This window comes from Anoxybacillus tengchongensis (assembly GCF_014201585.1).
Taxonomy (GTDB): Bacteria; Bacillota; Bacilli; order Bacillales; family Anoxybacillaceae; genus Anoxybacillus; species Anoxybacillus tengchongensis.
This window is the reverse complement of record NZ_JACHES010000008.1, coordinates 57672-115342: the sequence shown is the minus strand read 5'-3', so window position 1 is coordinate 115342 and position 57671 is coordinate 57672. Positions and strand designations below refer to the sequence as shown.

Below are 57671 nucleotides of genomic sequence, written 5' to 3'. Positions count from 1 at the left end.
AGTATGTAACTAGCGCTAGATGCCGACGACATAATTAACCCTCCTACATAAACCTTATTAAAAAGGGGCTGTTTTAAATCTCTATTGAGAAAGCGCCCTAGCCACCATATATCCGGTTGCACTAAGGCGCTACCTTCTTTCAATATCTACTTATTTGTAAGAATCCTTACCTACTTGGATATTTTCTTTAGTTATTGCGACATAAGGAACTCGAACAGCCTTCGTTTCATCTAATTTCCATTCAGTTCCTTCTAAAACATCTTTACCATTTGCAGCGTTTGTTGCAAGCTCAATCGTTGCTTTTCCTTGGTTTTTCGCATCGTTCAATACCGTGCCAATCATTTTTCCTTTTTCAATCATCTCAAGAGCCTCTGGAATTGCATCAACACCGACGACCGGAATAAATTTATCCCCGTTGAAATATCCAGCTTTTTCAAGAGAAGCAATTGCACCAAGTGCCATCGCATCATTATTACAAATAACAAATTCAATTTTGTCATTAAATTTTGAGATCCACGCATCCATTTTCTCAGTCGCTTTCGTTGCATCCCACATAGCAGTGTCCATTGCTAATTCTTCAACTTCAATACCTTTTTCTTTAACAGTTTCAACAGAATATTTTGTTCGTGCCTCAGCGTCTGGATGTCCCGGTTCTCCTTTTAATAATACGTATTGAATTTTTCCATCTTTGTTCTTATCGTATTTATCTTTGTTAGCTTCCCATGCCTTTGCAATTAATTCACCTTGAATAATACCCGACTCTGCTGAGTTCGTTCCTACATAATACGCTTTATCATAGCTAGCTAACACACTTGCATCTGGCTCTTTGTTAAAAAAGATAACCGGAATATTTTTTGCCTTAGCTTTATCAATAACTGTTTGAGCAGCCTTCGGATCTACGAGGTTAATAGCTAACGCTTTTGCTCCTTTTGCTATTAACGTATCAATTTGCTCAATTTGTTTTGACTGATCGTTTTGGGAATCGTTTAGCATAAGATTAATTTTTCCTTTTGCTGTCTCTTCCATAGAACGACGTACATAAGACATAAAGTTATCATCAAATTTATAAATTGTAGCACCAACCATCGGTAGAGAATCATCTTTACTATCCCCACCACTTGTGTTATTGTTACATCCTGTTGCCATGAAAATGCTAGATGCCACTATTAAAGATAATGCTAAACCTTTTTTTCCTTTAAACATGACTTTAGTTCCCCCTTTTTTCTTTATGTAAACCCTTTCATAAATAAGTGAAAAAATCTACTCATCTTGGAAACAATATCCCCAGCTATTGCAATATCACCGCCCTTCTTTTTAGTTAATTTTACTTAATATTTAAGTAAAATATAACAAAAAACAAATATATTATCAAATGTTTTTTTAAATATTTCTATTTTTCCAATACATGAACTTTTTGTCTAAATGTATTGGGCGTTTATACATACTTTCACCTAGTATTAGAACAACAAAAAACCGACCCTATTCGAGTCGGCTTTTTGTTAATCAAACGTAATTTCTTTCACTTTATCTTCATCAAGTCGTTTAATAACTTCGACTAATAGTTTTACCGTTTGTTCGTAGTCATCACGATGAAGAAGTGCCGCATGGGAGTGAATGTAGCGCGTTGGGATAGAGATCGTTAACGCCGGAACACCGCGCATCGTCATATGGATCGCACCTGCGTCTGTTCCGCCACCTGGCATTGCGTCAAAACGGTATGGAATGTTCATTTCTTCTGCTACGCTAATGACAAATTCACGCAATCCTTTATGAGAAACAAGCGTTGCATCGTATAAAACAATATGCGGCCCGCCGCCGAGTTTCCCCATGGCATCTTTTTCGGATACACCTGGTGTGTCACCAGCGATGCCGACATCTACCGCAAACGCAATATCTGGTTCAATCGCAAAAGCAGATGTTCGAGCCCCGCGCAAGCCTACTTCTTCTTGCACTGTTCCAACACCGTATACGACGTTTGGATGCTCAACATCTTTTAATTGTTTCAACACATCAATAGCAACTGCGCAACCGATGCGGTTATCCCATGCTTTCGCAAGCAACATTTTTTCATTGTTCATCACCGTAAATTCAAAATACGGAACGATTGCATCGCCCGGGCGCACGCCCCATTCGATCGCTTCGTCACGGCTAGAAGCCCCGATGTCAATAAACATATCTTTTATTTCAACAGGCTTTCTTCTTGCTTCAGCAGGTAAAATATGCGGCGGTTTTGAACCGATGACGCCTGTAATGTCGCCTTTTTTCGTTACAATTGTCACTCGCTGAGCAAGCATCACTTGCCCCCACCAGCCTCCGAGCGGTTGGAAGCGAATGAAGCCTTTTTCATCGATTTGCGTCACCATAAAACCTACTTCATCTAAATGGCCAGCAATCATGACTTTCGGCCCATTTTCTTTTCCTACTTTTTTCGCAATTAAGCTACCAAGACGATCCGTTGTCACTTCATCAGCATACGGAGCGATGTACGACTTCATTACTTCGCGCACTTCTCGTTCGTTCCCTGGAACACCTTTCGCATCCGTTAACGCTTTCAACATCGTTAACGTTTCATCTAATTTCTTCACGTATGTCACTCCTCTCTATGTACGCTATTCATTATACTAAACATTTTGACAGTTGTTAATAATTGTGACTTTGTCGCTCATGATTTACTTCGTTTTTCGCGACATACGCTCGTTCGATTTGTTCAGCAGTAAACTGTAGCGCATGACCGAGCTTGGCGTACACATATACTAATTCGTTATATGCCTCTGCGTCTAACTTCATCCGAAACGTATGAATCGCTTCAAATACGTGTAAAAACTGCTCAACAAGCCGTTCGCTTTCTTGCACGTTCGGCCATTCGATATGCTTATCAAAAGAAAGATCTAGTCCAAGCGATAAAATAAAATGAAGACCGTCTACATATTCCTCTAAAATCGTTTCGTCCGCCGCTTTCGGCTTTGAGCTCCAAAATTTAAAACAGCGCGTTTCATTCGCGAGTTCTCCAATTTCAACAAGAAGAGCTAACAACTTACGTTCAATTAAACGTTCACCGCTCAATCCTCGTTCTGTCTCAATTCGCTCATCTAATTGTCGTTGCATAGAAAATAATGTTTGTAAATTCATTTTTCTCCCCCTCTTATAAAAAATGACCATCCCCTCAAGGGAGAATGGCCATTTCTTTTATTACTTGTTTAAGTTTTCTTTTGCGATGTTTGCAAGTTGTGTGAATGCCGCAGCATCGTTTACCGCTAAATCAGCAAGCATTTTGCGGTTTACTTCAATTCCTGCAAGTTTTAATCCGTGCATTAAACGGCTATAAGAAAGACCGTTCATGCGCGCTGCTGCGTTAATGCGCGTAATCCAAAGTTTACGGAAGTCGCGTTTGCGTTGGCGACGGTCGCGATACGCGTACATTAACGATTTCATGACTTGTTGGTTTGCTACTTTATATAAACGATGTTTCGAACCGAAATATCCTTTTGCAAGTTTAAGAATTTTTTTACGACGTCTGCGTGTGACTGTACCGCCTTTTACACGTGGCATAACATTTCCCTCCTAAAATTATTTTACGTTATCTAACAATTGACGAATACGTTTGAAATCGCCTTTTGATACAAGTGTTGCTTTACGAAGTTTACGTTTTTGTTTTTGTGTTTTGTTTGCGAATAAGTGGCTAGTGAATGCGTGTGAACGTTTTAATTGACCTGTTCCTGTCTTTTTGAAACGCTTCGCTGAGCCTTTGTGAGTTTTCATTTTTGGCATAAGGTGTTCCTCCCTTTTGTTATTTGTCGTTTTTCGGTGCTAGCACTAAAAACATGCTGCGGCCATCCATTTTTGGTGCCGTCTCAACCGTACCAATATCCGCGCACGCTTCAGCAAATCGGTCAAGCACGCGCTGACCAATTTCTTTATGCGTAATCGCGCGTCCTTTAAAACGAATCGTCGCCTTTACTTTATCTCCTTTTTCAAGGAACTTCCGCGCGTTGCGCAATTTTGTGTTGAAGTCATGTTCTTCGATCGTTGGGCTTAAACGAATTTCTTTCACGTTGATTACTTTTTGCTTTTTGCGCGCTTCTTTTTCTTTCTTTTGTTGCTCAAAGCGGAACTTGCCATAATCCATAATGCGACATACCGGCGGTTTCGCATTTGGTGCAACCATCACTAAGTCCAAGTTTAAACGCGCCGCAATTTCTAACGCTTCTTGTTTCGTCTTAATCCCAAGCTGCTCGCCATTTGGATCGACTAAACGAACTTCACGTGCCCGAATGTTTTCATTAATAATAAAATCTTTGCTAATAACTAGCCACCTCCACGGTTTTTTCAAACTTGTTTGTCAAAGCAGAACGCACATAACAAAAAACGTGTGGGCATAATACACCCACACGTCTCGCTGACAACATTTGTTTTGTCACGCACCTGCTAACAGCCAATATGGCGTCGATCAGGTGAGAAGCGGGTGCTTCTGCTTGTTCCAAACAAGTATTTACTTTTACTTTAACATATATACCATAAACGAAAATACATTGTCAACTGATGTCAATTCATCACAACAAATAAAACTATAACAAACATGAAGAGAAAATGCAACTATTTTCGTACTTCTTTTTGGATGAAATCAATAAACGCATCAAGCCCCATCGTTTCACTTTTTTGTTCACCGTATTTTCGCACGTTCACTGCTCGTTCGTTTACTTCATTATCACCAACAACGAGCATGTAAGGGACTTTTTGCATTTGCGCTTCACGAATTTTATAGCCAATTTTTTCTTCACGCTCATCGACTTCGACACGCACGCCTGCTGATTGTAACGCGTGCTTCACTTCGTACGCATAATCCATATGGACAGACGGAGCGACTGGAATGACTTGCACTTGTACAGGCGCTAGCCATGTCGGAAACGCCCCTTTATACTCCTCAATCAAGAAAGCGACGAAGCGTTCCATCGTCGATACGACACCGCGATGGATAACGACTGGACGATGTGGTTTTCCGTCTTCACCGATGTATGTTAAATCAAAACGTTCTGGCAGTAAGAAATCCAATTGCACAGTCGATAATGTTTCATCTTTTCCTAGCGCTGTGCGTACTTGAACGTCTAATTTCGGACCGTAAAACGCCGCTTCTCCTTCCGCTTCGTAATAGTCAAGTCCGAGTTCGTCCATCGCCTCTTTTAACATGCTTTGTGCTTTTTCCCACATCGCATCGTCATCATAATATTTTTCTTTATCTTGTGGATCACGATACGACAGACGGAATGAATAATCAGTTAAACCGAAGTCTTTATATACCTCTAAAATTAAATTGACGACGCGCTTAAACTCGTCTTTAATTTGATCTGGGCGCACGAAAATATGTGCATCATTTAACGTCATGCCGCGCACACGTTGCAAACCTGTAAGCGCTCCAGACATTTCATAACGGTGCATCGTGCCGAGTTCAGCGATGCGAATTGGCAGTTCGCGATAGCTATGAATTTTATGTTTATACACCATCATATGATGTGGGCAGTTCATCGGACGTAATACAAGCTGCTCATTATCCATCTCCATCGGTGGGAACATCCCATCTTTATAATGATCCCAATGGCCAGACGTTTTATATAATTCCACGCTGCCAAGCACCGGCGTATATACGTGTTGATAACCAAGCGACAACTCTTTATCGACGATGTAACGTTCAATTGTTCGGCGAATCGTCGCTCCTTTTGGAAGCCAAAGCGGTAATCCTTGTCCGACCTTTTGCGATGTCATAAATAAGTCGAGTTCTTTTCCAAGCTTGCGATGATCGCGCTCTTTCGCTTCTTGTAAAAGGCGTAAATATTCATCTAAATCTTCTTTTTTGAAAAAGGCTGTTCCGTAAATACGTTGCAACATTTTGTTTTTGCTGTCGCCACGCCAGTATGCACCCGCCACACTTAACAGTTTAAACTCTTTTATTTTTCCTGTTGATGGCACGTGCACCCCACGACAAAGATCGAAAAATTCTCCTTGTTCGTAAATGGAGACAACTTCTCCTTCCGGAATGTCGTGAATAAGTTCAATTTTTAAATGATCCCCAATTTCTTCATAGCGACGAATCGCTTCTTCACGACTTACTTCTTTACGAACGATGTCCAAGTTTTCTTTCACTATTTTTTTCATTTCTTGTTCAATTTTCGGTAAGTCTTCCGCTGTAATTGGCACATCGACATCAATATCGTAGTAAAAGCCGTTTTCAATAACAGGACCAACGCCAAGCTTTACATCTTTATATAGTCGTTTAATCGCTTGCGCCATTAAGTGCGCTGTGCTATGGCGCAAAATGTCAAGCGCTTCTGACATATCTTGTGTAATAATCGAAAGCGCGCCATCTTCTTCAATTGGTGTGCGCAAATCAATCATGCGATCGTTCAGCTTCCCTGCAATTGCTTTTTTCTTTAAGCCAGGACTAATTGACGCCGCAATGCCTTCTGTTGTCACTCCTTTCGGAAACTCCTTTACTGCTCCATCTGGAAATGTGATCTTTACTACATCCGCCAAAGCTATTCACTCCTTTTTTAAAAATAAAAAAACTCGTCCCAAAAATGAGGGACGAGTTGGCTTCGTGGTTCCACCCTTCTTCCCGTTTATACAAATATATACAATGAGCGTATAAACGGCTTCATTTCGATAACGGCGCAAACCGTCAGCAATTACTAAACGGGGCATCGTCCCATTGTTCACTGCTGAAGTTTAGAGGTGGTAAGTGCATCTTTCGTGTTAGGAAGGTTTCAGCCTATGCCTTCCCTCTCTGTGAACCGTAAACATACACCCATGTCCTCATCATCACTTTTGACCTTATTCATTATGTATGTCATTATAAGCATATTTTTTTGGAAAATCAAGAGGTGTTCGAAGCTCCATTCGCTCTTGAAACACATTTTGAATCGTTTGAATCATTCCCACATCTGTGACATCTGTATACATATATATTTTTTCTGGTGCGATCGATACGAGCGGGGCTAATACAGATGTATCAATGTACATTGGCTGACTCACCATAAGGCGACGATCAATCAACTGCTTCAGTTGTTGAAACGACAAAGAAAAAAAATGTTCATCAAAAAATTGGAACGTATCGTTTTCATATACTAAATGAAGCACGTTCATTTGCGGCTGACGTGATGCAACAATTTCGCGCAACATATGAATAAACGCTTGATATTCTTGTTCTAGTTTGTATTCGTCAATGGCTAATTCAACATAATGCATCAATCGATCATAATACGGCTTTAACCGAAAAGTCATAAGCGACTCGAACGAAAATACACCTTCATGTAAACATTCATATAGCGATTGGGCAATCAATTGCTCGCGTGGCGTAGTCAATTTTTTTCCGAGACGATAGTCGTACCTTTCTCCATCAATAAACGAGTAAGTGAGCTGTAAAATTTGTTGTTGCTCTTCTTCATTCTCATAAAAGAACGTACGAGAAATAATTGATAAAATCCAACGTGCTTCAAACGCTTGAATGATACATGAAGTAAAAATCGGAATGAACAATGCGCGCATATGGGCAATATTCGATTCATGAAAGAAGACGGTAATCGTCTTGTCGTCGTAAAGCAATTTTCCATATGGTTGTGGTGCTTTATTCAATTCCACAAAAAGCCGTTGTGCATCTTGTCCATCTTGAAATACGATATAAATCAACGGTGCCCCCCCTTTTTCCAAAAACATGCTTGTTTTATATATATGGGGAACACCGTCTGTTTATCACATTTCGATTCGTCGATTTTTTCCTTTCATCTCGATCGGAGTAGCTAAATAAATAATTCGCTCAATAATTCGAGCCGCTTTCACCTGTTCTTCTTCACCTCGTTGTGAGTGAGCGAAGTGATGGGTAAGACGTTTCAAATCAAAGTTCGATGTAAAGCATGTCGGCAAATGCTCAAGCATACGATATTGTAAAATCGGACCGAGCACCTCGTCGCGCCACCAACTTGACATTAGTTCTGCCCCTAGATCATCGAGCATAAGAACAGGCACTTGCTTTGCATATTCAATCGTATCTTGAAACGCGTCCGTTTGAAGTGATGACTTTAATGAACGAACAAATTCCGGCACGTACACAAGAAATGAAGCAATATGTCTTTGGGCTAACTCATTTGCCATCGCTGCTAACAAATACGTTTTTCCAACGCCAAAAGAACCGTATAAATACAGTCCTTTCGTTCGTTTACCTACTTCATACGTTGAAGCAAATGTGTTCGCAAGTTCGATCGCTTCAATTCTTCCAAGATCGTCCGTCTCTAACTGATCAAATGATGCTTGTAGCATGTCACGCGGAATAAATAAACTACGAATGAGCGACTGTTGTTTTTTCCGTTCATCATCTTGCACTTTACGAGCACAGCGCTCGTATTGTACATCAATGTTTTTCCCTTGCCAAATTAAATGAGGTGTGTACCCTTTCAGTAAATTTGGACATTGTTCTAAACTTGGACAACGTTCACAATGCTTACTTTGTTGCACAAACTCATACAATTTCCCGAGATGTCGATTCAACATCGCATCCGTCACATCATGACCACGTAAAAACGATTGAACGTGTCGATCGTTTAAAATATCGCGCTTCATCGCCTCATATCGCTCTTTAAAATCATGACGATTCATTAAATGATGGATCGTTTCCCGAATTGGTTTCATCATTTATCCCCTAACTTTTCGGCTTTTTCAACCGTTCTTCCAACTCGCGTCGTTTTTGTTCTAGCTCTTCTTCCGATTTCACTTGTTTTCGCTCAAATTGTGAATAATCTGTTTGTAACCAATCTGGCAATAACTCAGTACGAATCGGCTTTTTCGAACCTTTTTTCTCTTTTTCTTTTATAAATGTTTCGTATTCACGCGCTTCTTTTTTCGCCAATTCCATCGCTTGCTTCACTGTGCGCACTTTTTTTCGCGCCCATGAACTAGCGATCTTTTCTACATATTTTTTCGGAAGCTTCATATCTGTACGCAGCATGACGTAATAAATCAGCACATTCATAACACCTGGTGGCAATTTTTGTTTAAACATAATCTCTTCAATGAGCTGCAAATCTGCTAGCGCTGGCTCAACGCCACCAGAAAAGTCCATAAGTAGTTGTCTCGGCGAAACGGTTTCAAGCTGCTTCATTAAATATTCTTCTTCGTTTTTTGGCTCGACATGCGCTATCGTCCGCTCCTCTAACGGCTGCACACGATCATATAGACGCGGAAGCGCCTCACCACGTTCAAATTGATACCATTCTTGTGCTGCTTTTCTTAATGCTTCGATATCAATTTGTTCAGCCGGATCTATAACACTCATCACAATTTTTTGCATGTCAAGCGGGCCAATGCCATATAAAAAGGCTAGCTTTTTGATCGCATCCTTCACTTTTTCAGTAATCGCACGACGTGGAACAAGATGATGGGACAGTCCTGCATAAAATGTGTCAAAATCAAATATATCATCTCGCATCGTATACATCGCTTGCTCTTTTCCTATATACTGCTGTCCGTCTTGCAACATGACTTCTTGCTTCGCTTCGTCGCTTAACTTATGAATCATTTTTTCAGGTTGGATCGATGAAAATACATCGTGAAATGAGCGAGTAACGGGTATGAAAGAAGTGCGATCGATGGCACGATCAGAAAAAAACTTTTTCAACTTTTGAAATTTTGTTTTTCCTACACGATCATATAAAAATACGTTTAAAACACCATCAGTAAAAAATTGTTCTGGTGTAAGAGGGAGGCAAAGTTCATAAATAAATACGCGTTCATCATTTTCATTCGTGCGCTTCATATACGTATTCAACAGCCCAATGCCCTCGAGCTTTAAACGTTCAGCATATATCGTCGGCAAACTGCATTGCATAATTGCCATTAAACTATGATGCGTCGTCTCTTCGCTCCATAAACGTGCTTGCTCTAGTTCGCTCCATAACGTCATATATAGACTATATGCTTGAGCACCAATTAACGGTTGATATAAAAGCGTCAATACTTTTCGATCTAGTTCGCTTAAAACACCATTCGCATGCACAATATATCGGTCGACGGCAATTAATTCTTTCCAGCTATATTCCATATTATCGACCTTCTTCTAAAAAGAGCATATTATGCCCTTTCCCCTTGTTCTTTTTTAATAAGTTCTTTTAATTCCTCAATAAAAACGTTTAAATCTTTAAATTGACGGTATACAGACGCAAAACGAACATAGGCAACTTCATCAATTTTTGATAGCCGTTCCATGACCATTTCACCAATCGTTTCACTTTTCACTTCATTTATACCGCTGTTGCGCAACTCTCGCTCAATTTGTTGCGTCACTTCCTCTAGTTGTTCTAGCGCAACCGGCCGTTTTTCGCACGCTTTAATGAGCCCGCGTAATATTTTTTCCCGGCTAAATTCTTCTCTCGTTCCCTCTTTTTTCACAACAATTAACGGTGTTTCTTCGATCCGCTCAAACGTTGTGAAGCGAAAATGACAACGTTCACATTCACGACGACGGCGAATGGAACGCCCTTCATCAACCGGACGCGAGTCAAGCACGCGCGTTCCATTGTGATGACACGACGGGCATTTCATATGTATCAGCTCCCTAGCAATGATCTTACCCTTATAGTAGACAAAAAAAGGCGCATATACAACTATTTATCGCTATATATTCCCGATCCGATATATGTAAATCGTTTAGCTAATTGATCGTATAAACGAATAATAAGTTGGCGACTAAACCCAAAGTCAATCGGAAACCATTTTGTTTCTGTCGTTACTGAAAAATCAATGGCTGTTTCAAATGGACGAACAGAAACGATTGTTGCAACAATAAATGCTTTTTTTCCTTTCGTTAGTGATACGCTTATTTCTCCGCGTTCTGCTGAAATCGCCACAATGTAGCATCCATCCATTTGCTCAAACATTTCTTTTACTGCTTGTAATGCAGCAGATTGTGTTGTTTTATAATAACGGCTTTTTAGCTGTTCATCCGGATGACGTTCAGATGTTTCATTATGATTGGTTAATACATATTTCCATTTCATCGTTCGTCTCCTCGCTTTTCAATGAATGATAAAAAAGAGGTGCAGAATCTACACCTCTTTCTCTCTTACATTTTATTATAAAGCTTTTGCTTGTTTAATTTCAATTGGACCCATACCACGAGGCAATTCAATTGTTTCGCGCGTTTGTGCACCTAACGCTTCTGCGATATAGTCAGCTGCAATCGTCGGATCTAAATGTCCACACGTGTAAACGTCGATGCTAGCATAACCGTGTTCAGGAAAACTGTGAATGGTTAAATGTGATTCAGAAATGATGACAACACCGCTAACGCCTTGTGGTGCAAATTTATGAAACGCAACTTCACGAATTTCAGCACCAGACTTTAACGCTGCATCAACAAATGTTTTTTCAATAAACTCCATGTCATTCAACTTATCAAAATCGCATCCCCAAAGTTCTGAGATAACGTGACGACCCATTGTATCCATGATCGTATCCCCCTTTTATGAATTTTAAAAAAAATAAACGATGAATTTCTTTTGCTTTTTGGAATGTATAACTACCACGGGGGAAAGTTAGTCCAAAGAGGTCCTAACCCTTTAAGTAGTCACATTACCACGCGTTCAAGAAGTTCACGAAAAATAGTATACTTCGTTTATATTTTTTTTTCAATATCGTTTTTTGTTTTTTTATAAAATGGGTAGAAAAATAACGCTGGGAACCCCCAGCGTTATGACATCGTAACCGTTTCATTTTTTAACAATTGTTTCGCAACAAGCTTTGTTAAGTCGACAACGCGACATGAATAGCCCCATTCATTATCATACCATGCTAATACTTTTACTTTCCGATTTTCGATCACCATCGTGGACAACCCATCAACAATGGCAGAATGTGGATTTGTATTAAAATCAATCGACACAAGCGGTTCCATCGTCACGTCTAAAATGCCTTTTAGAGATCCACGCGCAGCTTGCATAAACACCTCGTTTACTTCATCGACGGTGACGTCTTTTTTCACATCGACAACAACGTCAACAAGTGAAACGTTTGGTGTCGGAACGCGCAACGCCATACCATGCATTTTCCCTTTTAAATGTGGTAATACGAGTGCTAACGCTTTCGCTGCACCTGTTGTTGTCGGAATGATCGATTGTGCGCATGAACGTGCACGACGTAAATCTTTATGCGGATTGTCAATATTTTTTTGGTCGTTCGTATATGCGTGGACGGTTGTCATGAGTCCATTTTCGATCCCAAATGCTTCATCAAGCACTTTCACAACAGGCGCTAAACAGTTTGTTGTACATGAAGCGTTTGAAATGACGACATGCTCTGGAGAAAGCATATGTTCATTGACTCCCATAACAATCGTTACGTCCTCATCTTTTCCAGGTGCAGTTAAAATGACGCGCTTCGCTCCTGCTTCGACGTGCATCATTGCTTTTTCTTTTGCGTTAAACTTTCCTGTTGCTTCAATAACAATATCGATTTGAAGTTCTCCCCATGGTAATAGCCGTGGATCACGTGAATTTAGCAATTGCACTTTTTTTCCGTTTACAATTAAGCCGTCTTCAACCGCAATGACATCTCCGTCAAATTTACCGTGGTTTGAATCATATTTTATTAAATGAGCTAACGTTTCAGGCGGATAGCTCGCATTAATCGCTACAATGTCAAGATCATGCTCCATAATAGCTTTTCGGAACACCATACGTCCGATGCGTCCGAACCCGTTAATCGCTACTCTCGCTTTCATTATATAGCCCCTTTCAATATATGTGTTATACTATTTATCCGTTATATACAAAAATAGTATAACATTTTTAAGGTGTTTATGCTATAAAAAAATAAAAAAAGGCGTCCTATTTTTCAAGGACACCCCAACGCATTAAACATGCGTGCAATTGTTGTTTCGTTTCTTCGATCGTTCCATTATTATCAATGATCTCATCTGCTTTTTTTCTTTTTTCTTCAAGTGGCATTTGTGCTTTTATCCGCGCCCATGCTTCTTCAACCGAAAATCCATTACGCTCACGAAGGCGACGAAGTTGAGTTTGTTCATCAACATACACAACGAGAATACGGTCAACGAGATGCTCTAATTTACTTTCAAATAAAAGGGGGATGTCGAGAACAACTACTTTTTCCCCTTCTTTTGCATATTTCTCTTTTTGTTGCAACATATGTTTGCGAACAAGTGGATGAACAATGACATTTAACTGTTTTCGCTTTTGTTCATCATAAAATACGATCGCACCAAGCTTACGTCGATCAATCGCACCATTTGAATCTAAAATGTCGCGCCCAAACGTTTCTATAATCGGCCGATATGCCTCACCACCAAGTGATGTGACACGATGAGCGATTTCATCTGCATCAATGACAGGAATATGCAAGTCACGGAACATTGCCGCGACCGTACTTTTCCCACTAGCGATGCCCCCAGTTAATCCGATCGTTAACACCGCCTTCACCCCTACCTCATTTTAAAAATACCAATAACAATAAGCATAATCCCAGGTAAAAACGAGTATTTTTGTAGCCAGTCATACTTCCTGAACGATTTTCCAATTTTTAACCCACTAAATAAAAAACTAAAGCTAAGCAAACAAACGAGAAATGTAGTAAACAACAGAGAGTAATTTAACAGCGCTGCGCTCACGCCTGCCCCAAACGCATCGAGCGACAAGGCGATACCTAAAAATACCGCCTCCATCCCTGTAATCGTTCCTGAACGGTCAAAATCAGCCATCGTCGGTTTGCGTAAAATTTGAATGACAATGCCGAGCGAACGAATTTCTAAGTTCATTAAAAACTTTTCTTCATTGTCGTCTCTTTTAAGCATAAATTGGATGATCATCCATAGTCCTAATATGATTAGTATACTCCCACCCATTGCATTGGCAACGGTTGGTGAAAAAAACATATACAGCATGCGACCAATGCCCATCGCTACTAAAAATGTCATGCATGAAAAAAACGAAATAATAAGCAACGAACGAAGCGGAATGTGTACATTCCGCATACCATACGTAATACCGACAGTCAAACCATCGATGCTCACAGCTAAAGCAAGCAAAAATAAAGACCACGTAATCATATACGCCCGCCCCTTCCTTTGAAAAGCTACCATAGTATATGGAAGAGACCTAGGCAATGTTCTTACGCTATGTTTGACAATGTCTACAATAATGTGTACCGCGGTTAGCTACAGTTGTCTTTATAATAAGGTTCCCACAACGACGGCACGGCCTGTCTGCTCGGCCGTATACATATAATTGCGTTTGAAACGTCCCTGTCTTCCCTTGCGTATTAACGTACGTTCGAACAGTACTTCCGCCTTTTTCAATCGCTTCTTGTATCGTTTGAATGATCTCTCTATGTAACGCTTCGATTTCTTGGACAGTTAGCGTAGCTGCTACACGCTCTGGAGAAATGGAGGAACGAAACAACACTTCATCGACATAAATATTACCTAATCCTGCGACAATGGTTTGGTCAAGCAATGTCGCTTTAATCGTTCGCTTCGTCCGTTGAAGGTGATCGGTAAACCATGACACAGTAAATTGCTCGTCAAGTGGCTCAAGTCCGATGTTCGACAAAGGAGGAACGTGTAATTCCTTCCCTTTATCGAACAAATGCATCGTGCCAAATTTGCGAACATCGCGATAACGAAGTTCCGTACGATCAGTAAATGTAAAAAAGACATGCGTATGCCGATCAAATGGTTTATCTTCTTTTTCGTATATATAACGTCCTTCCATGCGTAAATGGGAAACAAGAGCAACATCATCCAATTGAAAAATTAAAAATTTCCCGCGTCGCTGAATATCGTAAATTGTCTGTCCTTTCAATCGTTCGCAAAATGTCTCTACTTCAGGGTATTGAACGATTTTCTCCCAAAGCACGTTCACACGTTCGATCGTTTTACCAACAACTAGAGGAAGTAATGTCCGTCGCACCGTTTCGACTTCCGGTAATTCTGGCATGCATGTTCACCCTTCCTTACTTTGCATCATACCATGTCGGCCCAAAATGATAATCGACTTTTAATGGAACACGTAATGAGACAGCGTTTTCCATTACATCAGGAACAATGTTTTTCAACAAATGTACTTCTTCTTTTGGCGCTTCTAAAATAAGTTCGTCATGTACTTGCAACAACAAACGGGCTTGTAGTCTTTCTTCCCGTAGACGGCTAGCTAAATCAATCATCGCTTTTTTAATAATATCGGCTGCACTTCCTTGAATAGGGGTATTCATCGCAGTTCGCTCTGCAAAGCTGCGAACATTAAAATTACTGCTCGTAATATCAGGTAAATAACGACGACGGTGAAGCAATGTCGTCACATATCCTTTTTGTTTTGCATCTTGGACAATTTCTTCCATATATCGTTTCACCCCCGGATAACTTTGGAAATATCGTTCGATAAATTCTGCTGCTTCTTTGCGCGTAATGCCTAAGTTTTGCGACAATCCGTAGTCGCTAATCCCATAAACGATACCGAAATTAACAGCTTTTGCTTGACGGCGCATTTGAGCAGTCACTTCTTCTTCCTTCACATGAAAAATATCCATCGCTGTTTTCGTATGAATATCGAGATTATGATGAAATGCCGCAATTAAATTTTCATCATCGGCCATATGAGCTAAAACACGCAACTCAATTTGGGAATAATCAGCAGAAAAAATCACCCAATCATCAAAAGATGGGACGAACGCTTGCCGAATTTTCCTTCCCTCTTCAATACGAATTGGAATGTTTTGTAAATTAGGTTCTGTAGAGCTTAAACGCCCTGTTTGGGTGAGCGCTTGTTGGAAAATAGTATGCACTTTTCCTGTATCTTTTCGGACAACTTTCATTAATCCTTCTACGTACGTCGATTGTAGTTTTCCAAGCTGACGGTAATGTAAAATTTGCTCAATAATTTCATGGTATGGTGCTAATTTTTCTAACACATCCGCCGACGTTGAATAACCTGTTTTCGTCTTTTTCACAATTGGTAACTGCAATTTCTCAAATAAAATCGCGCCGAGTTGTTTTGGAGAGTTGATGTTAAATGTCGTACCTGCTAGTTCATAAATGCGTTGCTCAATTTGTTGAAGTTGAGCAGTAAACTCTTTACCCATGTCTTGTAAACGGTTTACATCTACTTTTATACCGTAAAACTCCATTTGCGCTAAAATAAACGTAAGCGGTAACTCTAAGTGAATAAGCAATTCAAATTGTTCATTTTGTTTAAGTTCATGAATATATGTTTCTTTTAACGAAGCGATCGCTTTTGCTTTTCGTACGAGATGTTCAGCTAATACATTTGTCGGTGGAACAGCTTGTTTTGCCCCTTTTCCGTATACTTCTTCGTCACTTTGTACATCTGTATATTGTTTCGTTTTTGCAATAGCCGCCACATCGCCGTTAGCATCTGTCGGATTGAGTAAATATGCGGCTAATAATAAATCGAAATCGACACCTTTGAGTTCAATACCGTGCCACTTTAGCGCAACGATCGCTCGTTTTGCGTCAAATACACTTTTTTTGCATTGCTCATCTTCAAGCCACGTTTTAAATACAGACGACGCTAAAGCAACGTCCGTTGGAATAAAAAAGTGTCCACGTTCATTGACAAGCGCAAAGCCTAAAATAGGTGCTTGATGATAATTCGCATCCATCACTTCAACAAGAAGTGTACTTTCTTTTTCCAACATATGCTCGTCAATCGTTTGAACAGTAACAAATGAAATATCTTTTAACGATCGTTGTTCTTGTGAAGACCGACCAATTTTGTCCATAAGCGATGTAAAACCGAGCTCTTGAAACAACGTTGTCACTCGCTCGACATCATATGACTGCCATGCTAACTCATCGAGCGATAATGTCAGTGGGGCGTCGCGACGAATGGTAGCTAGCTGTTTACTTAATAACGCTTGTTCACGGTACGTTTGCAAGTTTTCTTTTAGTTTTTTTCCAGAAATATGTTCAAGTGAGGCAAGCACATGTTCAACCGTTCCATATTCTTTTAATAATTTTAATGCAGTTTTCTCTCCTATCCCTGGAACTCCTGGAATATTATCTGACGCATCTCCCATTAATCCTTTCAAATCAACAATTTGAGCAGGTGTTAGCCCATACTTCTCAAATACATGTTCTGGTGTGTATCGCTCTATATCTGTTATCCCTTTTTTCGTCACATGTACATGAATGCGTTCAGAGGCTAATTGTGTTAAATCACGATCACCCGAAATAATGACGACGTCAAATCCTTCTTTTTCCGCCTCCGTAGCAATCGTTCCGATAATATCATCTGCCTCATAATTTTCAAGTTCGTACGTACGAATGTTGTATGCATCAAGCAGTTCGCGTAAAAACGGAAACTGTTCCGATAATTCTGGTGGTGTTTTTTGTCTCCCACCTTTGTATTCTGTATACACTTCATGGCGAAATGTCGTTTTCCCTGCATCAAACGCGACGAGCATATGCGTCGGCTTCTCTTCTTCAATGAGCTTCATTAACATCATTGTAAAACCATAAATGGCGTTTGTATGAATACCCTTATCGTTATGTAACAGAGGCAATGCAAAAAAAGCGCGATAAGCGATGCTATTGCCGTCGATTAAGACTAATTTGTTCGCCAAACCGAAAACCTCCTCTTTCATTCACTTACGCTTATTTTACCATGATCACCGCCAAAAAAGAAAAAAGACGAGAACATTCGTTGTCCTCGCCTATTCCAAGACAATCGGCTTCTTGGATGAAGGGGTTTTCACTTGCTATGTTACCAATATTTTTTTAATACATGGTAAACTAATTGTAAATATATCGTTAAAAATCAGTCGTCGGCGCAAGCATCTGCACGAAAATGAACGGTGAATGTCGTCCCTACCCCCACTTCACTTTTTACAGAAATTGTACCGTGATGCGCCTCTACTAAATGTTTCACAATCGCTAATCCAAGACCCGTACCACCTGAGTTGCGACTTCGTGCTTTGTCCACACGATAAAATCTTTCAAAAATACGTGGAATTTCCTTTTGTTCAATTCCAATACCTGTATCGCTTACATGAACACGCAGTTCTTTATCGTCTTTTTCAACATAAACAGTGACACGTCCGCCAGCTGGTGTATATGTGATCGCATTACTAATTAAATTAATGAAAATTTGTTTAAGTCGATGTAAATCACCGTACATGTAACAAAGTGGTGTATTTGATGTCCATTCAATGGTAATTTGTTTATCGTTCGCTTTTGATTCAAGCATGACAATGACTTCTTTCAATACGTCATTCAAGTCAACAACAGATATATTTAACGTAAATCCTTGTTGTTCAATTTTCGATAAATCAAGCAAATCTTGAATTAAATGTTGAAGGCGCTCACTTTCTTTTAAAATAATCGTTAAAAAATATTCAAGCGTTTGCGCATCATGCATCGCTCCATCTAATAACGTTTCAGCAAACCCTTTAATCGATGTAATCGGCGTTTTTAATTCGTGCGAAACGTTCGCCACAAAATCTTTTCTCATTTGCTCAAGCTTTTTTAGCTCAGTAATATCGTGGAACACAATAATAATTCCTTTCCACTCATCATTCGTTCCAATAATGGGCGTTCCGTACACTTCAAAATGTTTTCGTTCAATACCAATCGGAAGAAGCATTTGTTTCCTTACATTTATTTCTGTCATAAATATTTCCTCTACAAGGGCGATAACTTCTTGATGTGGAAACGCTTCATAATATAAGCGATGTATGTAATCTAATGGATCAATATGGAACATTTCCTTATATGCGCGATTCATTAACGAAATGTACCCACGCTGATCAATTAAAATTAAGCCACTTCCCATATTTTCAATGAGAGCACGTAAGCGATCTTGCTGCATTTCTTGTGTACGAACCATTTCTTGTAAATTTCGCGCCAAAATGTTTAGCGATTGGCTAAGCATTCCCGTTTCATCTTCCCGACTTTCATACGTTCGAGCTTTATAATTGCCACGCGCCAACTCCATCGCCACTTTTGTTGCTGCTTCAATCGGTTTTGTATACTGGTTTGTAATTTTAATACCTAATAAAAGAATAATGAAAAAAGCAATCGTTAAGCTGAACGTGAGCAACAACCAAATTTGTTCGTCTACCCGCTCAATCGCATCCATCGGCAAGCTTATGACAATATATCCGAGTTGTTGATCACGTTGCCAAAATGAAACTGCATAATAATATAAGTCTTGTTCTTCTTCAAATATAACTGATTCATCTTCTTTTTTTAATAACGTTTGAATGAGCTTTTGATGACGTTTTTTATCAATCAATACGTAATTATTTGTATCTAACAGAACTTTTCCGTCTCGATCAACAATTGTGATGCGGGCAGATAGCATATCGCTAATGGCGTTCAATCGCTGCCGAAACATATCAGAATGGAGTGATTTACTTTCCATATATAGAGCCAAAAGTCTTGCCTCTTTCTCCATTCGATCATGCACAGTATCTGCATAAAATTTTTGAAACAATTGGCCTAATAGCAAACCGAGGCCAAATAAAACGGATAAAATGACGGAAATAAGCCCGAGCAATAGTCGGGAGCGAAATTTATTCATCCGCTTTCGGCTCCTCCAATTTATATCCTAACCCGCGTATCGTTTTAATATATACAGGCTTTCGTGTATCATGTTCGATTTTGTCACGCAAATGACTAATATGCACATCGACAATGCGTGTATCCCCTGCAAAGTCATAGTTCCAAACCGCGCTTAATAATTGATCACGTGTCAATACACGCCCTTTATATTTCGCTAAGTATGCTAATAGTTCAAATTCTTTCGGAGTGAGTTCTAATCTTTGTTGTGCAAAATAAGCCTCATAACGATCCGGGAAAATTTTTAGTTGTCCGACAACGAGCGAATCGTCGCTATGTTCTTGTTTTTCTTCTTGTCCTAGTACGGTCGTTCGGCGTAAAATAGCTTTAACGCGTGCTACAACTTCACGTGGGCTAAACGGCTTGGTCATATAGTCATCGGCACCCAATTCAAGCCCAAGTACTTTATCAAATTCATCATCTTTTGCTGTCAACATTAAAATAGGAGTCATCACTTTTTGTTGCCGTAGCTGCTTGCATACTTCAATTCCATCTAATTTCGGTAACATTAAATCGAGAATAATAAAATCAGGGCGCTCCTCTAACGCTTTATGAAGCCCTTCTTCCCCATCATAAGCTGTCAATACGATAAACCCTGCCTGTTTTAAGTTGTACTCTAGCAACGTAACAATCGACTGCTCATCATCGACAACTAACACACGTTTCGACATAACCATCCTCCAACAACGTAAATTTGTTACATTTTTATTATAACGAATGATGTAAAAAGAAAAAAATAAAAAAGAGGCAACGCCTCTTTTTTAAAAGTTGTCTAATGCTTTTTCTTCAACAAACGGATATGGCGGAACGACACGCAATGCCCCAACTAATATTTCTTCCCCATCTCGCGCAGCTTGAATCGAAATATGAATTTCATTATTTTCTTCATCCACATCAGTCACTTCAAATAAAAATTCAACATGTTCATAATGATATACCGGTCGTTTAAATTCAATCGTTTGGGAAATGATGTGGCTTCCTGGTCCCGGCAAATATTTTGAAACAGCCGACGTAATGATACCTGTTAACATAATGGTTGGTACAATCGGACGTTTCCATGGCGTTTGAGATGCGTAGTCATGTTGAATATAAAGCGGATTGGCATCGTTTGTTAGCCCTAAATATAACAATAAATCCTTATCTTCGATCGCTTCCGTTAATACGAGCTTCTCACCAACGGAAATGTCTGAAATTAAACGTCCAAGTTTGCGTTTTTTGCTCAGCATACCCATCTCCCCTTTGTTTGACCATATATAAAAATTCGGGGATTCCCCCCGAATTTTTATTATTGTAATACTTTCATCACATTTTTCACCGACTCAACAGATTTTGCTAACGCTACTTTTTCTTCTTCTGTTAGCTCTAATTCGATAACTTTTTCAATTCCGTTGCCACCTAAAATGGTTGGCACACCTAAATAAATACCTTCATATCCGTATTCGCCTTCTAAATAAGCGATGGCTGGAAGAACTCGGCGCTGGTCTTTCACAATTGCTTCAACCATTTCAGCAAGGGATGCAGCGGGCGCATAATAAGCACTGCCGTTGCCAAGCAAGTTCACAATTTCACCGCCACCTTTGCGGGTACGTTCAACGATGGCGTCTAAACGATCTTTTGGAATTAACGTTTCAAGAGGAATGCCACCCGCATACGAATAGCGCACAAGTGGCACCATATCATCTCCATGACCTCCTAAAACAAATCCCGTAATGTCTTTTACAGATAAATTTAATTCTTGTGCAACAAATGTACGGAAACGTGCGGTATCCAACACCCCAGATTGACCGATCACACGGTTTTTCGGGAAACCGGATTCTTTAAACACCGTGTATGTCATCGCATCAACAGGATTCGTTAATACGATAATAAAGCAGTTCGGCGAATATTTGACGACTTCTTTCGTGACCGCCTTCATAATACTTTGGTTTGTCGTGACTAAATCATCGCGGCTCATGCCGGGTTTACGCGCAATGCCAGCGGTGATCACAACGATATCTGAATCAGCTGTATCTGCATAATCCGACGTACCGATGATGTTGGCGTCAAATCCAAGAACCGGGCTTGACTCAAGCATATCGAGCGCCTTTCCTTTTGTTGGATTTTCCAACTGCGGAATGTCGACAAGAACAATGTCCCCGAGCTCCTTTTGCGCTAAAATGAACGCTGTTGTTGCTCCCGTAAATCCAGCACCGATAATTGAGATTTTTTTACGTTTCATACCCACGTTCTTCCATCCCCTTTTTTATTTTATTCTCCCATATTTCGAATGAGAGCATCCGCGAATTCAGAACATTTCACCTCTGTTGCACCTTCCATTAAACGTGCAAAGTCGTATGTGACCACTTTAGATGCAATAGTTTTTTCCATCGAGTCAATAATCAATTTTGCTGCTTCATTCCAACCGAGATGCTCAAACATCATTACGCCAGATAAAATGACAGATGATGGGTTCACTTTGTCTAATCCTGCATATTTCGGTGCAGTTCCGTGCGTCGCTTCAAAGATCGCATGGCCTGTTTCGTAGTTAATGTTTGCACCTGGGGCGATACCGATGCCGCCTACTTGTGCTGCAAGCGCATCTGAAATGTAGTCACCGTTTAAGTTCATTGTCGCAACGACATCGAACTCACGTGGACGAGTTAAAATTTGTTGTAAGAAAATATCTGCAATCGAGTCTTTAATAATAATTTTTCCTGCTGCTTCTGCTTCTGCTTGTGCTCGGTTTGCAGCTTCTTTTCCTTGCATTTCAACGATGCGGTCGTATTCAGCCCAAGTAAATACTTGATCTCCGAATTCTTGCTCAGCTAATTCATAACCCCAGTTTTTAAACGCACCTTCTGTGTATTTCATAATGTTTCCTTTATGAACGAGCGTAACCGATTTCCGACCGTGGTCAATGGCGTATTTAATTGCTGCGCGCACTAATCGTTTCGTACCTTCTTCTGAAATCGGCTTAATACCAATACCAGATGTTTCAGGGAAACGAATTTTACGTACACCCATTTCGTTTTGTAAGAAATCAATTAATTTTTTCACTTCTGGTGTTCCTTTGGCATACTCAATTCCCGCATAAATATCTTCCGTATTCTCACGGAAAATAACCATGTCTGTATCTTCAGGGCGCTTAACCGGAGAAGGAACTCCTTTGAAATAACGAACAGGGCGTAAGCAAACAAATAAATCGAGCTCTTGACGAAGTGCAACGTTTAATGAACGGATTCCACCACCTACTGGCGTTGTTAATGGGCCTTTAATGGCAATTATGTATTCACGAATCGTATCAAGCGTTTCTTGTGGCAACCATTCACCTGTCAATTTAAACGCTTTTTCACCAGCAAGCACTTCTTTCCAAACGATTTTACGCTCACCTTTATAAGCTTTTTCCACAGCCGCTTCTAACACCCGAGATGCAGCTGCCCAAATATCAGGACCTGTCCCGTCCCCTTCGATAAATGGAATAATTGGGTAGTTTGGAACGTTTAATACTCCATTTGTAACCGTAATTTTTTCACCTTGCATCACAATAACGACCTCCAAATCATGTAGTATAAAAAGGTGAGAAAGGCGAGTTTCCCACCTCTTGTAGCCATCACTATGCTCGCTCTTCAAGCGGCACGTATACTTGTCTCATAGGTCCCGTATATTCAGCACGCGGACGAATGAGACGATTGTTTTCGTACTGTTCTAAAATGTGCGCAAGCCATCCAGACATGCGGCTAATCGCAAAAATTGGTGTAAATAAGTCATGATCAATTCCTAAACTATGGTAAACAGAAGCAGAGTAGAAATCAACATTTGGCGGTAAACCTTTTGTCGATGTGACAATCTCCTCAATTTTCACCGACATATCATACCAATGTGGTTCACCTGTTAATTTCGTCAATTTTTCAGACATTTTCTTTAAATGCTTAGCGCGTGGGTCTCCATGACGATAAACACGATGACCGAAGCCCATAATTTTTTCTTTATTATTTAGTTTGTTATGAATGTACGTTTCTACATTTTCAAGCGTGCCGATTTCCGTCAACATTTTCATTACCGCTTCGTTCGCTCCGCCATGAAGTGGCCCTTTCAACGCTCCAATCGCTGCTGTAATGCCAGAGTATACATCTGATAAAGTGGCAACACAGACGCGCGCAGTAAACGTTGAAGCGTTCAATTCATGATCTGCATGAAGCACAAGCGCTTTATTAAACGCTTCCTCAGCAATCGGATCTGGTTCTTTACCTGTTAGCATATATAAAAAGTTTGCCGCAAAACTTAAATCTTTGCGCGGTGGCACAGGTTCTAAACCTTTTCGAATGCGCGAAAATGCAGCTACAATTGTTGATATTTTCGCTTGTAAACGAATGGCTTTCCGATAGTTTGCCTCAGGATTCATCGCTTCCGCTTCTTCATCGTATAAGCCAAGAAATGAAATTGCTGTACGAAGCGCTGCCATTGGATGAACTTGATCAAGCGGATACATTTTAAAATGATCAATGACTTGTTGTGGAATATCGGCATTTTCCGCTAACTGTTTGGTCAACGTTTCTAACTCTTCCTTGTTTGGCAGTTTGCGATGCCAAAGCAAATAAACGACCTCTTCAAACGTAGCGTGTTCAGCTAAATCATCGATATTATACCCAACATATGTGAGCGTATCGTCGATGATTGAACTAATTGTGGAAGTGGTTGCTACAACCCCTTCGAGACCGCGAGTTACTGTCATCTTACATCTCTCCTTTTTTTCTTTTATTCCCCTTTTCCCATGTTGAACCGCGTCGTCGAGCGATTGCTCAAAACAGTTGAATAAAAATGCAAAGAAAATGCTTACATTTTGTTATATATTCACCTATTCGCTTCACAAAGCGAGCAGGGGAATATATACGATAGTTTCGTACATGCTCCACTACCATTATAAACAATTATCAGACTTTTGTGAACTAAAAGAAATCATAATTCAAAAATATTATTATAAAAAAGTAATCAATTAAGAAAATACATCGACTATTTTCATGATTACATATGCAATGCCAGCACCTATTAACGGGCCGACAGCGACCCCTTTAAATAAAGATACAGCTAAAATCGTCCCAAGAACAAGCGCAGTCGTCATATGTGGATCTTTCGCAAGCAATGTAACGCCTCCTTTTGCCAACAAAGCGACCGCAACCCCTGACAACATTGCAATCCAAGCGTAAACTGAGCGAACAGACTCTGTCAGTTCTTTCAACCCTATTTTTCCAGTTGCAATTGGAACTAATACAGCAATCGTAATCATCGTCACACCAAGATTAATTCCTTTTTGTTCTAAATAAGGAAATATTTTAGAGTTTAATCCGATACTTTTCACAACAAGTAAAAAAAGTACAGCAACAATAAGGGAATGATTTTTTGCTATCATACCAATGACAAGGAGAATAAATAAAAAAATAAATGGTTGCACAGAATATGCCTCCTTCTTTGAAACTTTTTCTTCTTTTGCATTGTATATTATAATAGCTGTAAATGACAAAAGACGGGAGGTGAGGGAATGTCGAATCGATATTTGTACAGTTCCCTTCGTTTTTTATTTGTGATCGTCGTGATCATTGCTGGATTAACAAGCTTATATTATTTGTCCACGTTAACGTACCCGTTTTTAATTGCGTTAGCGATCGCCTTTTTCATTAATCCGATTGTCGATGTAATGGAGAAAAAAACGAAAATACCAAGGGCGTTGGCAGTCATCGTTGTTTTAATTCTTTTACTTGCACTCGTTGCTGGACTTGTCACCCTTCTTATTGCAGAAATTGTGACTGGAACACAATACTTAGCAACAGTTGTGCCAAATCATTTTCAAAAACTCGTTATTTATATGGAACAGTTTGTGGCAAGCCAAATCATCCCGCTCTATAACCAACTAGCTACACTGTTTAAAAATTTAGACACATCACAACAAGATACGATTATGTCAAACATTCAATCTGTTGGAACAAAAATTGCTACAACGGTAGGGCAATTTATCCAAAATATATTACAAAATATACCTTCTATCATTGGATGGTTACCTAATTTTGCAACAATTTTTATTTTCTCGTTACTTGCCACATTTTTTATAAGCAAAGACTGGTATCGTCTAAAAACATTGTTTCAAAAGTTATTACCAAACAAAGTGCAAACGAGCACGACAAAAGTGTTTGCCGAATTAAAAAAGGCGCTATTTGGGTTTCTTAAAGCGCAAGCGACACTCATTTCTATTACAACACTGATCGTACTAGTCGGCTTACTTGTGTTGCGAGTAGAATACGCGATTACAATCGCTCTTATTATCGGCATTGTTGATATTTTACCGTATTTAGGAACAGGATTAGTGTTCGTTCCATGGATTGTTTACGCAGCGATGAGCGGCGATACTCACTTTTCTATCGGCCTTGGTGTTCTATATCTCGTCGTTCTCGTACAACGGCAAGTGATGGAACCAAAACTTCTCTCCTCTAATATCGGACTCGATCCGTTAGCTACATTGATCGCTTTATTTGTCGGTTTCAAATTGATCGGTTTTCTCGGCTTAATCGTTGGACCTGTATTACTTGTCATTGGTCGAACACTACATCATGCTGGCGTTTTTCAAGATATTTGGAACTTTATTATCGGAAAAAAGGAAGCATAAGCCATTAAGCTTATGCTTTTTATTTTCGAATATAAATCCATGTTTTTGTATAGAACATCTTCTTAAACAGGCGAACAAGCCACGGTTTTATTTTTTCACGCGCAAATGGGAGAAGTAAAATAAAACCTGCCGTATCTGTAATAAATCCCGGCGTTAGCAACAATGTTCCACCAACTAAAATACAAGCACCATCTAATAGCGCATCGCTCGGTATACGTCCATTCTTGAACTCATATTTCACCCGCTGCACCGTATGCAATCCTTGTTTTTTCGCTAAAAATGCACCGATCATGCCTGTCAAAACGATTAGTGAAAATGTTGGCCATATGCCAATTGCCTTTCCCGCCAACACAAGAACGACAATTTCTAGCGCTGGAATCACGATAAAAAGAAGAAAAAAGATGTTTCGCACATACATCCCTCCAAAATAATAAAGAAGGGGATGTCCCCTTCTTTATTATAGCACGCTCGCATGACCACGATAAATAGCACCGAAGCTCGCATCTACCGTAATGTCTTGTCCATCTTTTAAAATAGCTGTTGCGTTGTTTACACCGACAATTACCGGGATTCCTAAGCTTAAGCCAACAACAGCCGCATGGCTTGTTAAGCCACCTTCTTCGGTGATGATGGCCACAGCTTTTTCTAATGCTTTCATCATGTCCGCATCTGTCGCTGGGGCGACTAAAATGCCACCTTCCATCATTTTTTCAAGCGCTTCTTCAGCCGTTTTAGCTACAACGACTTTTCCGAATGCGGATTTACGACCAATGCCTTGGCCTTTCGCAATCATATCGCCAATCATATGCACTTTCATTAAGTTAGTCGAGCCTGTTTCTCCAACCGGAACACCTGCTGTAATGACAACAAGATCACCATGTTTCACGATACCTGTATCGATAGCCGCCTCAACAGCAATATCAAGCATCTCATCTGTTGACGTCGCATGTTGGGCAACGCGCGGATGAACACCCCAAACGAGTGCTAATTTACGAGAGACAGCTTCATTTGATGTAACAGCGATAATTGGCGCTTTTGGACGGTATTTCGAAATCATACGTGCTGTATGACCGCTTACTGTCGGTGTCACAATTGCTGCAACATCTAAGTTTAACGCCGTGTGAGCAACCGATTGTCCAATTGCATCTGTAATTGTTGTTCCGCTTTGTTTGCTCCGTTTTGATAATAAATCGCGATATTGTAACGCTTGCTCTGTGCGCAAAGCAATGCGGTGCATCGTTTGTACCGCCTCAACTGGGTAAGCACCGGCTGCTGTTTCTCCGGAAAGCATAATTGCATCTGTACCATCAAAAATGGCGTTCGCTACATCGCTTGCCTCTGCACGAGTTGGTCGCGGATTGCGTTGCATTGAATCAAGCATTTGTGTCGCTGTGATGACCGGTTTTCCGAGCGCATTACATTTTTTAATTAACTCTTTTTGCACAAGTGGTACTTCTTCCGCTGGAATTTCGACACCTAAATCCCCGCGAGCAACCATTAAACCGTCTGCCACTTCTAAAATCTCATCAATATTGTCTACGCCTTCTTGATTTTCAATTTTTGGGATAATTTGAATGTGTAATGCGTTATGTTCTTCGAGTAATTCGCGAATTTCAAGCACATCGGAAGCACGTCGAACAAACGATGCAGCAATGAAATCGATGCCTTGTTCAATACCGAAACGAATGTCATCTGCATCTTTTTCCGTAATGCCTGGCAATTTGACTTTCACGCCTGGAACGTTGACACCTTTTTTATTTTTTAATACGCCGCCGTTCAACACTTTTGTTTTGATTTCTTTCGCTTCTTTGTCAACAGCTAATACTTCTAAACCGATTAACCCGTCATCTAATAAAATGGTTGAACCGACATGTACGTCATCAATGAGTCCTTCATAAGTAATCGAAAATTTTTCTGGTGTACCAAGTACTTCTTTCATCGAAATGGTGACTTCAGCACCTGCTTTTAACTCAATTGCACCATTTTCCATGTTGTGTGTGCGAATTTCTGGACCTTTTGTATCCAATAAAATGGCAACAGTTTTCCCAGTCATTTTTGATGCTTCACGAATGTTGCGAATGCGTGCAGCATGCTCTTCATGACTTCCGTGAGAAAAGTTAAGGCGTGCAACGTTCATTCCCGCTTCGATAAGTTGCACAAGTTTTTCTACGCTTTCACTCGCAGGACCGATCGTACAAACAATTTTCGTTTTGCGCATAAATACCCTCCTACACTTTGCATATGGAAACGATACCACAAATATCCATTAAATTGAAAGCTCTTTTGATAGTTGGTACATTTTCTGATCGACTGTATGTTTTTGGGCTAACGCTTCAATAATATCATGATCAACTAGTTGGTTATTTTGAATACCAACGCAACGTCCGCCCTTTCCTTCGAGTAACAACTCTACTGCGCGCGCACCTAGACGGCTTGCAAGAACACGGTCAAAAGCAGTTGGGGAACCACCACGTTGGACGTGACCTAACACTGTCACACGCGTTTCGAACCCTGTTGCTTCTTCGATGCGCTTACCGAATTCTACACCGCTACCGACACCTTCTGCAACAACAATGATGCTATGTTTCTTACCACGTTCATGTCCGCGTTTGAGACGCGCAACTATTTCGTCCATATCATAATCGGCTTCTGGGATTAAAATGCTTTCTGCTCCACCTGCAAGACCTGCCCAAAGCGCAATATCACCTGCATGACGTCCCATGACTTCAATGACATATGTACGTTCATGAGATGTCGCTGTATCGCGAATTTTGTCAATCGCGTCAATGACCGTATTTAACGCGGTATCAAAACCGATTGTAAAATCTGTTCCTGGAATGTCATTATCGATTGTTCCTGGTACACCAACACACGGATAACCGTGTTCTGTTAACTTTTTCGCACCTTGATATGAGCCGTCGCCACCGATGACAACAAGCCCTTCAATCCCATGTTTTTTCAACTGCTCAATTCCTTTTAACTGTCCTTCCAACGTTTTGAATTCTGGGCAACGGGCAGTATATAACATCGTTCCGCCACGATGAATAATATCGCCAACATCCCCGATTTCAAGCTTTTTAATTTGACCGGCAATTAATCCTGCATATCCATGGTAAATGCCGTACACTTCTAATCCGTGATAAATCGCCTTCCGGACGACTGCACGAATGGCAGCATTCATTCCCGGCGAATCGCCACCGCTTGTAAGCACACCAATTCTTTTCATCGCTCTTCACCTCTTTAAAAAAATAAAATAAGAAGTATGACCTCTTACTTTAAGATAACATGAAGGTATATGGAACACAATACATAATGAAATGTTTCACAAAACGTTGATTTTTTTTCACTACAAAAAGTTTGCCCAAAGTCGTCTATTTCATGTAAAGAAAAAGGCCATCTAACATGGATGACCTTTTTACATAACCGAAACATGTTGTTCGGATTCAATAAAATCGCCAATCTTCTTATATTTTTCATATCGTTGCGCAATCAACTGTTCAGCACGTAATGGAAGCAATTCACGCAAGGAACGTTTAAGCACATCATCAATATATTTCGCTTGTTCGTCCACATTTCGATGGGCACCACCGCGCACTTCTGGAATCATTTCATCGATGACACCAAGCTGTTTTAAATCTTTTGCTGTAATTTTCATCGTTTCTGCAGCTTTTTTAGCAAGTGATGCATCTTTCCATAAAATTGCTGCTGCCCCTTCTGGTGAAATAACGGAATACGTTGAATTTTCAAGCATGTGAACGTAGTTTCCGACACCGAGTGCAAGCGCACCACCGCTTCCTCCTTCGCCAATGACAATACATACAACCGGAACCGTCAATCCCGCCATTTCAAATAAGTTTCGCGCGATGGCTTCACTTTGTCCTCTTTCTTCTGCCGCTTTTCCAGGGTATGCACCTTTCGTATCAATAAAACAAATAATCGGACGCCCAAACTTTTCAGCTTGTTTCATTAAGCGAAGCGCTTTTCGATATCCTTCTGGATGTGGCATACCAAAATTGCGACGAATATTTTCTTTCGTATCTTTCCCACGTTGGTGGCCAATGACAGTCACAGGCAGCCCATGATATTTTGCAATTCCTCCTACGATCGCTTCATCATCACCAAAACAACGATCACCGTGACATTCGAAAAAGTTTGTAAACAACCGTTCAATATAATCAAGCGTTGTCGGGCGATTCGGATGGCGCGCAATTTGCACACGATCCCATGGGCTTAAATGAGCATAAATATCATTTTCAAGTTTTTCAAGTCGGGCTTCTAATTTATTAATTTCATCAGAAAAATCAACGTCCCGATGCTTTGTAAATTCTTTTAATTCACTAATTTTTTTTCGTAATTCTACAAGTGGTTTTTCAAATTCTAATTCGTACGCCATTCGTCTCCACCTCGCGATTGGTGAATGTCTAATACATTCGTTAATACGTCTTTTAGATCATGACGCGAAATTACAGCATCTAGTTGTCCATGTTTCAATAAAAATTCGGCTGTTTGAAAATCTTCTGGCAACTCTTCACGAACGGTTTGTTCAATGACACGTCGTCCTGCAAAACCGATAAGCGCCCCTGGCTCAGCGAAATTGTAATCTCCAAGCGAGGCGAAACTTGCTGATACACCACCTGTCGTCGGATGAGTCATCACTGAAATAATAAGCCCACCTTGTTCGCTAAATAGTTTTAACGCTGCGCTCGTTTTCGCCATTTGCATTAAGCTTAATACACCTTCTTGCATGCGCGCTCCACCTGAAGCGGTAAAAATAATAAAAGGCACTGATTTTTCCATCGCTCGTTCGATGGCACGTGCGATTTTTTCTCCAACGACCGATCCCATACTTCCCATGCGAAAACGAGAATCCATTACGGCAATGACGACAGGAAAACCGTTAATCGTTCCTTCTCCTGTGACGACCGCTTCATTTAGTTTTGTTTTCTCACGATCTTCCTCCACTTTTTCGATATATTGAGGAAAATCGAGCGGATTTTTAGAAAGAAGGTGACGGTCGTATTCTTGAAACGTTCCTTCATCTAACAAACACGCAATGCGTTCGGGAGCAGACATCGGATGATGATAGCCGCATGATATACAAACGCGTAAGTTTTTCACTAGTTCTTTTGTATACATGATTTTTTTACATTTCGGACATTTCGTCATAATGCCTTCTGGTACATCTTGCTTCGCTTGTTCAGAAGGAATCGTGGCATACTTTTTCTTTTTAGAGAACAAATCTTTCAGCACATATTTCCCTCCCTTACTTAGTCCACTTCTACTTTACCGAATGGAGACAACTTTGTTTGTCATATTGTGTCAGTTTTCTTTCGACATTTTTTGCATCACGTATTGTTCATAAATCGCTGTCGCTTCTTCACACGACCGTTTTTGTAGCGCCGTCCTCATTTGTTCATAAAACTCGGAAGGGAGAGTCAACGTATATACGTGTTCAAAAAAGTCGTTTAATACAAGCCAAATGCGCAACAATAAATAGTTATCGGTTGCTTCCACAACTCGTTGAAAAAATAAATCATACGTATGCTCAGCACGGGCTATATGCTCGAGCTTCTGATCAGTTAGTCGTTCGCAAGCAAGCTGTAGACATATTCGTTCAATAAGCAGTTTTGTTTCGATTAAATCTCGTTTTTCCCGATTTCCTTGCAAAATAAACGAACCGAGTAGTTGAATGAGCTGATGGTCACCAAACGGTTTCATAAATGTTCCTTCTCCGCGACGCGTTTCAATTAATCCAAGCAACTCTAACGCTCGCAACGCTTCACGAACGGAAGAGCGACCGACTCGTAATCGGTCCGCTAACTCTCGTTCAGAAGGCAATCGATCCCCTGGTTGAAGCCCTGCTTCTTCAATCATGCGATGAATTTGCCAAAACGTTTCAATGTACACTTTAGAAGTAGTCATCGATGTCCTCACCTGCAATCAAAGCTAATTGTCGTGTTCGCTTTTCTACATCTTTTGGATCAACAATCACTTGGGCCACTCCTGTTTCGATTGCTGCTTTTGCCACAGCAGCAGCAACTGCTGGAGCGACGCGCGGATCGAACGGAGCAGGAATCACATAATCCGCACGCAACTCATCTTCTGCAATTAAATGTGCTATCGCTTCAACTGCCGCTATTTTCATTTGTTCGTTAATTTGTTTTGCACGCACATCAAGCGCTCCTCTGAAAATACCTGGAAATGCTAACACGTTATTCACCTGATTCGGATAATCAGAACGTCCTGTGCCAACAACTGTTGCCCCTGCTTGTAACGCTTCTTCCGGCATAATTTCCGGCGTTGGATTTGCCATCGCAAAAATAATTGCATCTCGATTCATCGTTTCAACCATGCTAGCTGTCAATGCTCCTGCAACAGACACACCAATAAATACATCCGCACCAACGATCACTTCTTCTAACGTGCCAGCTTTTTTCTCATGGTTTGTCCATTGTGCAACTTCATGTTTCATCTCATTCATTCCGTACGGGCGTCCCTCATAAATTGCCCCTTTGGAATCGCACATGATTATATGTTTTACACCATAACAACGAAGCAACTTCATGATCGCTATTCCTGCTGCACCTGCTCCATTAATCACAACTTGAATATGTTCTATTTTCTTATTCACTAATTTCAATGCATTCACTAAACCGGCAACAGTCACGATCGCTGTTCCATGTTGGTCGTCATGAAAGACCGGGATGTTTAGTTCTTTCTTTAAGCGTTCTTCAATGATAAAACAATGCGGAGCTGCAATGTCTTCTAAGTTAACGCCACCGAATGTCGGCTCAAGTAGCTTCACTGTTTGAATAATTTGTTCTGCGTCCGATGTATTTAAGCAAATCGGAAACGCATCAACTCCCGCAAAACTTTTAAAAAGCACGGCCTTTCCTTCCATGACTGGTAGCGCTGCTTCGGCTCCAATATTTCCAAGTCCTAATACTGCGCTTCCATTCGATACAACAGCTACTGTATTCGCTTTTAATGTATAATCGTATATTTTGTTCGGTTCATGATGGATAACTTTGCACGGTTCTGCTACACCAGGAGAATAAGCCAAGCTTAAATCGTAAGCATTTTTTAACGGTACTTTCGCTTTTATTTCTAGTTTTCCTTGATAACGCTCATGCATATGAAGCGCTTTTTCAAATAACGACACTAACAATCCCCCCACGAAGTGGCCGTTACTGGTCTGACCACTTAACTTCTATAAAAATATAATAAAAATGAAAAATAGTAAAGCATTTTTATTTCACAACAACATTCCCATCCCCAAGCAATGTTGTCAATTTACGGATAATATCATCGTTTGGAGATATTGCGTACTCATGAGAAAGCTGCACTTTTTTTCGTTCTTTTTCATAATACAAAATAACAGGTGCATATCCTCGATGAGCGGTTAATATATGTTTTAACCGTTTTAATACAGCTGGTGATGCATGTTGTTCATCAATTTTGACATACACACATACCGGCTTTCTTACTTGTTGTACGATAAGATGCCAACCGCTCGGTCGCTGCTCTATTTTTCCTTCCATATAAAGCACGCTTCCTTGTTGCAATAAAGCATGAAACCGCCTATAGCTCGTTGGAAATACAATTGCATGCCACTCATCACTATCATCACAAATTGTAGCAAACACCATTTCTTCCCCTTTTTTTGTCCGCTTTTTCGTCACCTCCTCAACATATACAATCACCTTTCCTTCCTTCGCCCTTTCTATAATCCATTCATACATACGTTTTGCTCCCCACATCGAGTAAAAGTGTGAAAATGATTCAACAGGATGAGGGGACACGTATACATTAAGCCATTGTTTCTCATATTTCAGTTGATCGATGAGCGATAGCGGTTCAGCGTGGACGTATTTTGGCCGTATATTCAGAGGAAGATTCATCAACTCTGCATGCTCAATCGCAACATCAATACTTGCATAAAGAGTGGCACGCTCGATATGAAATTCATCAAAGCAGCCAGAAAAAATAAGTGCTTCAATTATCTTTTTTTGCGAAGGCTCAATACGTAGTCGCAAAACGAAATCAAAAAAATCGGCAAATGGGCGTTTTTGACGCTCCTTGATTATTTGCTTGACAAAGGCGGCGCTTACTTGCTTAATCGCTAACAATCCAAAACGAATGCCGTTGTCATGAACGGTAAAGTGCCCTTCGCTTTGCGTAATGGAAGGGGGAAGTAAACGTATTTTTTTGTTCCGAAGCTCGTATACACATTGCATCATTTTTTCTTTTTGGCCACTTACGTTTGTTAATAATGTCGCATAAAAATCAAGCGGATAATGTGCTTTAATATACGCCAACATATATGCGATGTAGCTATATGCTACGGCATGGCTACGGTTAAACCCATATCCAGCAAAGCGAACGATGAGTTCGTACAATTCGTTTGCGAGATAGGCATCGTATCCATTTTGTATGCATCCCTCAACGAAGTGCTTTTTCTCTTTTTCCATTTGTCCAACGTCTTTTTTACTTATTGCTCGCCGTAATAAATCTGCCTCAGCTAACGAAAAGCCCGCCATTTGTTCAGCGATTTTCATAATTTGTTCTTGATACACGATGACGCCGTATGTCGACTGCAAAATTGATTGCAAATCATCATGCATGTAACGGATCGGTTCGTGGCCATGTTTACGAGAAATATATGTTGAAATTTGCTCCATCGGCCCTGGACGAAATAAAGCGTTCACTGCAACAATATCTTCAAACGTTGTCGGTTGTAATTCGCGCAATACCCGCTTCATTCCTCCTGACTCAAGCTGAAACACACCAAATGTGTCCCCTTGACTTAAGAGCGCATACGTTTTTTGATCATCAATTGGCATGTTTTCAAAACTCAAGCGACGACCTGTACGCTGTTCAATGCTTTGAACCATTTGCTCAATCATTGTTAAATTTTTAAGAGCAAGCAAATCAAATTTTAGTAATCCTAGTCGTTCAAGCGCATCCATCGCATATTGCGTCACATATGTTGTCGTTTGCCCGCTTTGAAGAGGAACGACATCGGTTAATGGACGTGAACTAATAACAATGCCAGCAGCATGAACGGACGTATGCTTCGGCAATCCTTCAATTCGTTGTACAACGTAATGCCATGGCCGCGTATGATTGAAGCTTCCCGTTGCTAACGTTTGTTGAATTTCGTGTTCATCAACATCAAAAATGCGACCAACTTCACGAATAGCAGAACGCATCCCAAAAGTTCCGAACGTGATAATTTGTGCAACGTGATCAGCTCCGTATTTTTGCTCAATGTAACGAATCACTTCTTCACGACGATCATCCGCAAAATCGATATCAATATCTGGAAGAGATAAACGTGCTGGATTTAAAAAACGTTCAAACAATAACCCATATTGCAACGGGTCTATTTGGGTAATACCGAGTATGTAAGCAACAAGCGAACCTGCGGCTGATCCACGTCCCGGTCCGATGAATATGCCTCGCTCACGCGCAAAACGGACAAAATCGGCAACAATTAAAAAGTAATCACTAAAGTTCATTTGTTGAATGATTTGTAGCTCATATTGTAGTCGGTCAACATATGCTTGGGGACGCTCTGGAAAGCGTCTTGTCAACTCTGTAAAGCACCATGTTTGTAAATATTCATCCGCTGTCGTCTCTGAAGGAACGGGGTAACGCGGCATATGCCATTGTTCGTGTTCAAACGTCACATGGCATCGTTCTGCAATACAGATCGTTTCCTCCACCGCCTCATGACACATAGAAAATAAAGAGACCATTTCATCTGCGCTTTTTAAATCATATTCATTTGTTGCCAAACGTGGACGGCTTGTGTCATTCATTTTCTTTCCATGCTTCATCGCAAGCAAACACTCACATGCAAGCGCATCTTCTTTATAGATGTAACGTACATCGTTTGTTGCAACGAGCGGAATGTTCCATCGTTTACTATATTCAAGAAGTAGCGGCAATAACTTTGCTTGCTCTTGCAATCCGTGTTGTTGAACATTTATGTAAAAATCGCCTTGCTGGAATATTTCAGTGTACCTTTGAGCAAGCACTTCTGCTTCGGCGATTTCGCCATTTAACAAATGCTGTTCCATTCGCCCGTCCAACCCGCTTGTGATACCAATTAGTTCGCTCGTGTAACGAGATAAGTCACATAAAGAAATCCCTTTCCCATCATTCATTTGAATAATTGTAGCAATATGGACAAGTTGACGATACCCATCGTTATTTTTTGCCAACAACACAATCTGATCTGTATGACCATATTCATGAATGACTGTTGCTATCATACCAATGATCGGCTTCATTCCATGTGCTTGACACATCTCATAAAACGGAATAGTGCCGTACAACACATTTTCATCCGTTAATGCGATCGCTGGAAATTGAAGCTCGCGTGCACGTGTGACAAGCTCTTCAATTTTGACCGTGCTACTTAATAAACTATAACCACTTCGCACTTGTAGATGGATAAACGACAATGTGTCTCCCACCTTTTCTATTTTTTTCTATTATAGGCTCTGTAAAAGCTGAAAAGCAAAACATACCTTGTTCGTTTGTCCCATATACATAGTATACAGAAGGAGTGAGAGGGATGGAGATGAAAACAGCATTTTTACCTGCTTTTATTCAAAGCTATTTCATTGCTTTAGGCGTGTTAGTTGGAGGGGCTCTCATCGGGGGATTCGGGGCTTTTTTGTCTGGCGAACCGCCCCTGACAATGATGTATCGCTTTGCGAGCAGTTTGAAAATTTGGGCGTTAATTGCAGCCATTGGTGGTACGTTTGATACGTTTTATAGCGTCGAACGCGGATTTTTCCAAGGAGAAACACGAGATGTCATTAAACAATTTTTACTCATTTTATCGGCAACTGGTGGCGCACAAACAGGCATGACATTCATTCGCTGGTTTACGCAGGAGCATGGCGCATGAGGGTTCCACCATATTCACGCGATCCAGGATGGCAACGCTTTTTCGCTGGGGCGGCAATTGGAACAATGATCAGTTGGATCGTTTTCACACACATTTTTGGCATTTTACAAGAAAAACAAGTACGTCAACTCAAAACCCAACAAGAAATCATTGCTCAATTAAAACATGATTTAAACATTTGGCAACAAGATTACATTCAGCTAAACAAAGAAAATAAAAAACGACTGACGATTCAATCAATTGATGTGAAAATCATTAACGCTCAATCGTATGGCATCGATACGTACACAACCTTCCGCATTGAAGAAGATATAAAAAGGGATATTCAACATATAACGGCCAAAGATATCGAAACAGTATATAAAAGTAAAGAGCTATTAAAAAAAGCAATTGAAAATAAGACGTACATTATCGACAATCGAACGTACCATCTCGATATCGAAACCATTTTATTTTTCACTCATATATCTATTGAACTAAAATTAAAGCAACAGTAGAAAGCTTCCTACTGTTGCTTGCACACTTCGTTTAAATCTGCTAATACGTGTTCAACTTCCTCCCACGAATAAATAGATGCGCCTGCGGCTAACGGATGGCCACCGCCATCATATTTTTTCGCCACTTCATTGACGATCGGTCCTCTGGAACGAAGACGGACACGAATTTGATCATCTTCTTCTACAAAAAATACCCATGCTTTTATTCCTTCAATATTTCCAAGCACACTCACGAGTTGCGAAGCTTCTGACGGCGTTGCATCATATTGTTTTAACAGCTCTTTTGTTAATATAATATGAGCCACTCCATGTTCAGATAGCTCGAAATTTTGCAACACATATCCGCTTAAATGTGCAATCGATAATTTCGTTCGATACAGTTGATCATATAAATCGACAAACGAAAACTCGTATTCAACTAACTCGCTTGCATATTTAAATGTTTTCGGATTTGTACTTGGGAAAAGAAAACGGCCTGTATCACCAACAATGCCCGCATAAATAAGCCGAGCAGCTTCTTTCGTTAAAACAAGACCATGTTCCTTTCCAATTAAGTATAACTCATAAATCATTTCGCTAACGGAACTTGCATTTGTATCTACCCACAAGATATCACCGTATGGATCTTCATTTGGATGATGGTCGATTTTAATAATTTTTTTCCCTAGCTTATAACGTTGATCACAAACGCGCTCTTCATTTGCCGTATCGCAAACGATCACAAGTGCATCGTTATACATTTCATCCGAAATAACATCCATTTTACGTAAAAATTCAAGCGATGGTTCGTCTTTTCCAACTGTATATACTCGTTTTTCTGGAAACGAAGCTTGAATGATCTCGGCTAACCCTCCTTGTGAACCGTACGCATCGGGATCTGGCCGAACGTGCCGATGAATAATAATCGTATCAAATTGTCGAATATGATCAATAATTTCCAAAACTTTTTGTTCCATGGCGCTTCTCCCTTTTTTTCTCCATTAAAACATATTTTATTATGATTCGAAAAGATGTAAAATAATCACGCAACAATTTTTCTTTTGGAGGACTGAATATGCCAATATTTGTTATACTCATCATTTTTTCTCTTTCGTTTTATTTGTATTACAAAATAAAATATTTCCGCAGTAAAAAACCGATGGAGCGAAAATGGATTAGTTCAAAATCAAGCATTGCGCTTGGCTCGTTTGTATTTTTCTTTGCGATCAACCAATTTTTCATTCATCGGTCAACGGTATCTCTCATCGTTGGTATTGTGTTTCTTCTTGTCGGTGCAGGAAGCATATGGGCAGGTTACCGTGCCCATCGCTATTATTTTCCGCTTGCAGTAAAAGAAGCGGAAGAAACGAAATAGGCTGCCGTACGCAGCCTATTGTCGTTCAAGCAATTGACACATCATTAACGCCTTTCCGACTAGCGTCCCTTCATTAAACACTTCAACGTCAACCTTCCCAAATTTACGTCCAATTTCTAGCAATTTCGGTTTAATATCGATGACGCTATCAATTTGTACGGGTTTAATAAAGTAAATGGTAATGTTCTCTACAACGAGATCGCCTCGTTTATGTAACCGAAGCGCACGCGTAGCCGCCTCGGTTACAATCGTCGTAAATACACCGTATGATAATGTTCCTAAATGATTTGTCATTTGCGGAGTAATGTTACAACGAAAAACACCATCAACTGTTTCCGTTAAAAACTGGGTGGTTACAATATCATCAATCGTCTCGCCAACTTGTGGTTGACGTTGGACCATTTGTAACGCTTTTAATACGTCTTGGCGACTAATAATTCCTTGAAGTCGATTGTATTCATCGACAACCGGCAACACTTCAATTCCTTCCCACACCATCATATGCGATGCGGAAGCGACTGACGTTTTTCCACTGACTGTAATCGGATGTTTCGTCATCACTTTTTCAATCAGCACGTTACGCTCATATCCCATAATATCTTTTGCCGTCACAATTCCTTGCACTTTTAATTGCTGATCAATGACTGGAAAACGGCTATGCTTCGTTTCGCGATTCAGTTCATACCACCGCTCGATTGGATCTGTCACATACAAATATGCTGTTTTTTCAAATGGCGTTAAAATATCTTCAACGAGCACGATTTCTTTTTTAATTAACTGGTCATAAATGGCGCGATTAATCATCGTCGCAACCGTAAACGTGTCGTAACTTGTCGAAATAATGGGCAGTTGCCGCTCATCCGCTAATTTTTTTACATGCTCTTCTGTATCAAAACCGCCTGTAATGAGCACGCCCGCCCCCGCTTCAAGCGCTAATTCGTGCGCTTTCGTTCGGTTCCCAACGATCAACAAATTACCTGCACCTGTATAACGCATCATCGCTTCAAGCTTCATCGCACCGATGACGAATTTATTTAACGTTTTATGTAGTCCTTCTTTTCCTCCGAGCACTTGCCCATCAACAATATTGACAACTTCAGCATACGTTAGCTTTTCAATATTTTCTTTCTTCTTTTGTTCAATGCGAATCGTTCCGACCCGTTCAATCGTGCTCACATATCCTTTTGTTTCAGCGTCCTTAATGGCACGATAAGCCGTTCCTTCGCTTACTCCCATTTCTTTTGCGATTTGGCGAACGGATATTTTTTCTCCGACCGGTAAGCTCTCAATATATTGCAAAATTTGTTCGTGCTTCGTAATCGTCAAGTTGCCCCACCCTTTTTCGACAGTTTCTTACTCTTATTATAAGGGTGTGCATGACTGCATTCAATGAACGTTTTCACAGTTCAACGCTTTCCCCAACATGCAGGACGCGGCCAACACCTTCAATCTTTGCGACGAACCATTGTGGATCCTGTTGAATGACAGGGAATGTATTGTAATGAATGGGAACAACCGTTTTCGCCTTTAGCCATTTCGCTGCAATCGCTGCATCCTCTGGTCCCATCGTAAAATTATCTCCGATTGGTAAAAAGGCAACGTCGATATCATTCATTTCTCCAATAAGTTTCATATCAGAAAATAACGCTGTATCTCCGGCATGATAAATCGTTTTTCCTTCTGCATAGAATAAAATGCCACTTGGCATTCCTGTATAAACAATCGTTTCGTTTTCTTCTACATAGCTAGAACCGTGAAACGCTTGCGTCAATTTTACTTTGCCGAACTCAAACGTAAATGATCCACCGATGTGCATCGGATGGGTACGAACACCTTTCCAGCTTAAATATGTAGCTAATTCATAAGGAGCAATAACAAGGGCATCATTTTGCTTTGCTAATGCAACTGTATCTCCGACATGATCATTATGACCATGTGTTAATAAAATAACATCGACATGAACGTCCTCTGTCTTTAAATCTGTTAGCGGATTCCCTGTAATAAAAGGATCAATGAAAATCGTTTTTCCATTCGTTTCAATTTTCACGGCTGAATGTCCGTGGTAAGTCAGCTTCATTTTTCATTCTCCTTTCCTCGTTTTTTACATGATCTTGTTTCTTCATTTTTGCGCTATTTCCTTCTTTTTTCGTTCATGATAAGCTGAAAAAGAAAGGATGTGAATATGATGGAACGAATAAGTAAACTCCAACAAAAACTGAAAGAAACAAACGCATCATGGGCGTTTATTACATCGACAGCAAACGTTTTTTATTTTAGCAACTTTTACAGCAACCCACATGAACGGTTATTAGCTATTGTCGTCCTTCCAAATGACGAACCGTTTCTCATTTGTCCAGAAATGGATGTGAATCAAGCAAAACAAGCAGGCTGGTCATATTCCATCGTCAGCTATGATGATGTGCATGATCCGTGGCATATGTTGCACAATGAGTTAAATAGACGAAATGTACAAACAGAACGAATCGGTATCGAAAAATCTCATATCACTGTAAGCCGTCTCGAGCAACTTCAATCGTTCTTTTCTCATGCATCATGTTTCGATTTGACCGACACGATCCATGAACTACGTATGACAAAAGATGAAAAAGAGCTCCACATGCTTCGTCAAGCAGCCGAATTAGCGGATTTCGGTGTCGATGTCGGTGTCCGTTCGCTGAAAGAAGGGAAAACAGAATTAGAAATCATCGCCACTATTGAATATGAATTAAAAAAACAAGGGGTACGTACGATGGCGTTTGATACGATGGTTCTTACCGGAACAAATAGCGCACATCCCCATGGTGTCCCAGGAATGAATCGTATTCAAGCAGGCGATTTCGTGTTATTTGACCTCGGTGTCGTACTTGATGGATATTGTTCCGATATTACGCGCACGGTTGTATTCGGGCAACCAACAGAAGAACAAAAACGCATATACAACACCGTCTTACAAGCGCAGCAAGCGGCGATCCATACGTGTCAAATTGGCGCACCGATTGGAAGCATTGACAAAACCGCTCGTTCGCTCATCGAACAAGAAGGATACGGAGCATATTTTCCGCATCGAATCGGTCATGGTCTCGGCATTGATGTTCATGAATATCCGTCGATGAACGCAACAAACACAATGCCTCTTCAAGCGGGAATGGTATTTACCATTGAACCTGGTATTTACGTCCCATCAGTCGGTGGCGTACGCATTGAAGACGACGTGTACATGACTGAAAAAGGACCGCTTCTTTTAACAACATATCCAAAAGAACTACAAATCATATAGGCTGTCACGATGGCAGCCTATTTTCGATACCGATGAATAACGTCTAGACCGCCGGTTACTTCAATGACTGTCCCTGTAATCATATCGGAGTGATCATCACATAAAAATTCAACGACGCGGGCAATATCTTCCCCTGTCCCTGAACGGCCAATCGGTGTCATATCGTCTTTTATCTGGCGAGCATATGCAATGGTCGCTTCTTTCATTTCTCCAATAATATTTCCCGGACAAACCATATTTGCTGTAATGCCATACTCCGCTTCTTCAAGCGCAATCGTTTTTGTAAGCGAAACGAGCCCCACTTTCGCTGCGCTAAATGCTGAACGATACATCCACCCTGGTGCGTGATCTGCTCCTTGAAAACCGTACGTCACAATGCGGCCGAAACGTTGGTTGCGCATGATCGGGACAACCCGTTTAAACAAATGAAACATGGCGCTTAAGTTCCCTTCAATCATTTCGTACCATTCGTCATCAGTATAATCCGCCAGTTTTTTTCGCTCGAATATGTAAGGACCTGCATTATGAATCAAGTAGTCAATTCGCCCGAATGTCGCCAACGCTTCATCCACGAGACGAATTAAATCTTCTTTGTTCGTCACATCCCCTTGTACAAAATGAAGGCGGTCATGACAATGACGATACATGTCTTTCAATGCTTCAACCGCTTGTACGTCGCTTCGATAATGGACGGTAACAGCATATCCTTTGTCTAAAAATCGTTCCGTCACTTTTTTTCCGAGCCCTTTCGACCCTGCTGTTACAATCGCATGTCGCATACTCATCCCTCCATCCATGCTTTGCTATGTTTATCGTACTACAAATAGGCGGAGGAAAACACTTGTTATGCTCGTTAGAAACAAAAGAGGCGTTATCGCCTCTTTTGCTCATCTTCCTGTTCAATGACCCCACTGATGTATGCATCCGTAATTTGCTCAGTCACTTCTGAAACGCCGTTTTCATCATAATACAGTTGTTCTCTTTGTTCCTTTTCACGCATTGTTTTTACCCCTTTCGTCATAAATTTTTCGACAATACGTAGTGTTTGTTTTACAAAAAATGATATACTTGAATAGGAAGGAAAATTTTTTATTGGGGGAGTGTTTATGTACAAGTATAAAAAAATTTTAGTAGCAGTCGATGGCTCAAAAGAAGCAGAATGGGCGTTTAAAAAAGCAATTGAAATTGCCAAACGCAACGACGCTTCACTCGTTCTTTCACACATTATTGACGTTCGTTCATTCGCAACCATTGAAGCATACGATCGAACGGTGGCAGAGCGGGCAGAAAAATTCGCAAAAGAATTGTTACAATCGTATGAAAAACAAGCTGTCGAGGCAGGAGTGAAAGAAGTCGTCACAGATATTGAGTACGGTTCCCCAAAAGTAAAAATTTCAAAAGAAGTCGCTCCAAAATATGAAGTCGATTTAATCGTTTGTGGCGCAACAGGAATGAGTGCAGTCGAACGCTTTTTCATTGGAAGCGTTTCCGAACATATTACACGATATGCAAAATGCGATGTACTTGTTGTACGCACACCTGAACAAACAGAGGCATAAAAGCGAACGCTTTTATGCCTCTATCATTTGCTTAGCTTTCTCAATTGCTATTTTTACTGCGGTAAATCCTGTCCCACCCGCACTCGTACGACGATTTACTGCTGTATATGGATCGAGAGCATTATAAATATCTTCTTCAAATAAAGGCGACGCTTGTTGATATACATCGAGCGGCAAATCTGCTAAAAAAACACCTCGTTCAATGCATGTAAGCACGAGTTTCCCGACGATTTCATGCGCCTCACGAAACGGCACACCTTTTTTCGCTAAATAATCTGCTAGTTCTGTTGCATTTGAAAAATCTTGTTTCGTTGCCTTTTCCATCACATCAGTGCGAATCGTCATCGTTTCAATCATGCCGGTGAAAATTTTTAAACTACCGATGACCGTTTGAACCGTGTCAAACATGCCTTCTTTATCTTCTTGCATATCTTTATTGTAAGCGAGCGGCAATCCTTTCATAACGGTCAGTAACGCCATTAAATGCCCATACACTCGTCCTGTTTTTCCGCGAATGAGCTCAGCCATATCGGGATTTTTCTTTTGTGGCATAATGCTGCTTCCTGTCGCAAACGTGTCGTCTATTTCGATAAACTGAAACTCTTGACTCGACCAAAGAATAAGCTCTTCACAAAAGCGAGATAAATGCATCATCAAAAGGGAACTATGGCTTAAAAATTCGATAATAAAGTCACGATCGCTCACCGCATCTAAGCTGTTTTCATATATGCTATCAAAACCGAGAAGTTTGGCTGTCAAATGACGATCGATCGGAAACGTCGTCCCTGCCAGCGCTCCCGCACCAAGCGGCGATTTGTTAATCCGCTTTAATGATTCTGTAAACCGCTCTCGATCCCGTTCAAACATCCATACATACGCCATCAAATGATGAGCAAATGAAATCGGCTGTGCTCGTTGTAAGTGCGTATAACCAGGAATAAGCGTTTCAATGTGTTGTTCTGCTTTTTCCACAAGCACACGTTGCAATTGACGAATGAGTTCGATGATCTCAGTGACCCGTTTTCGCAAATATAAATGCATATCCGTCGCGACTTGATCGTTTCGACTTCTTCCTGTATGAAGCTTTCCTCCAACAGAGCCGATTTCATCAATCAACATTTTTTCAATGTTTAAATGAATATCTTCATAAGCAACCGAAAAGGAGAGCTCGCCGTTTTTTGCTTTTTCTAATAACTTCGTTAACCCTTTTTTCATCGTTTCGACATCTTCTTTTGGCAAAATGTCACATTCACCAAGCATCGTCACATGAGCGATACTTCCTTCAATGTCTTCTTCGACGAGTTGTTGATCAAAATGGATCGATGCGCCAAAGTCATCGACCCATTGTGCTGCTGTTTTTGTAAACCGTCCCCCCCATAACTTTTTCACACGTTCACCTTCTTTTCTCCGTTGACGATACTATACACTTTTGTCGGCAAGCCGAATAAAGAAATAAATCCGACAGCTGCTTGATGATCGAATTCATCTTCTGCCGTATACGTCGCTAATTTTTCGTCGTATAGCGAAAACGGAGATTTCCGACCTTCTACAATCGCATGACCTTTAAACAATTTCACTCGTACAACGCCTGTCACATTTTTTTGTGTTTCTTTTAAAAACGCCACAAGCGCATCTTTTAATGGGGAAAACCAAAGACCGTTATAAATGACTTCTGCAATTTTTTGCTCAATAATCGGCTTGAAATGAGCGACTTCTTTAACAAGTGTTAAGTCTTCTAATTCTTTATGTGCTTTAATAAGCGTCATTGCTCCTGGACATTCGTATACTTCACGCGATTTAATCCCAACGAGTCGGTTTTCGACATGGTCGATGCGACCAACACCGTGTTTGCCAGCTAGTGCATTCAGTTCAAGAATAAACTCTGCAAGCGAATACGCTTTTCCATTAATTGTTTTCGGTATTCCTTGCTCAAAGCCGATTTCAATGATATCTGGCTCATTTGGTGTATGTTCAAGTGCAACTGTTAACTCGTATGCTTCTTCTGGCGGCGCTGCCCACGGGTCCTCTAAAATGCCGCACTCGTTACTTCTTCCCCATAAGTTTTGATCAATGGAAAATGGGCTATCTAAATCGATTGGAATCGGAATGTTATGTTGTTTCGCATATTCAATCTCTTCTTCGCGCGACCATTTCCATTCTCGAACAGGTGCAATCACTTTTAAATTCGGATTTAATGCTTGAATGGACACTTCAAAGCGCACTTGGTCATTTCCTTTTCCTGTGCAACCGTGCGCCACAGCAACCGCTCCTTCTAATTCAGCAATTTCAACAAGCTTTTTTGAAATTAATGGACGGGACAACGCAGAGATGAGCGGATATTTTCCTTCATACAGCGCATGTGCTTGCAAAGCAACAAGCGCATATTCATTCGCAAACTCTTCTTTCGCATCGATCATGTATGATTGTACAGCACCGACTTTTAACGCTTTTTCTTTCACAAACTCTAAATCTTTCCCCTCACCAACATCTAAACAACAAGCAACAACATCATATCCTTGTTCCTGCAGCCATTTAATAGCTACTGATGTATCTAAACCTCCTGAATAAGCGAGCACTACTTTTGGATTTGCCATGATCGTTCCTCCTCAAAGAATAAAAATACTCGTTTTTTAATATTTATTCATTTTACATATTAATAATGTAACAACTATTTTTCTTTTTTTCAATAACTATTTTGATTAAAATAAAAATTAATAACTGAAAAGGATGGGAGAATAAAATGAGTACACATTTTATATATGATGAACGGCTAGGCATTCGACTGCCTCATTTAGAGAAGGCGTGGGAGATGTATACAAAAGAAGAACAAGCGGCGATTTTATTAGAGTGGGAGACGATCCGTGGGAAAATCCCTGATCGAATAATCGAGCTAGAACAGCAAATTAATGAAAAGCAAAGGCAGCTTGGGGAAGAAAATGATTTTGCTCGTTCATGTACGCTCAACTCTGAAATCGCGTCCCTCGCTTCAATCATTAATGATTTATGGATTTGGTATCGGATGAACCAAACGGTGACTAATCGCATACATCAATGAAAATGTAAAAAAGGTGCCCATACGGACACCTTTTTTTACGCTAAGTTCGCTAATCGCATGACGTCGCGAGCAATCATAACCTCTTCATTCGTCGGGATGACTAATACTTTTACAGGCGAGTGTGGATAGCTAATGAACGCTTCTTTCCCGCGCACTTTATTTAATGCTGGATCCCAGTAAACGCCCATAAATTCAAGACCACGCAATACTTTTGCGCGCACAACATCGCTGTTTTCTCCAATGCCCGCTGTGAAAATAATCGCATCTACACCACACATGCGCGCTGCGTATGAACCGATATATTTATGAATGCGACCTGCAAACACTTCAAGCGCTAATTCTGCACGCTCGTCACCTTTAGCAGCCGCTTCTTCAATATCGCGTAAATCGCTTGAAAAACCCGTTAAGCCGAGCATACCACTCTTCTTATTTAAAATGTCAATGACTTCCTCGGCTGTTTTCCCTGTTTTTTGCATAATGTATGGGATTAACGCCGGGTCAATGTTGCCAGAACGCGTGCCCATTGCTACACCAGCAAGCGGCGTAAAGCCCATCGACGTATCGATCGATTTTCCACCTTCTACTGCTGCAATGCTCGCTCCATTTCCTAAATGACAAGAAATTAAACGAAGTTGCTCAATCGGGCGACCTAACAGTTCAGCTGCTCGTTGTGTCACATATTTATGCGATGTGCCGTGGAATCCGTATTTACGAATGCCAAACTTTTCGTAATACTCATACGGCAAGCTATACAAAAACGACTGCTCTGGCATCGTCTGATGGAATGCTGTATCAAACACCGCAACAGCTGGTACGTTCGGCAACACTTCACGGAACGCTTTAATGCCAACAACGTTCGCTGGGTTGTGTAATGGCGCTAAATCAGATAAATCTTCAATTTCTTTTAACGTTTCATCTGTAATTAAAACCGAGTCGCTAAATTTCTCGCCACCATGCACAACGCGATGACCGATTCCTTCGATTTCATCAAACGATTGAATAATACCAAGCTCAATTAATTTATCAAGTAACATTTTTACAGCAACCGCATGATCTGGAATCGGTGTTACTTCTTTTATTTTTTCACCATTTACTGTAATATTAAAAATCGCATCTTCAAAACCAATTCGCTCAACAACACCTTTTGTTAATACTTCTTCACTCGGCATGTTAAACAATTGAAACTTTAACGAAGAACTTCCCGCATTAATCGCTATGACTTTTGGCATTTGACTAAACAGCTCCTTTAACATCGTTCACAATTATTGTATGCAAATATGCGAATTTCATCGGTACGTCTCTCATTTTACGGGTCGTTCGTCGCTCTTTTCAAGTACACAAACTTGACGAAAACGTTTTCTTCACATATTTGTTATATTCAGAAGGTTATGAACGATTTTCTTTTAGCCATTGTTCGAGCTTCAACACCATTGCTTGCATCGCCTGCTTATTTGAAAAGCTAGGAAGTTGAGCAAGCAATGCTTGTTTTGGAGCTTTTGCATATGTACCTTTCTTTTGCAAAATAAAAATACTTTTCGCTGCTGCTTCATTTTTAAACATCGAAAGCGGAAGCTGCAACAAGCCTTGAATAAACGTCTCTTCTTTGATGAACGCGTGCAGATCTTTTGATTCATCTGATGTAAACAGCGTATTTGGAATTAAGAAAAATAAATACCCGCCTTCTTTCGTATAACGAATGCTTTGCTCAATAAACAAATAATGAGCATATGAATGACCGCTTTTTGCATGTAAGCGAAATGACTTGGCATTTTCGTCATCTAGATAATATCCGATCGGCAAATCGCACACGACTACATCAACTGGCTCAATAAACAATGGCTTTAAACTATCTTGATGAAATAGTTGCATTTCATGTTGTTGTAAATTTGCATTCACATAAGCGAGCTTCAATAATAAATCGTCTACATCCACTCCATAACTTTTTACTTTTTTATTCGTCAGTTGGTTTAATACAGCTGTCATTAAATTTCCTGTTCCAATGGCTGGATCGAGAAGCGATAGCGAAAAATACGTTTTTGTAAATTCATCAACTAAGTAACCGATAAATACTGATACCGCATCTGGTGTCATTTGATGGTGAGGCTGTACATATTCCTTCATTCCTTTTAACATCGCTAATTGCAACGCTTTACGAATATGTTCATTTTTCCAATCGTGCAAACTGATAGATTCATACGCTTTTTTCAGCCGTTTTTTTAAAAACTCACTTACTTCTTCTTGAAGAATTTCTTCATGAAATATGTTTTCACCCGTTTCAGCGACAGCTTCTAAATAAGAGCATTTTAATTCTTCTTGCAACCACGTTGCTGTTTCGTCAATGACTGTAAATAGCTTTTCCAATATCATTCACTCCTTTCTGTCCGACATTTTATTTTAGAGAATGTAAACGAAAAAGGCTATCCCTTTTTTGAGATAGCCTCTCACAATTATTGTTGAGCCGCTTGTCTTGCCGCTTCAATCGCTGCTTCATAGTTTGGATGGTTTGTCGCTTCCGATACATACTCGACATACGTCACACGATCATTGCGATCTACAACAAATACAGCACGAGCAAGTAAACGTAACTCTTGAATAAGCACACCGTAGGCTTGACCAAACGATACGTCGCGATGATCAGATAATGTGACAACGTTTTCCAATCCGCTCGCTGCGCACCAGCGTTTTTGAGCAAATGGCAAATCAACGCTAATCGTTAATACTTTTACTCCTTCAATGCTTCCTGCTTCTTCATTAAAACGACGTGTTTGGGCATCACAAACCCCCGTGTCGATCGACGGTACAACGCTAATTAAACGAACGAATCCTTTTGTATCATCTAATGTCACTGGCGATAAATCGTTTGCAAGTACGGTGAAATTCGGAGCGACATCACCGACTTTCACTTCTTGACCGATTAATGTGACAGGATTTCCTTTAAATGTAACACTCGCCATAGTAAGCCTCCTCTTTATATAAGATACAGGCTCATCATAACGTAATTAGATGAAAAATTCAATTATTTCGATTGAGACTAAATATCAAAATCGGGTGCTTCATTATGTTGCTTCGGTTTTTCTTTTTTCTCAAACATTTGCTGAATTTTTTCGATCGCTTGCGGGGCTAAGTCTAAAATTTTCTCATATAAATGCGTACTTTCATCAACATGCAACAGTTTCACACCTGAACTGTTTACAATTAAAAAGGCAATCGGGGTAATCGATACACCGCCACCGCTTCCGCCACCAAACGGATGAGCTTCTTTTTGTTGTTCATTTCCATCATTCAACATAAACTCACTACCGCCTGCTGCAAAACCGAAACCGACTTTTGATACAGTTAAAATGACGCTTCCATCTGGTGTCTCCACAGGATCACCAATAATCGTATTGACATCGATCATTTGCTTTAAGTTTTCCATCGCTGTCGTCATTAATCCTTCAATTGGATGTCCACTCATTTTCATTCCTCCTAACAGCTTTCCACGTCGTTCGTGACCCGTGTTCCTTTTTTCAAATGTTTGACGACCTTCAGTCCTGCTAATATAGCATAACCGATTCGAAATCGGATCATACATGTAAACGACGTACGTGATACTGCTCCTTGAAAAAAAGGAACAATTGAAATAGAAGGATGACTACAAACGTTCATATATTTACTGACCATGGCTACTATATAATATTTAATCGACCAACCAAGCCCTACAATCATCCCTGTTTTCGCGGCATCGCCTACCCCAACTTGTGTATGCCAGTGAAACTGTAAAACAGAAACTTTTTGTAAAAACTTTTTTACGATTGTATGTAAATGAACGATTCGATTTAACCACTGCCTCACTTGGGCTAGACGTTCACGAGCATCCGTAACAGTAAACGTTGTTTTTTCATCTTTTCCAGTATTCGTTTTTTGTTCTGTCACAATGCCTGCTTCTCTCTTCGATATTTCAATAAGCGGAACAGTAAAACGATAACGAAGAAACCGAAGAAGGCGAATGTCTATCGTTAATTGATCATTATCTTGTGCATGTTGAAATTGAATGGTGATACGCACGTATAAAAAAGGAATAAGCGCTAAGAAGGCTATAAGGATGATGACAATAACGAAAATCATCGGTTGTTCACTTCCTTCCCGATGACATTGTCGACAAAAATGAGGAAAATTAAACGAATAAATTCGCTATGAATGGAAAATAAATGATAAAATAAACGTGAGGACATTTTAACGGAGGGAAAATCGATGACTGAACGACGCAATCGTATGTACTTCTTTCATAAACATGACGACGAAACGAAAAAACAAGTACAACCACTTATTGAACTGGCTAAACAGTATAAGTTTGAAGTTGTGGACGATGCTAAACAAGCAAACATTATTGTAAGCGTCGGTGGAGACGGGACATTTTTACAAGCCGTCAGAAAAACAGGCTTTCGTGACGATTGCTTATATGCGGGTATTTCAACGTCAGGTTCATTAAGTATGTATTGTGATTTTCATATTCATGATACGAAAAAAATGATTGAAGCGATGACAACGGAACAAATTGAAGTGCGGAAATATCCAACGATTTATGTCACAGTCAATGACTCGACATCATTTTATTGTTTGAATGAATGCTCGATTCGTTCAAGTGTTATTAAAACGTTTGTCATGGACGTGTTTATTGATAACTTGCATTTCGAAACATTCCGTGGTGATGGAATGATTATTGCTACACCTACAGGAAGTACCGCCTACAATAAATCAGTCAATGGCGCAGTCGTTGATCCTATGCTCCCTTGTTTTCAAGTAAGCGAATTAGCGTCATTAAACAATAATCGTTATCGTACCCTCGGCTCATCATTTATTTTAAGCGGAAATCGCAAACTTACATTGAAAGTAGTACAAGACGGAAACGATTATCCGATTATCGGTATGGATAATGAAGCATTAAGCATTCAACATGTCGAAAAAATTGATATTTCATTAAGCGGAAAAGTCATTAAAACCGTCAAACTAAAAGATAACTCATTTTGGGAAAAAGTAAAACGAACATTTTTGTAAAAAGAGGCGTAACGCCTCTTTTTACCATTTTCTTCGATCAACAAGACACCGTTCCTCTTCGTTTACACGATGTACGCAAACGAATGTTGGCGTTACACGAATCACGTTGTTAATTTTTTGTTTCGCTTCTTCATCAAGTTCTTTTTCGATGTAAATCGTTAATTGATCACGATCATTTTCCTTCGTCACAACCGCTTGAAATATTGGGCAACCTACTTCAGCCATCACTTGCTTTAACTGTTGTTCATGAACAAACATCCCTTTTACTTTTACACTCGTACCGACACGTCCAAGCACACCGATGATGCGCTCACCTTTATAACCTTCTACCCAACGTGAAACATCCCCTGTGCCAAACCGAACAAGCGGATACGTGCGATCCAATATCGTAACAACAATTTCCCCTTCTTCATCGAGCGAATCTCCCGTTATCGGATCGCACAGTTGAACGATCGCACGTGAACTAATTTTTAAGCCCGGGCCTTTCCGATCCTCAAATGCAATACAACCGCAATCAGCTGTTCCGTATCCTTCAAAAACACGAATACCTCTTTGCTCAAACTGTTCACGCATACTTTCTGTTAGTTTTTCTGCGGTAAAAAACGCCTTCTTCACCGCTACATGTATCCTTTTTTCATCCGCATATTGCAACAATAAATGTAGAAAACTTGGCGTACCAACATACCCTGTAACTTGTAAATCATTCATAAGTTGCACTTGTAATTCGCGATTGCCCGGACCGGCTGGAACGACAGTTGCTCCAATCTGGCGAAGGGCGCTATCAAACATAAAACCCGCTGGTGATAAATGGTATGAGAACGTATTTTGAACGATATCATCTTTCGTAAAACCGGCCGCTTGAAGCGCTTCTGAAAATCCCCATTCATCTTGGTCGTCTCCTTGTGGGTCATAAATCGGACCAGGGGACATAAATATGCGCGCAAGTTCATTTGTTTTTGTTGTAATCATCTTTCCAAAGGGCAACTCATGTTTTTGCAAAAAAGGTAGTTGTTCTTTTTTCAATACAGGGATACGACTAAGCTGTTCAACCGTTGTCAATTCATACGGATTGATATTTTCAGCGTCTAACCGCTCGCGTAATGCTGGCGACTGTTCGTATGCGTCAATCAAGAACGATTTCCACCCTTCCATTACAACCACCGCTTTCTCCGTTTATACGACTTTACTTCGCGATAATTTTTACGCCCTTTCTCGCTCATGCCAAGGTAAAATTCTTTTACATCTTCATTTTCAAGTAGTCTCTCAACCGGACCATCCATTACAATGCGACCATTTTCCATAATGTATCCATAATGGGCAATCGACAAGGCGATATTCGCATTTTGTTCAACGACAAGAATGGTCGTTCCTTCTTCTTCGTTAATCTTTTTAATGATTGAAAAAATTTCTTTTACAAGTAGCGGAGCAATCCCCAGCGATGGCTCATCAAGCAATAAAATTTTCGGCTTTGCCATCATCCCACGACCGATCGCTAACATTTGTTGTTCTCCGCCCGATAAGTATCCAGCTTGCCGATGGCGCAACATATGAAGTTTCGGAAAGTAATGATACACTTTTTGTAAATCCGCTTTTATGTTATGACGATCTTTTCGCGTATGGGCACCGACAATTAAATTTTCTTCTACCGTCAAATGCTCAAACACTCGTCTTCCTTCCATACATTGAAAAATACCTTTTTTCACAATTTCTTCTGCGTCTTTTCCCTCGATTCGTTCGCCATATAGTTCAATGTATCCGTCCGTCACTTCCCCATCTTCGCTTCTTAACAATCCTGAAATCGCCTTTAATGTTGTCGTTTTTCCTGCCCCATTGCTGCCAAGCAAAGCGACAATTTTCCCTTCCGGAATGACCATCGACATCCCTTTAAGCACGAGAATGACGCGATTATACATCACTTCCACATTATTTAACGTAAGCATCGTTTTCCCCCTTTCTGAAAGCGAAAGGGTGCTTCCTGTTGAAAACACCCTTTCATTCACTTTAATATCCGAAGTAGTCCGTAAACACTTTAAACTGTCCGTTTTCTACTTTTGCTAGACGAATTTGATTTGTTCCAGCATGGTTGTCAGCTGTAAACGTAACAGGTGCAGCTAATCCTCCTAAATCAAGATCTTTTAATTTTTCTAAGCCTTGACGAATGCCTTCGCCACTCGTTGGATCATCTGCTTGCTTGATTCCTTCTACTAGGATTTTCGCTGTCACCCATCCTTGAATAAACTTTTGGTTTTTATCCTCTAATTTCTCTCCTTTGCTTGTTAAATACTCTTTTACTTCAGCCATACCTGGTAAATCTTCATATGGAAACGCATGCGTGACAACACCAATAAATCCTTCTGCCGCATCTCCAGCAATCGGAAGTAATCCTTCACCCGTTGTCCAGTTTAAACCAATAAATTGCGTTTCAATGCCTAGTTTTTTTGCATCTTTTAAAATGGTTGCTGTCGCGCCCCAAGTTTGTTGAATGATCGCATAATCAGGTGCTTTTTTCTTCATATTAAGGAGCTGTGACGTCGCATCAAGCGCTTTTAAATCAACAATTTGTTCGTCTACAATCTCTACGCCAATTTCTTTCGCAAAATCTTTTGCATCTTGAATTGGCGATTTTCCAAATGCCGTGTCATTGTAAATAAGAGCGACTTTTGGCGTGCCCCCTGTATGATTTTCTTTAATCCAACGAAGCACCGACCGCGCTTGATCAGAATACGATGCAGCTGTTAAAAAGTTATATGGACTTTCTTTTATATTTTTTAAATTTTCTGAATAAGAAGCTGAGAAAAATGGTAGTTTATCTGTTGCAACTTGTTGACGCAACGCTTCAGTATCGGCTGTTCCCCATCCTAAAATAGCGGATACTTTATCACTTGATTTGTACTTTTGATACAACTTTTGCGCTTCCGGAATTTTGTATGCGTAATCTTGACCAACAAGCTCAATTTTATAACCGTTTACCCCACCTTTCGAATTAACGTATTCAATATACGCTTTTTCCCCTTCTGCATACGGTGTACCAACATCTCCTGTTGCCCCTGTAATATCAAACAATGCACCAATTTTAATTGTTCCTTGCTCTTTTCCTGTCTCTTTTGCTGGTTCTGTTGCTGTTTTGTCACCTCCTGAACACCCGAACAACATGCTTGCTCCAAGAAGCAACGTAGCAAGTAGCGCTCCTTTTTTCTTCATTCTTTCATCCCCCTTATGTTTTTTATTGTATATAAAGCGGATATTCCGCTTCATATTACTTCGTATAAGAAAATGGCCAGAGACGGAAATAATTTTTTATATTTAACCAAATTTTATTTAATCCATCTGGCTCATACACGAGAAATAAAATGATCACAACTCCGAAGACAACCTCTTTCATACCGACAAGTACGCCTTCTAATCCAGGAAACGTACCGCTTAATAAATCAACAACACTTCGTAAAACAACGGGCATAAGCGTAATAAACACTGCTCCATACAACGATCCAAACACACTTCCTAAACCACCGACTAAAATCATCGCCAAGTATTCAATTGAAACAGAGATACTGTACAATTCAGGACTTACAATCATCGTGTAATGTCCAAGAAGCGCTCCAGCAATACCAACAAAAAACGAGCTAACGAAAAAGGCGAGCACTTTATATTTAAACAAATCAATGCCCATCACTTCCGCTGCAATATCGCGGTCTCGTACTGCAATGAATGCGCGTCCGACACGGGTACGAAATAAATTAAGTGAAAAAACAATAGTGATGAGTAAAACAACAAACATTAAGTAGTAATAGCTCGTTTCACTCATAAACGTAAACGAACCGATTTGCGGACGGCTTAATACGAGCCCTGCTGTACCACCTGTTAACGAATCCCAACGTGAAATGACAAACAAAATAATCACTTGCGCTGCTAACGTAGCAATAGCTAAATATAACCCTTTTAAGCGCAATGATGGGATCCCAAACAAAGCACCGACAAGCGCTGTGATGAGTCCAGCAAGCGGGAAGGCAATCCAAAAGCTAAAACCTAACTTGGTCGTCAAAATGGCTGACGTATATCCACCCACTCCTAAAAATGCGCCAACCCCTATTGAAATTTGACCAGTAAATCCTGTCAAAATATTCAATCCGATTGCTCCGATAGCTGCAATACCACATAATGTGGCCAAACCGACTACATAGTCTGTCGCAACCATAGGAAAAAGCGCAAATAATGCTACAACAGCAAAAATACGCCAACGAACGCGAGCAATTTTCCAAATCGCCATATCTTGCTTATAATCAACATGAAATTCCCCACATTGCATTACAAACGGATTTCGCACCATTTCTCACACCCTTTCGATTTCTTTCTTTCCAAATAGTCCGTAAGGTTTAACCATTAAAATGATGACGAGGATGACAAACGGGATCACTTCTTTCAAACCACCGCCGACAAGCGGGTCTAAATATCCTCCTGTCATACTTTCGATGATACCGATTAAAATGCCGCCAATAATCGCTCCAGGGATGCTGTCAAGCCCACCTAAAATGGCAACTGGCAACACTTTCAATCCGATGAGCGAAAGGGAGGAGTTGACTCCGTTAATATTACCTAATAGCACCCCGCCAACTGCTGATACGATTGCAGCAATCGCCCATGCAATCGCAAAAATCGTTTTAACGCTAATCCCCATAGATAAAGCGGCTTGTTGATCGTCTGCCGTCGCCCGCATCGCAATACCGAAACGTGAATATTTGAAAAATAATGTGAAAATGACGAGCCAAATTATCACAATCACAAACGACCATGCGTATACAGGAGCGATGATCACCTCTCCAAACTGCAGTGGTTTCTCTGAAAAGACCGGTGGATATACGCGCGTTTCATGTCCCCAAATGATATGAACAATCCCTGCAAGTACACTCGATAATCCGATCGTTGCCATAATCATAGAAATGACCGGTTTTCCAATGAAAGGACGCAACACGACTTTCTCTACGCTCCAACCAAGCAACGCACTAAACGCTAAAGCAAGCAATAGTGCAGCAATAAACGGAACATTATAGCTAGCAACAAGCGTTAAACAAACGTAAGTCCCGATAAGCAAAAATTCACCCTGGGCAAAATTAATGGCATCACTCGATTTGTAAATGAGCACAAAACCGAGCGCAACGAGCGCATATACGCTCCCAACGACAATACCCGTCACAAGCATTTGTAAGAAAAAAGCCATTTATGCTGCTCCCTCCCCTTCATCAATCGAGACAATTTTTAACGTCGTTTTAATGACTTGCTCTTTGCCATCACGATATTTAATTGTTCCTTCCACGGCAATATGATCCGTTTCTGAATACATGCCTTCAATGAGCGATGCATATTTTTTGGCAATAAATTGACGACGTACCTTTTTCGTTCTTGTTAATTCTTCATCGTCTGCGTCAAGCTCTTTATAGAGCAATACGAACTTTTTCACACGCGCTTTTTCCGGCAACGTTTGATTGATTTCATTCACTTGCTCTTGAATGAGTTGAATGACCTCTTGCTTCGCAGACAAGTCGGAATAAGTCGTATAAACGAGTTGATTTTTTTCGGCCCATCTCCCAACGTTCGCCATATCAATATTAATAATCGCAACAACGTAAGGACGATCGCGTCCGATGGCAACGGCTTCTTGAATATATGGACTAAATTTCAATTTATTTTCAATAAATTGCGGTGAAAA

The 57671-nt window shown here is 40.4% G+C and carries 60 protein-coding genes and 1 other annotated feature (2 of these 61 cut by a window edge); of the genes, 8 read left to right on the top strand and 52 right to left on the bottom strand.

The genetic code is table 11. The annotated features are described in order from the left end of the window. The 26 genes from mglA to HNQ82_RS09925 all read right to left on the bottom strand — a co-directional run. On the bottom strand, positions 1–32 hold the 5' portion of the coding sequence (gene mglA / locus HNQ82_RS10050) for a galactose/methyl galactoside ABC transporter ATP-binding protein MglA (RefSeq protein ID WP_183249283.1). 1477 nt of this gene lie to the left of the window's left edge; 32 of the gene's 1509 nt are visible here — the first part of the coding sequence; its start codon is at positions 30–32; its stop codon lies off the left edge, out of view. Positions 33–150: 118 nt separating this feature from the next. Further along, positions 151–1203 (bottom strand): galactose/glucose ABC transporter substrate-binding protein MglB, encoded by a 1053-nt coding sequence (gene mglB / locus HNQ82_RS10045; RefSeq protein WP_183249280.1) that lies wholly within the window; start codon positions 1201–1203, stop codon positions 151–153. Positions 1204–1499: 296 nt separating this feature from the next. Further along, a complete protein-coding gene (locus tag HNQ82_RS10040) occupies positions 1500–2585 on the bottom strand; it encodes a M20/M25/M40 family metallo-hydrolase (protein WP_183242085.1) in 1086 nt (361 codons plus the stop codon). Between the two features lie 55 nt (positions 2586–2640). Next, positions 2641–3129, bottom strand: a complete 489-nt coding sequence (locus tag HNQ82_RS10035) for a dUTP diphosphatase (protein WP_183249278.1) — start codon at positions 3127–3129, stop codon at positions 2641–2643. Between the two features lie 60 nt (positions 3130–3189). Then, a complete protein-coding gene (rplT, locus tag HNQ82_RS10030; RefSeq protein WP_003397837.1) occupies positions 3190–3549 on the bottom strand; it encodes a 50S ribosomal protein L20 in 360 nt (119 codons plus the stop codon). An 18-nt stretch (positions 3550–3567) separates the two neighbouring features. Then, the gene (gene rpmI, locus HNQ82_RS10025) at positions 3568–3768 is read right to left on the bottom strand and encodes a 50S ribosomal protein L35 (RefSeq protein ID WP_003397838.1); all 201 of its coding nucleotides are present in this window, start codon (positions 3766–3768) and stop codon (positions 3568–3570) included. A gap of 19 nt (positions 3769–3787) precedes the next feature. Then, complete coding sequence (gene infC / locus HNQ82_RS10020) at positions 3788–4330, bottom strand: translation initiation factor IF-3 (RefSeq protein ID WP_006323512.1); 543 nt, start codon at positions 4328–4330, stop codon at positions 3788–3790. A 25-nt stretch (positions 4331–4355) separates the two neighbouring features. Continuing rightward, positions 4356–4480 (bottom strand) — a sequence feature (ribosomal protein L20 leader region). A 113-nt stretch (positions 4481–4593) separates the two neighbouring features. Further along, positions 4594–6525 (bottom strand): threonine--tRNA ligase, encoded by a 1932-nt coding sequence (gene thrS, locus HNQ82_RS10015; RefSeq protein WP_183249276.1) that lies wholly within the window; start codon positions 6523–6525, stop codon positions 4594–4596. 297 nt (positions 6526–6822) lie between these two features. Beyond that, a complete protein-coding gene (ytxC, locus tag HNQ82_RS10010; RefSeq protein WP_055440066.1) occupies positions 6823–7677 on the bottom strand; it encodes a putative sporulation protein YtxC in 855 nt (284 codons plus the stop codon). A 63-nt stretch (positions 7678–7740) separates the two neighbouring features. Continuing rightward, positions 7741–8673, bottom strand: a complete 933-nt coding sequence (dnaI, locus tag HNQ82_RS10005; protein WP_183249274.1) for a primosomal protein DnaI — start codon at positions 8671–8673, stop codon at positions 7741–7743. Positions 8674–8683: 10 nt separating this feature from the next. Further along, positions 8684–10081: a replication initiation and membrane attachment family protein gene (locus tag HNQ82_RS10000; protein WP_183249272.1), complete on the bottom strand. Its 1398-nt coding sequence runs from the start codon at positions 10079–10081 to the stop codon at positions 8684–8686. A 29-nt stretch (positions 10082–10110) separates the two neighbouring features. Beyond that, a complete protein-coding gene (gene nrdR / locus HNQ82_RS09995; protein WP_032100345.1) occupies positions 10111–10581 on the bottom strand; it encodes a transcriptional regulator NrdR in 471 nt (156 codons plus the stop codon). 62 nt (positions 10582–10643) lie between these two features. After that, entirely contained in the window at positions 10644–11036 is a 393-nt protein-coding gene (locus HNQ82_RS09990; RefSeq protein ID WP_183249270.1) for a cytosolic protein, read from the bottom strand. Positions 11037–11111: 75 nt separating this feature from the next. Beyond that, positions 11112–11486, bottom strand: coding sequence for an adenosylmethionine decarboxylase (gene speD, locus HNQ82_RS09985; RefSeq protein WP_012574217.1), 375 nt, complete (start codon positions 11484–11486; stop codon positions 11112–11114). Positions 11487–11728: 242 nt separating this feature from the next. Beyond that, positions 11729–12757, bottom strand: a complete 1029-nt coding sequence (locus tag HNQ82_RS09980) for a glyceraldehyde-3-phosphate dehydrogenase (protein WP_032100347.1) — start codon at positions 12755–12757, stop codon at positions 11729–11731. Between the two features lie 106 nt (positions 12758–12863). Further along, on the bottom strand, positions 12864–13466 hold the full coding sequence (gene coaE / locus HNQ82_RS09975; protein ID WP_183249267.1) for a dephospho-CoA kinase: 603 nt from the start codon (positions 13464–13466) through the stop codon (positions 12864–12866). An 11-nt stretch (positions 13467–13477) separates the two neighbouring features. Beyond that, positions 13478–14101: a sporulation membrane protein YtaF gene (gene ytaF / locus HNQ82_RS09970; protein WP_183249265.1), complete on the bottom strand. Its 624-nt coding sequence runs from the start codon at positions 14099–14101 to the stop codon at positions 13478–13480. 67 nt (positions 14102–14168) lie between these two features. Further along, entirely contained in the window at positions 14169–14990 is an 822-nt protein-coding gene (gene mutM / locus HNQ82_RS09965) for a DNA-formamidopyrimidine glycosylase (protein ID WP_183249263.1), read from the bottom strand. 16 nt (positions 14991–15006) lie between these two features. Then, complete coding sequence (gene polA, locus HNQ82_RS09960; RefSeq protein WP_183249261.1) at positions 15007–17634, bottom strand: DNA polymerase I; 2628 nt, start codon at positions 17632–17634, stop codon at positions 15007–15009. Between the two features lie 194 nt (positions 17635–17828). Beyond that, positions 17829–19592: a two-component system histidine kinase PnpS gene (gene pnpS / locus HNQ82_RS09955; RefSeq protein WP_183249259.1), complete on the bottom strand. Its 1764-nt coding sequence runs from the start codon at positions 19590–19592 to the stop codon at positions 17829–17831. Beyond that, positions 19585–20301, bottom strand: coding sequence for a response regulator transcription factor (locus tag HNQ82_RS09950; protein WP_183249256.1), 717 nt, complete (start codon positions 20299–20301; stop codon positions 19585–19587). Before HNQ82_RS09950 ends, pnpS begins: the two co-directional genes overlap by 8 nt. 90 nt (positions 20302–20391) lie before the next feature. Next, positions 20392–20862, bottom strand: a complete 471-nt coding sequence (locus HNQ82_RS09945; protein ID WP_032100354.1) for a MaoC/PaaZ C-terminal domain-containing protein — start codon at positions 20860–20862, stop codon at positions 20392–20394. 53 nt (positions 20863–20915) lie between these two features. Beyond that, entirely contained in the window at positions 20916–21854 is a 939-nt protein-coding gene (gene mdh, locus HNQ82_RS09940; RefSeq protein WP_032100355.1) for a malate dehydrogenase, read from the bottom strand. 23 nt (positions 21855–21877) lie between these two features. After that, on the bottom strand, positions 21878–23152 hold the full coding sequence (icd, locus tag HNQ82_RS09935) for an NADP-dependent isocitrate dehydrogenase (protein WP_343053483.1): 1275 nt from the start codon (positions 23150–23152) through the stop codon (positions 21878–21880). 70 nt (positions 23153–23222) lie between these two features. After that, a complete protein-coding gene (gene citZ, locus HNQ82_RS09930; protein WP_183249254.1) occupies positions 23223–24341 on the bottom strand; it encodes a citrate synthase in 1119 nt (372 codons plus the stop codon). A gap of 261 nt (positions 24342–24602) precedes the next feature. Continuing rightward, positions 24603–25016 (bottom strand): DUF441 domain-containing protein, encoded by a 414-nt coding sequence (locus HNQ82_RS09925; protein WP_221261123.1) that lies wholly within the window; start codon positions 25014–25016, stop codon positions 24603–24605. A 129-nt stretch (positions 25017–25145) separates the two neighbouring features. Here HNQ82_RS09925 and ytvI point away from each other — a divergent pair, with 129 nt between their 5' ends. Further along, positions 25146–26264, top strand: a complete 1119-nt coding sequence (ytvI, locus tag HNQ82_RS09920) for a sporulation integral membrane protein YtvI (RefSeq protein ID WP_183249250.1) — start codon at positions 25146–25148, stop codon at positions 26262–26264. 19 nt (positions 26265–26283) lie between these two features. On the opposite strand, the gene HNQ82_RS09915 is transcribed toward ytvI, so the two are convergent. The 8 genes from HNQ82_RS09915 to dnaE form a co-directional block, all read right to left on the bottom strand. After that, positions 26284–26676: an FxsA family protein gene (locus tag HNQ82_RS09915; protein WP_183249248.1), complete on the bottom strand. Its 393-nt coding sequence runs from the start codon at positions 26674–26676 to the stop codon at positions 26284–26286. A 45-nt stretch (positions 26677–26721) separates the two neighbouring features. Next, complete coding sequence (gene pyk / locus HNQ82_RS09910) at positions 26722–28482, bottom strand: pyruvate kinase (RefSeq protein WP_183249246.1); 1761 nt, start codon at positions 28480–28482, stop codon at positions 26722–26724. A gap of 48 nt (positions 28483–28530) precedes the next feature. Next, entirely contained in the window at positions 28531–29490 is a 960-nt protein-coding gene (gene pfkA, locus HNQ82_RS09905; protein ID WP_055440081.1) for a 6-phosphofructokinase, read from the bottom strand. 189 nt (positions 29491–29679) lie between these two features. Continuing rightward, complete coding sequence (gene accA / locus HNQ82_RS09900; RefSeq protein ID WP_183249244.1) at positions 29680–30657, bottom strand: acetyl-CoA carboxylase carboxyl transferase subunit alpha; 978 nt, start codon at positions 30655–30657, stop codon at positions 29680–29682. Beyond that, positions 30642–31514, bottom strand: coding sequence for an acetyl-CoA carboxylase, carboxyltransferase subunit beta (gene accD, locus HNQ82_RS09895; protein WP_183249241.1), 873 nt, complete (start codon positions 31512–31514; stop codon positions 30642–30644). The genes accA and accD overlap by 16 nt, the downstream gene beginning before the upstream one ends. A gap of 69 nt (positions 31515–31583) precedes the next feature. Next, a complete protein-coding gene (locus HNQ82_RS09890; protein WP_183249239.1) occupies positions 31584–32186 on the bottom strand; it encodes a FadR/GntR family transcriptional regulator in 603 nt (200 codons plus the stop codon). Continuing rightward, the gene (gene ystJ / locus HNQ82_RS09885) at positions 32173–33426 is read right to left on the bottom strand and encodes an NADP-dependent malic enzyme (protein WP_183249238.1); all 1254 of its coding nucleotides are present in this window, start codon (positions 33424–33426) and stop codon (positions 32173–32175) included. The genes HNQ82_RS09890 and ystJ overlap by 14 nt, the downstream gene beginning before the upstream one ends. An 88-nt stretch (positions 33427–33514) precedes the next feature. Next, positions 33515–36736 (bottom strand): DNA polymerase III subunit alpha, encoded by a 3222-nt coding sequence (gene dnaE / locus HNQ82_RS09880; RefSeq protein WP_183249236.1) that lies wholly within the window; start codon positions 36734–36736, stop codon positions 33515–33517. A gap of 113 nt (positions 36737–36849) precedes the next feature. Here dnaE and ytrH point away from each other — a divergent pair, with 113 nt between their 5' ends. Further along, positions 36850–37188, top strand: a complete 339-nt coding sequence (gene ytrH, locus HNQ82_RS09875; protein WP_021093776.1) for a sporulation membrane protein YtrH — start codon at positions 36850–36852, stop codon at positions 37186–37188. Further along, a complete protein-coding gene (gene ytrI, locus HNQ82_RS09870) occupies positions 37185–37685 on the top strand; it encodes a sporulation membrane protein YtrI (RefSeq protein ID WP_055440087.1) in 501 nt (166 codons plus the stop codon). Before ytrH ends, ytrI begins: the two co-directional genes overlap by 4 nt. Positions 37686–37693: 8 nt before the next feature. Here the strand turns inward: ytrI and HNQ82_RS09865 are convergent, their stop codons facing one another. Continuing rightward, positions 37694–38641, bottom strand: coding sequence for a DHH family phosphoesterase (locus HNQ82_RS09865; RefSeq protein WP_183249235.1), 948 nt, complete (start codon positions 38639–38641; stop codon positions 37694–37696). 98 nt (positions 38642–38739) lie between these two features. On the opposite strand from HNQ82_RS09865, the gene HNQ82_RS09860 reads away from it, so the two are divergent. Then, positions 38740–39039 carry a YtpI family protein gene (locus tag HNQ82_RS09860; RefSeq protein ID WP_032100371.1) on the top strand — a complete coding sequence of 100 codons (300 nt, stop codon included), beginning with the start codon at positions 38740–38742 and terminating at the stop codon, positions 39037–39039. Positions 39040–39054: 15 nt separating this feature from the next. Here the strand turns inward: HNQ82_RS09860 and HNQ82_RS09855 are convergent, their stop codons facing one another. After that, positions 39055–40365, bottom strand: coding sequence for a CBS domain-containing protein (locus HNQ82_RS09855; protein ID WP_183249232.1), 1311 nt, complete (start codon positions 40363–40365; stop codon positions 39055–39057). 73 nt (positions 40366–40438) lie between these two features. Continuing rightward, a complete protein-coding gene (locus HNQ82_RS09850; RefSeq protein WP_183249230.1) occupies positions 40439–41116 on the bottom strand; it encodes a metal-dependent hydrolase in 678 nt (225 codons plus the stop codon). A 105-nt stretch (positions 41117–41221) separates the two neighbouring features. Between HNQ82_RS09850 and HNQ82_RS09845 the strand changes: the two genes are divergently transcribed. Continuing rightward, positions 41222–42316 carry a M24 family metallopeptidase gene (locus HNQ82_RS09845; RefSeq protein ID WP_183249228.1) on the top strand — a complete coding sequence of 365 codons (1095 nt, stop codon included), beginning with the start codon at positions 41222–41224 and terminating at the stop codon, positions 42314–42316. Positions 42317–42333: 17 nt separating this feature from the next. On the opposite strand, the gene HNQ82_RS09840 is transcribed toward HNQ82_RS09845, so the two are convergent. Beyond that, a complete protein-coding gene (locus HNQ82_RS09840) occupies positions 42334–43095 on the bottom strand; it encodes an SDR family oxidoreductase (RefSeq protein ID WP_183249227.1) in 762 nt (253 codons plus the stop codon). A 92-nt stretch (positions 43096–43187) separates the two neighbouring features. Then, positions 43188–43316: a hypothetical protein gene (locus tag HNQ82_RS14690; RefSeq protein ID WP_281380816.1), complete on the bottom strand. Its 129-nt coding sequence runs from the start codon at positions 43314–43316 to the stop codon at positions 43188–43190. A 106-nt stretch (positions 43317–43422) separates the two neighbouring features. Between HNQ82_RS14690 and HNQ82_RS09835 the strand changes: the two genes are divergently transcribed. Next, positions 43423–43875, top strand: coding sequence for a universal stress protein (locus HNQ82_RS09835; protein WP_055440092.1), 453 nt, complete (start codon positions 43423–43425; stop codon positions 43873–43875). A 12-nt stretch (positions 43876–43887) separates the two neighbouring features. On the opposite strand, the gene argH is transcribed toward HNQ82_RS09835, so the two are convergent. Continuing rightward, a complete protein-coding gene (argH, locus tag HNQ82_RS09830; RefSeq protein WP_183249225.1) occupies positions 43888–45264 on the bottom strand; it encodes an argininosuccinate lyase in 1377 nt (458 codons plus the stop codon). Further along, a complete protein-coding gene (locus tag HNQ82_RS09825) occupies positions 45261–46469 on the bottom strand; it encodes an argininosuccinate synthase (RefSeq protein ID WP_183249223.1) in 1209 nt (402 codons plus the stop codon). The genes argH and HNQ82_RS09825 overlap by 4 nt, the downstream gene beginning before the upstream one ends. Before the next feature lie 146 nt (positions 46470–46615). Between HNQ82_RS09825 and HNQ82_RS09820 the strand changes: the two genes are divergently transcribed. Next, on the top strand, positions 46616–46930 hold the full coding sequence (locus tag HNQ82_RS09820) for a hypothetical protein (protein ID WP_183249221.1): 315 nt from the start codon (positions 46616–46618) through the stop codon (positions 46928–46930). Between the two features lie 35 nt (positions 46931–46965). Here the strand turns inward: HNQ82_RS09820 and HNQ82_RS09815 are convergent, their stop codons facing one another. The 5 genes from HNQ82_RS09815 to HNQ82_RS14560 all read right to left on the bottom strand — a co-directional run bounded on the left by HNQ82_RS09815 (position 46966) and on the right by HNQ82_RS14560 (position 50638). Then, positions 46966–48159 carry an acetate kinase gene (locus HNQ82_RS09815; protein ID WP_032100380.1) on the bottom strand — a complete coding sequence of 398 codons (1194 nt, stop codon included), beginning with the start codon at positions 48157–48159 and terminating at the stop codon, positions 46966–46968. Positions 48160–48316: 157 nt separating this feature from the next. Beyond that, entirely contained in the window at positions 48317–49291 is a 975-nt protein-coding gene (locus HNQ82_RS09810; RefSeq protein WP_080730260.1) for a class I SAM-dependent methyltransferase, read from the bottom strand. Between the two features lie 86 nt (positions 49292–49377). After that, positions 49378–49884, bottom strand: coding sequence for a thiol peroxidase (gene tpx, locus HNQ82_RS09805; RefSeq protein ID WP_032100382.1), 507 nt, complete (start codon positions 49882–49884; stop codon positions 49378–49380). 77 nt (positions 49885–49961) lie between these two features. Then, positions 49962–50387, bottom strand: a complete 426-nt coding sequence (ytfJ, locus tag HNQ82_RS09800) for a GerW family sporulation protein (RefSeq protein WP_055440099.1) — start codon at positions 50385–50387, stop codon at positions 49962–49964. A gap of 11 nt (positions 50388–50398) precedes the next feature. After that, the gene (locus tag HNQ82_RS14560) at positions 50399–50638 is read right to left on the bottom strand and encodes a DUF2953 domain-containing protein (RefSeq protein ID WP_245191126.1); all 240 of its coding nucleotides are present in this window, start codon (positions 50636–50638) and stop codon (positions 50399–50401) included. A 525-nt stretch (positions 50639–51163) separates the two neighbouring features. Between HNQ82_RS14560 and HNQ82_RS09790 the strand changes: the two genes are divergently transcribed. Further along, on the top strand, positions 51164–51967 hold the full coding sequence (locus tag HNQ82_RS09790; protein WP_032100383.1) for an NAD kinase: 804 nt from the start codon (positions 51164–51166) through the stop codon (positions 51965–51967). 21 nt (positions 51968–51988) lie between these two features. On the opposite strand, the gene HNQ82_RS09785 is transcribed toward HNQ82_RS09790, so the two are convergent. The 6 genes from HNQ82_RS09785 to HNQ82_RS09760 all read right to left on the bottom strand — a co-directional run. Then, positions 51989–53119 (bottom strand): AMP-binding protein, encoded by a 1131-nt coding sequence (locus tag HNQ82_RS09785; RefSeq protein ID WP_032100384.1) that lies wholly within the window; start codon positions 53117–53119, stop codon positions 51989–51991. Beyond that, positions 53119–53907 (bottom strand): ABC transporter ATP-binding protein, encoded by a 789-nt coding sequence (locus HNQ82_RS09780; RefSeq protein WP_032100385.1) that lies wholly within the window; start codon positions 53905–53907, stop codon positions 53119–53121. Before HNQ82_RS09780 ends, HNQ82_RS09785 begins: the two co-directional genes overlap by 1 nt. 61 nt (positions 53908–53968) lie before the next feature. Beyond that, positions 53969–55168, bottom strand: a complete 1200-nt coding sequence (locus HNQ82_RS09775; RefSeq protein WP_183249219.1) for an ABC transporter substrate-binding protein — start codon at positions 55166–55168, stop codon at positions 53969–53971. Positions 55169–55223: 55 nt separating this feature from the next. Further along, positions 55224–56294, bottom strand: a complete 1071-nt coding sequence (locus HNQ82_RS09770) for a branched-chain amino acid ABC transporter permease (RefSeq protein ID WP_183242010.1) — start codon at positions 56292–56294, stop codon at positions 55224–55226. A gap of 3 nt (positions 56295–56297) precedes the next feature. After that, positions 56298–57182: a branched-chain amino acid ABC transporter permease gene (locus tag HNQ82_RS09765; RefSeq protein WP_183242008.1), complete on the bottom strand. Its 885-nt coding sequence runs from the start codon at positions 57180–57182 to the stop codon at positions 56298–56300. Then, a protein-coding gene (locus HNQ82_RS09760) for an AMP-binding protein (RefSeq protein WP_183249217.1) crosses the window boundary here: on the bottom strand, positions 57183–57671 show its 3' end. 1422 nt of this gene lie beyond the right edge of the window; 489 of the gene's 1911 nt are visible here — the last part of the coding sequence; its start codon lies off the right edge, out of view — the gene reads right to left on this strand; the stop codon is at positions 57183–57185.

Coding starts and splice junctions, on each gene's coding strand:
- HNQ82_RS09790 (WP_032100383.1), top strand. CDS start 51,164: ATGACTGAACGACGCAATCGTATGTACTTCTTTCATAAACATGACGAC.
- rpmI (WP_003397838.1), bottom strand. CDS start 3,768: ATGCCAAAAATGAAAACTCACAAAGGCTCAGCGAAGCGTTTCAAAAAG.
- HNQ82_RS09780 (WP_032100385.1), bottom strand. CDS start 53,907: ATGCTTACGTTAAATAATGTGGAAGTGATGTATAATCGCGTCATTCTC.
- nrdR (WP_032100345.1), bottom strand. CDS start 10,581: ATGAAATGCCCGTCGTGTCATCACAATGGAACGCGCGTGCTTGACTCG.
- HNQ82_RS09815 (WP_032100380.1), bottom strand. CDS start 48,159: ATGCCAAAAGTCATAGCGATTAATGCGGGAAGTTCTTCGTTAAAGTTT.
- HNQ82_RS09980 (WP_032100347.1), bottom strand. CDS start 12,757: ATGAAAGCGAGAGTAGCGATTAACGGGTTCGGACGCATCGGACGTATG.
- HNQ82_RS09770 (WP_183242010.1), bottom strand. CDS start 56,294: ATGGTGCGAAATCCGTTTGTAATGCAATGTGGGGAATTTCATGTTGAT.
- pfkA (WP_055440081.1), bottom strand. CDS start 29,490: ATGAAAAGAATTGGTGTGCTTACAAGCGGTGGCGATTCGCCGGGAATG.
- mutM (WP_183249263.1), bottom strand. CDS start 14,990: ATGCCAGAATTACCGGAAGTCGAAACGGTGCGACGGACATTACTTCCT.
- HNQ82_RS09925 (WP_221261123.1), bottom strand. CDS start 25,016: ATGATAGCAAAAAATCATTCCCTTATTGTTGCTGTACTTTTTTTACTT.
- pnpS (WP_183249259.1), bottom strand. CDS start 19,592: ATGAATAAATTTCGCTCCCGACTATTGCTCGGGCTTATTTCCGTCATT.
- rplT (WP_003397837.1), bottom strand. CDS start 3,549: ATGCCACGTGTAAAAGGCGGTACAGTCACACGCAGACGTCGTAAAAAA.
- HNQ82_RS09945 (WP_032100354.1), bottom strand. CDS start 20,862: ATGGGTATGCTGAGCAAAAAACGCAAACTTGGACGTTTAATTTCAGAC.
- HNQ82_RS14560 (WP_245191126.1), bottom strand. CDS start 50,638: ATGATTGTAGGGCTTGGTTGGTCGATTAAATATTATATAGTAGCCATG.
- HNQ82_RS09825 (WP_183249223.1), bottom strand. CDS start 46,469: ATGGCAAATCCAAAAGTAGTGCTCGCTTATTCAGGAGGTTTAGATACA.
- HNQ82_RS09890 (WP_183249239.1), bottom strand. CDS start 32,186: ATGACTACTTCTAAAGTGTACATTGAAACGTTTTGGCAAATTCATCGC.
- ytfJ (WP_055440099.1), bottom strand. CDS start 50,387: ATGAGTGGACATCCAATTGAAGGATTAATGACGACAGCGATGGAAAAC.
- ytvI (WP_183249250.1), top strand. CDS start 25,146: ATGTCGAATCGATATTTGTACAGTTCCCTTCGTTTTTTATTTGTGATC.
- HNQ82_RS09840 (WP_183249227.1), bottom strand. CDS start 43,095: ATGCGACATGCGATTGTAACAGCAGGGTCGAAAGGGCTCGGAAAAAAA.
- HNQ82_RS09785 (WP_032100384.1), bottom strand. CDS start 53,119: ATGGAAGGGTGGAAATCGTTCTTGATTGACGCATACGAACAGTCGCCA.
- HNQ82_RS10000 (WP_183249272.1), bottom strand. CDS start 10,081: ATGGAATATAGCTGGAAAGAATTAATTGCCGTCGACCGATATATTGTG.
- mglB (WP_183249280.1), bottom strand. CDS start 1,203: ATGTTTAAAGGAAAAAAAGGTTTAGCATTATCTTTAATAGTGGCATCT.
- ytaF (WP_183249265.1), bottom strand. CDS start 14,101: ATGATTACGTGGTCTTTATTTTTGCTTGCTTTAGCTGTGAGCATCGAT.
- HNQ82_RS09950 (WP_183249256.1), bottom strand. CDS start 20,301: ATGTCGAAACGTGTGTTAGTTGTCGATGATGAGCAGTCGATTGTTACG.
- HNQ82_RS09765 (WP_183242008.1), bottom strand. CDS start 57,182: ATGGCTTTTTTCTTACAAATGCTTGTGACGGGTATTGTCGTTGGGAGC.
- ytrI (WP_055440087.1), top strand. CDS start 37,185: ATGAGGGTTCCACCATATTCACGCGATCCAGGATGGCAACGCTTTTTC.
- citZ (WP_183249254.1), bottom strand. CDS start 24,341: ATGACAGTAACTCGCGGTCTCGAAGGGGTTGTAGCAACCACTTCCACA.
- HNQ82_RS09850 (WP_183249230.1), bottom strand. CDS start 41,116: ATGAAGCTGACTTACCACGGACATTCAGCCGTGAAAATTGAAACGAAT.
- HNQ82_RS09835 (WP_055440092.1), top strand. CDS start 43,423: ATGTACAAGTATAAAAAAATTTTAGTAGCAGTCGATGGCTCAAAAGAA.
- HNQ82_RS09990 (WP_183249270.1), bottom strand. CDS start 11,036: ATGAAATGGAAATATGTATTAACCAATCATAATGAAACATCTGAACGT.
- HNQ82_RS09775 (WP_183249219.1), bottom strand. CDS start 55,168: ATGAAGAAAAAAGGAGCGCTACTTGCTACGTTGCTTCTTGGAGCAAGC.
- HNQ82_RS09865 (WP_183249235.1), bottom strand. CDS start 38,641: ATGGAACAAAAAGTTTTGGAAATTATTGATCATATTCGACAATTTGAT.
- speD (WP_012574217.1), bottom strand. CDS start 11,486: ATGGATACAATGGGTCGTCACGTTATCTCAGAACTTTGGGGATGCGAT.
- pyk (WP_183249246.1), bottom strand. CDS start 28,482: ATGCGCAAAACGAAAATTGTTTGTACGATCGGTCCTGCGAGTGAAAGC.
- dnaI (WP_183249274.1), bottom strand. CDS start 8,673: ATGAAACCAATTCGGGAAACGATCCATCATTTAATGAATCGTCATGAT.
- HNQ82_RS14690 (WP_281380816.1), bottom strand. CDS start 43,316: ATGCGTGAAAAGGAACAAAGAGAACAACTGTATTATGATGAAAACGGC.
- ytrH (WP_021093776.1), top strand. CDS start 36,850: ATGGAGATGAAAACAGCATTTTTACCTGCTTTTATTCAAAGCTATTTC.
- HNQ82_RS09845 (WP_183249228.1), top strand. CDS start 41,222: ATGATGGAACGAATAAGTAAACTCCAACAAAAACTGAAAGAAACAAAC.
- tpx (WP_032100382.1), bottom strand. CDS start 49,884: ATGGCGAGTGTTACATTTAAAGGAAATCCTGTCACATTAATCGGTCAA.
- HNQ82_RS09860 (WP_032100371.1), top strand. CDS start 38,740: ATGCCAATATTTGTTATACTCATCATTTTTTCTCTTTCGTTTTATTTG.
- accA (WP_183249244.1), bottom strand. CDS start 30,657: ATGGCGTACGAATTAGAATTTGAAAAACCACTTGTAGAATTACGAAAA.
- HNQ82_RS10035 (WP_183249278.1), bottom strand. CDS start 3,129: ATGAATTTACAAACATTATTTTCTATGCAACGACAATTAGATGAGCGA.
- HNQ82_RS09820 (WP_183249221.1), top strand. CDS start 46,616: ATGAGTACACATTTTATATATGATGAACGGCTAGGCATTCGACTGCCT.